We start from the raw sequence: 52,978 nt of genomic DNA on the forward strand, positions 1-52,978 counted from the left end.
GCCGCATTTCGCCATTCTGGTTGCTGCCCGTCATCGCGCTGATGATTGCAGGCTGGCTTATCTGGACGAGCTATGAAGATCGCGGCAGTACCGTCACCATTGATTTTCAGACCGCCGACGGCATCGTCGCCGGGCGAACCCCCGTTCGTTTTCAGGGGGTAGAAGTCGGTACGGTTCAGGACATCTCCCTTGGCAAAGGGCTTAACAAGATTCAGGTGCGGGTCAGTATCAAATCTGACATGCAGGATGCTCTTCGCAGCGAAACGCAGTTCTGGCTGGTGACGCCGAAAGCCTCTCTGGCCGGCGTCTCCGGGCTGGATGCGCTGGTTGGCGGTAACTACATTGGTATGATGCCGGGTAAAGGTGAACCGCAGGATCACTTTGTCGCGCTGGATACGCAGCCGAAATACCGCCTCAATAACGGCGATCTGATGATCCATCTTCAGGCACCGGATTTGGGCTCGCTGAACAGCGGCTCGCTGGTTTACTTCCGCAAGATTCCGGTTGGCCGCGTGTATGATTACACCATCAACCCGAACAAACAGGGCGTAACCATTGATGTGCTGATCGAACGTCGGTTCACCAATCTGGTGAAAAAAGGCAGCCGCTTCTGGAATGTCTCCGGCGTGGACGCCGACCTCAGCCTGAGCGGTGCAAAAGTGAAGCTTGAGAGCCTGGCCGCGCTGGTGAATGGTGCCATTGCCTTTGACTCCCCGGAAAATTCAAGCCCTGCCACGGCCGATGACACGTTCGGTTTATACCCGGACCTGGCGCACAGCCAGCGTGGCGTGATCGTTAAGCTTGTTCTGCCTGATGCAAAGGGACTGAAAGCGGGTTCAACGCCGCTGATGTACCAGGGACTGCAGGTCGGCCAGCTCACCAAAATGACGCTTAATCCGGGCGGTTCGGTGACCGGCGAAATGACGGTCGACCCGAGCGTGGTCGATCTCCTGCGCGAGAAAACGCGCATCGAAATGCGCAGTCCGAAGCTCTCCCTGAACGATGCCAGCCTCAGCGCGCTGCTTACCGGAAATACCTTTGAACTGATCCCTGGTGAAGGTGAGCCAAGCAACAGCTTCGTCATTGCCCCGGCGGATAAAGCGCTGCTGCAAAAACCGGGCGTCGTGACGGTTACGCTGAATGCGCCCGAAAGTTACGGCATTGAGGCCGGTCAGCCGCTGATTCTGCACGGCGTACAGGTGGGTCAGGTGCTGGAGCGAACGCTCTCCGAAAATGGCGTGAGCTTCTCGGTTGCTATCGATCCGCAATACAGCAACCTCGTCCATGGCGACAGTAAATTCGTGGTGAACAGCCGCGTCGATGTGAAGGTGGGCCTGGACGGCGTGGAGTTCCTCGGTGCGAGCGCCAGCGAATGGGTTAACGGCGGCATTCGCATTTTGCCGGGCAATAAAGGCCCCGTTCGCGACAGCTACCCGCTCTACGCCAACCTGGACAAAGCGATTGAAAACAGCCTGAGCGATTTGCCAACTACTACCCTGACCTTAAGCGCCGAGACGCTGCCGGACGTTCAGGCGGGCTCCGTGGTGCTCTACCGCAAGTTTGAGGTCGGGGAGGTGATCGCCGTTCGCCCTCGTGCGGACGCGTTTGATATCGAACTGCATATCAAACCCGAATACCGTAAGCTGCTGACGCCAAACAGCGTCTTCTGGGCCGAGGGCGGCGCGAAGGTGCAGCTTAACGGTAACGGGCTGACCGTGCAGGCCTCCCCGCTCTCTCGCGCGCTGCGCGGGGCAATCAGCTTCGATAACCTCAGCGGCGCAGGCGCGAACCTGCGCAAAGGCGATAAGCGAATTCTCTTCCCGTCCGAAACCGCCGCACGTGCCGTGGGTGGGCAGATTACCCTGCATGCGTTCGATGCCGGCAAGCTGGCAGAAGGCATGCCAATTCGCTACCTGGGCATTGATATCGGGCAGATCCAGAAGCTGACGCTGATCACCTCGCGCAACGAGGTGCAGGCAACCGCGGTGCTTTATCCGGAATATGTGCAGACCTTCGCCCGAACGGGTTCACGCTTCTCGGTGGTGACCCCGCAGATTTCAGCCGCAGGCGTTGAGCATCTCGACACCATTCTGCAGCCTTACATCAACGTCGAGCCCGGCCAGGGTAAAGCCCGCCGTGATTTCGAGCTGCAGGAAGCCACCATCACCGACTCACGCTACCTTGGCGGCCTGAGCATTGTGGTCGAAGTACCGGAAGCAGGCTCGCTTGGCATCGGTACGCCGGTACTGTTCCGCGGCATTGAGGTGGGTACGGTAACGGGTCTCACGCTCGGCACGCTCTCCGACCGCGTGATGGTGGCGTTACGCATCAGCGAGCGTTACCAGCACCTGGTCCGTAATAACTCGGTGTTCTGGCTGGCGTCCGGCTATTCGCTGGACTTCGGCCTGACGGGTGGCGTGGTGAAAACCGGTACCTTCAACCAGTTCATCCGCGGCGGTATTGCGTTTGCCACCCCGCCGGGAACGCCGCTGGCGCCGAAAGCGCAGCCGGGTAAACACTTCCTGCTGCTGGAAAGCGAACCGAAAGAGTGGCGCGAATGGGGCACTGCCCTGCCGCGTTAATCTGACAGGCTCCGGTGTCAACGCGCCGGAGCCTTTATGTTACACTGCGCACCTGAACTTTTCCCTGTGGTGTGCTCGTGGCTCAAAACTCCGTATTTCTTCCTGAACAATTCCTGGCGCAGATGCGCGAGGCGCTTCCCTCTCATCTGTCGCTGGACGATTTTATCGCCGCCTGCCAGCGTCCGTTACGTCGGAGCATTCGCGTTAACACGCTGAAAATCAGCGTCGAGGATTTTTTGGCGCTGGTTTCTCCGTACAACTGGCAACTTACGCCGGTTCCGTGGTGTGACGAGGGATTCTGGATCGATCGCGATGACGAAGACGCCGTGCCGCTGGGAAGTACTGCAGAACATCTGAGCGGTCTTTTTTATATTCAGGAAGCAAGCTCAATGCTGCCGGTTGCCGCCCTGTTCGCCGACGGCAACGCGCCTGAACGCGTGATGGATGTCGCCGCCGCGCCCGGCTCGAAAACCACGCAGATTGCCGCGCGCATGGGTAACCGCGGGGCGATTCTCGCCAATGAGTTTTCCGCCAGCCGCGTGAAGGTGTTGCATGCCAATATCAGCCGCTGCGGTATTCACAATGTCGCTTTGACGCATTTCGACGGACGCGTCTTTGGCGCCGCCCTGCCGGAAATGTTTGATGCCATCCTGCTGGACGCCCCCTGCTCAGGAGAAGGGGTGGTGCGTAAAGATCCCGATGCGTTAAAAAACTGGTCGGTGGAGAGCAATCTTGAGATCGCCGCCACGCAGCGCGAGCTGATCGATAGCGCGTTCCACGCCCTGCGCCCCGGCGGCACGCTGGTGTATTCAACGTGTACTTTAAACCGGGATGAAAACGAAGACGTCTGCCTGTGGCTGAAAGCGCAATACCCGGATGCCGTTGAGTTCATGCCGCTTAACGATCTGTTCGCCTCGGCACAGGAGGCGGTCACGCCGGAAGGTTTCCTGCACGTATTCCCTCAGATTTACGACTGCGAAGGGTTCTTCGTGGCCCGCCTGCGTAAAACTCAGGCGGTAGATCCCCTCCCCGCCCCTAAATTCAAGGTCGGCAATTTCCCGTTTGTACCGCTCAAAGGCCGCGATGCCGCGCAGCTTGAAGCCGCTGCCCGCAAGGTTGGGCTGGACTGGGATGAGAGTCAGCGCCTCTGGACGCGAGACAAAGAGATATGGCTGTTCCCGGCGAATATCGAGCCGTTGATTGGCAAAGTGCGTTTTTCCCGTATCGGGATTCGCCTGGCGGAAGTGCACAATAAGGGGTATCGCTGGCAGCACGAGGCGGTCATCGCGCTTGCCGGGCATGCAAATACTTTCGCCCTGACGCACCAGGAAGCTGAAGAGTGGTACCGTGGACGCGACGTTTATCCTGACGGCACGCCTTCCGCTGATGAAGTGGTGGTGACCTATCAGGGATACCCGCTGGGGCTGGCAAAAAAGGTTGGCTCAAGGCTTAAAAATAGCTATCCACGCGAGCTGGTCCGCGATGGCCGTCTGTTTACCGGTAACGATCGCACTGCCTGAAAAAAGCGCATTTTTTTACTGGCGATTTTGCTCTCCTTGTCTACGATCAAAAATGGATGCCCATACTGGTCATACCAGATTTTGACAACCGACCCGGAGAGCACTATGACGAAAACCAGCGTGCGTATTGGCGCTTTTGAGATCGACGACGCAGAGCTGCGCGGCGAAGCACAAGGCGATCGAACGTTAAGTATTCCCTGCAAATCCGACCCGGATTTGTGCATGCAGCTCGATGCATGGGATGCAGACACCAGCGTCCCGGCAATACTTGATGGCGAACACTCTGTTCTTTACCGTGAGCATTACGATAGTAAAACCGATGCCTGGGTCATGCGTCTTGCCTGACCTAAAGAGAACCCGCCCGAAGGCGGGTTATTTATTACTGTAGCTGCGCCAGCGTAAAGTAACCGTCGAATACCGCACCGGTATCAATATAGTGCAGGTTAGAAAAATCATACCGTCTGTCGACGGGCGTATGGCCGAACCAGAAGTGATCCGCGCCGCTAATCCCCTGCCCTTTGCCCACCATAAATCCCATCAGGCGGTCGCGATCCCATAACACGCGCTGGGCGCTTACCGGTTTTTCCCAGCGATATTCCTCCGCCGGATAATCCGCGTGAGCGATAACATTAAGGCCATTTGCGCAGGTTATCTCAATAATATGCGGCAGCTCCCGACAGGCGTTAAGTAACGTTCGCGCCAGCGCCTGCTGCTCATGCTCAAGGCGCGTAAACCACATTCCGCCATTCATCGTCCAGACCGAAAAATCATTATTATCCAGGCTATCTATTGCCATTTGCTCATGGTTACCCCGCACGGCTCGAAACCATTTCTCGTTAATGAGCTGTAATGATTTCACGCTGTCCGGACCGCGATCAATCAGATCGCCAACGGAAATAAGTAAATCCTCATAAGGATTAAAATGACGGCGTTTCAGTTCCTCCATGAGCCTCTGGTAACAACCGTGTATGTCACTGACAACCCAGACGTGACGCCACTCTCCACTTTCGATTCGCTGATACATAAGGCCTCCCTTAAACAGTATAGCCGCGTCAGTAAATGAAAAAGACGGGAGCGGTCCTCACCAAGTCAAACAAACGGTAAACCAAAGAGAAATAAAGATCCTCACGCTATTAATCCCTTTTTATAGGCTCCGTAGAATAAGGGTAGAAAAAAACGAGAGGTCTTCACGTGTCTAATACACAGCTACATAACGATGTGTTCTATCCGCATCGCACGAATATTATTTCCGAGCTGGTGAACGGCAAACGCGTTCCGGGGCCAATCTGGCGGAAGCGCGATTACCGACTGAAGTTCCTTTTACGTTCGCTGCTGTTCTGGTCTTCCACCCACCGTATGCTGGAAGCCCTCTCTGGTCGTGACGATTTCGACAAATTGCTGACAGCGCAAATTACGTTGCCCAGCAAGACCCAGCGGCAGTACCTGATGCGCGGTCTGACGGCAAACGATCGCGCTGACGCTATCGTTAACCACTATTACTGGATTGACAGCCTGAAAGAGAGCAGTCTCGCCCAGGCGCTGACCGGCCCGCTGGAACAACCCATTGCGCACTTCCATGCAAAAGACGGCGTGACCTACACGGTTAATGCGTCCTCAGCCGGCAAAGCCGAGCGTGAAGGTGAGAGCACACTCTGGCTACGCGACAACGAGGATACGCTGCTGGCCAGCCTGACCTTTAGCGTCGCCCGCAGCAATGCTCAGCCCGTTATGGTCATTGGCGGACTTCAGGGACCCCGTCGCTGCGTATCACGGGATGCCATTAAACTGGCAACTCGCGCCTGCCATGGCCTGTTCCCCAAGCGCGTGCTGATGGAAGTTCTTTTCCATCTGGCAGCACAGTCATCTGTCCGGGCCATTTTTGCCGTCAGCGATGAGGGGCACGTTTTCCGGGCGCTGCGCTATCGCCTCAGCAAAGGTCGTCATTTCCACGCCAGCTATGACGAATTCTGGGATTCTCTGGGCGGAAAAAAAATCTCCTCCTTCTGCTGGCAGCTTCCGCTGCAGGTGGAGCGCAAATCCCTCGACGAGATAGCGAGTAAAAAACGCGCTGAATACCGTCGTCGCTTTGAACTGCTTGATGAAATTGAAGCGTCCGTTAAGTCCCATTTCTAATCGCGACAGGCTTTGCCGCTAGCGGCACAGAGAATGCGCTCGGTTTAAAAAAGGAATAATAAAGCAGAGCACTCTTGCATATGCCGAGGGTGCTCAGTTAGCATTGCGCGAAATGAAAATAACGAATGCGCTAGAAAAGCGCAGTGTAGACGCCAATTTAAGGATTTGATGATGATTTACGACTGCTTCTTGTATTACGATGAAGATATGCTTCTTGATATCAGGTTAAATACGCTAGCGGACGTTATTGATCGCTTCGTTATCGTTGAGTCAACGCATACTTTTACCGGTAAAAAGCGACAGCTCCACTTTGACATAAATAAATACAGCCAGTTCAAAGATAAAATTATTTACGTTGTGCATGATGAAACACCCATCATGAAATCTTCTGACGACGTAAATCAGGTTCATGATAGTAACTCGGACCGAAAAGAGAGTCTTGTTGTAGATGCCTGGGCGAATGAAGCCGCGCAGAGAAACGCCATCATGCAGGGACTGAAGCAGGCAAAAGATGATGATTTAATTTTAGTTTCCGATGTGGATGAGATCTTTTCACCTCAGGTTATCGCGTCAATAAACCCTAATAAACTCTGCACTACTCTTTATCAGGATTTTTATAACTATCAGTTTAATCTGCAGGTTTTCAATACCAATGACACACCAAGAAAATGTACATTACCGCGAGCGACAAAATATAAAAACCTGGTGAATTTTTTTGGCGGTGAGCCTGAAACCTTCAGGAACCTTAAACGCGCCAGAACCATCAAAAACTGGTCGTGGTTAAAATGGAACTGGCTAAAGTTAAACAATAGCATCATCGAAAATGGTGGCTGGCATTTTTCATGGGTGATGACTCCTGAGCGCATATCGGAAAAAATGTCCACCATATCCCACACCGAATATGATCTTCCTGAATTTAATAATCCGGAACATATCATGAAGGTCATCAAAAACGCGGAAGATATCTGGGGACGCGACAGAAAATTAGTCAAGCAAGAACTGACAGTTAAAAGCTTCCCTGAGTATATTGTCAACAATCAAGCGCGATTCAGGGAGTTCATCATTTAAGCCAGAACCGCCCGGCCACGAAATTTTAATAAGGAGCTAGCTAAGAGGCTGGCGAAAATGCGAGAGACTGGAGCAAAGCTAAAGATGACCAAGGAAGATTTAAAACGCCACCTGCATGAATGTTTACAAGCTGAAGTGATGAAAAATCAAAAGCCCTTTACCTGGGCCAGAACTGCTCACAAAGCATTCAAATGCCCTGAAAGGCGGTTTAATTTTTGGTGGCGGATTGCTTCTTATCTTTATAAAACTAACATTAGTAAAAATTTTGCACGCAGAATAAATAGAAAATTCACCAGAAAATATGGTTGCGAAATTCAGCTTGGCGCCTCAATCGGTCCGGGGTTAATTATCAGCCATTTTCATGGCGTAGTTATTAATGGTAGCTGCCGTATAGGTTCAAACTTTAAAATCAGACAAAATTCCACAATTGGAATTGGTGGTGGAAAAAGGCCTGACTCCGGAGAGCCAAGTATATTAATTGGAGATAATGTCAGTGTCGGCGCTGGCTCTTGTATTATTGCAAATGCAATAAACATTGGTAGCAACGTTGACATCGGCGCAATGAGCTTTTTAAACAAGGACATTCCAGGCGATTGTGTCGTTTATACTAAAAAAACGAATGAACTCCTTTTCAAAGTTAGCCGGGAGGACGCTTGCATCTGAATGCCCGGCGCCACTTTTGAGAAAACCGACCGCAATGCCAGTGTCCCACCGTTTGCAATCAGGCGTCCGGAGGGACCCACGCACCGAAGATTAGGGTTCAGCGCCTGTTCGGCCATAAGCCAGTAAAATGACTCTAACGTGCCTGGACAGCAGGCAAAAGAATCCATGATGATTTAAAAATTTGCGTGTAAATGAATTGTGAATGTTAAAAACGGTATGGTATAACGAGAAATGCCGGATATGGAGGTTCGGACAATTTCAGGACATTTCGGACGGTTCGCCGTAAGTAGCTGAAACAGAACGCAGATAAAAAGAGACCGAATACGATTCCTGTTTCCGCTATAACCAGCTTTTTTAGTTATAATTCAATCAGTTACATATCAAAAGCCCGTTGAATACGGGTTTCAATACTTACCAATACATCCAATCAAAATCAAACCGTTGCCATCTTTTTCGAGTGGTCGACGAGTGAACTTCGGGATCGCCTCGATCCGAAATCTCCTCAACTTTGCGTAGCTCCTTCCAGTTTCGCAACACGCCGCTTTACCGCCTCGCTTGCTTCCATCATCATGTCCCTGTTTCAAAATCATAAAGTTTCGGTGCGCACCTGTTTTTTCTCCCTACCCTATACTTTCAGTCTGACTGACTGGAGGTTTCTATGTGTGGACGTTTTGCACAAGCCCAAACCCGTGAAGAATATCTGGCATACCTGGCCGACGAAGGCGATCGCGACATTGCATATGACCCGGAGCCTATTGGCCGGTACAACGTGGCGCCAGGTACCAAAGTCCTGTTGCTGAGCGAACGCGACGAGCAGCTGCACCTCGATCCTGTTTTCTGGGGTTACGCTCCCGGGTGGTGGGATAAGCCGCCTCTTATTAACGCGCGCGTCGAGACGGCGGCTACCAGCCGAATGTTTAAACCTCTCTGGCAGCATGGCCGGGCGATCTGTTTTGCGGATGGGTGGTTCGAGTGGAAGAAAGAAGGCGACAGGAAACAACCCTACTTCATTCACCGGGCCGACGGCCAGCCGATATTTATGGCGGCGATCGGCAGTACGCCATTTGAACGTGGCGATGAAGCAGAGGGCTTTCTGATTGTGACGTCTGCAGCTGACAAAGGCCTGGTCGATATTCACGACCGCCGACCGCTGGTTCTGTCTCCAGAAGCGGCCCGGGAATGGATGCGGCAGGATATAGGCGGGAAAGAGGCTGAAGAGATAGCAGCCGACGGTGCTGTGCCAGCCGACAAGTTTATCTGGCACGCCGTGACGCGCGCCGTGGGAAATGTGAAGAACCAGGGGTCGGAGCTAATCGAGGCATCACAATAGTAAGGTCAAAAGAGACCTGTCACTTCCGAAATGAGCGAGAAGCGGACAAAATAGAGATGATTATTCGACAATGTTTACGTCTAGTTCCGGTTGTTTGCAGTCCAGGGCATAACTTCTGCTAGAAAACCAATTTTAATGCTTGCTGAAAGCTGGTTGCTCCGAGACGCAACGCCTATTGTCAACTTGCAGGTGAATTAATAACAGAAGGCCTATCCAATACATGTTATAAGCGAGTTAGTAAACCTCCACACTGGTGGTTTAGAGGCAAGCCATGAAATTACGAATCACAAGAGCAATCGGGCGCAGCAAGTTCTCGCCACGTTGGGTTAAGGTTATCTGTTTACGGTTAACAAAAAATTATATTGAGCGCTCCCTCAATGCTCTTCTGGCCAACATTGATGAATTTGAACTCTCTCCGGAGCAAGTCAAAGCATTGAGGGAACGCGTTGACAGGATTAACCTGGCAAGGAATAAGGGAATACAGGCGTGAGCACTTTTTATTACGTATGTTTCGAGCTAGTGATGTCTGCTTCTGGCACAAAGCGGACCAAGACATCAGGAAAATTTATCGGACTCTAAGCAGATCTGAGTATCTTGTAGTATACCGTGGCGACAGCATTTCTCGCTTCATCTGCCACTGCTGCTGTATGCCCTGCCCGGCAAAGTAGAGTGTACCCTTTCCATCTTTAGCGTTCAGGTGATCGAGAACTTCCATCAACCTTTCGCTGCCGGCCCGCGGCGCGTTCTCATCAAACAGGTTTAGCTGGGCCACACCCTGGCTGAAGAAGTCACCGAGCATAATGCCCGCTTTCTGGTACCGGTGACCATCTTTCCAGATTTTGTCCAGGCACTTTACCGCTGCGTTAATGATATCGCGGGAATCCTGAGTGGGGGTGAGAAGCTTCATTGAAGCGCTGTTGCCGTAATATGGCTCGTTAAGCGCAAAGGGAGAGGTTTTCACGAATGCAGAGATAAAGCGGCAGTACTGATGCTCGCCGCGAAGCTTTTCGGCCCCACGCGCTGCATAGCTGCAGATAGCCTGACGCATCTGCTCATACTCAGTAACGCGTTCGCCGAATGACCGACTACAGACGATTTCCTGCTTTGCTGGCGCGAACTCTTCCAAATCAAGACATGGCTCGCCGCGCAGCTCACGCACTGTTCTTTCCAGCACGACGTTGAAGTGTTTGCGGATAATCCAAGTGCTTTGTTCTGAGAGATCCAGAGCTGTTTTAATGCCCATGGCGTTAAGCTTCTTACTGATGCGCCTGCCTACGCCCCATACATCCTCTACTGGCACCAGGGCAAGGAGTCGGCGCTGGCGATCGATATTGGACAGGTCCACTACCCCGCCCGTCTGCCGCTGCCATTTCTTGGCGGCATGATTTGCCAGCTTAGCGAGTGTTTTTGTCTGCGCAATGCCAACCCCGACCGTCAGATGCGTCCGCTTCAGAACCGTAGCGCGGATCTCTTTTCCAAAGTCAGTCAGGTCCCGGCAGTTGCGAACGCCAGTCAGGTCGCAAAAAGCTTCGTCGATGCTGTAAATTTCAACGCGAGGGCTCATTTCTTCCAGCGTCGTCATTACCCGGTTCGACATGTCGGCATACAACTCATAGTTGCTGCTGAAGCAGACAACGCCAGCGCGCCGGAATAGCTCTTTCTGTTTGAAGAATGGCTCGCCCATCGTTATGCCTACCGCTTTGGCTTCCGCGCTGCGCGCGATTACGCACCCATCATTGTTTGACAGAACGACCACCGGCCGCCCTCTCAGGTCGGGTCTGAACACGGTCTCGCATGATGCGTAGAACGAATTCACATCACAGAGCGCAAACATATTCAGTTCGCCGATTTGACGATGAAAGTCACGACACCGAAAACGTCGAGAGTGTCCTCGCTACCGACAATAATCGGTGAGTAAGCGCTGTTCATGGGATTGAGTTGCACAGTCGGGCGCAGCTGCAGGCGTTTGACAGTGAACTCCCCTTCCACCGCAGCAATAACAATGTCACCGTGCTCAGCAGTCCGGGAACTATCCACCACCAGCAGATCGCCGTCGCTGATTCCGGCCTCAATCATCGAGTCGCCGGCAGCTTTTACGAAATACGTAGAGCTGGGATGGGACACCAGCAACTCATTGAGATCGATACGCTGCTCAACGTAATCAGCAGCCGGGCTGGGGAACCCGCATTGCACCAGATCGCTAAAAAGCGGGATAGCAATAATTTCGCGTAACTCTGCCGGTCTGAAGAACTCCATGATGCATACCTCAAATACTGTTTTTATATACAGTAGTTTTAACTGAGGTACTGATCAAGATGCCCGTTCGTTTCTGTGCGGCTACTTCCTAGCCGCTTCGTTTCTAAGCCTGTAACGCTATTAGCTTTTTGATATTTGTAAATTTCAGCAGGAAGAGTGTCGATTGCTCACTTTGGGTACTACATGAAGGGGTTTTCGTCTGAGGAAACCGGGTAAATGGTATGCGTAACTACACCAACCAGGCGAACATCATCAAGCGCATCGCCTTCGATGGCCTCACCGTCATCAGTGATGAGCGCGTCACCAGCCCAATATGCATGCTGCTGGCGACCACAAAACCAGATGAGCAATGTGTCTTCACGCTTAAACGGGATTCTACTTTCAATGACATCATAGCCTTCAGACGTTTCAACAATGCTCACAGATGAAGGTAGTAAGGGCTCTAATTCCGCAAAGCGCGCGGCGTATAGCTTTGTTGTTCCTGACATGAACACCCCCAAACACTGTATCCATATACAGTATGATTGTTTGGTGATGGTGATCAAGTCGCTTTTGCAAACAGAATGATCAGAATCCTCTTAGCTGTTAAAATCACACGCCTTTTAACAGTTAAGAAAGTTGACGATGATTGCCAACATCCAGTATCTGCGGTTCCTGGCCGCCTTCCTCGTGATTTATGCTCACGCAAACCTTGCCGTTTATGGCATCACCCCACAGATCACAAACCTTGGCGGTGTTGGCGTTGACATATTTTTCATCATCAGTGGTTTTATAATGCCGTACATCATTTACGGCGGCCTCTATAAGGATGGCATGACGCCAAAATTAACGCCGCTGGGTTTCATAAAGCGCCGCATTACTCGCATATGGCCGTTGTACCTTGTGGCAACACTAGTGGTTGTGTTCATATCATGGCTGGTTGATTCTGGTGCCATATCCCAACCTACTGCAGATTTTGCATATATCTTCAACGGCTCACGGCTAGACCTCATGTGGATCATCAAAACGATGACGTTCATGAACTTTGATAAGCCACCAATTCTTGGAATCGGCTGGACTTTGCAGTTTGAATTCCTGTTCTATTTCTTGCTTGCGGGTCTTCTTGCGATTGGCATTAAAAAAGCCAACTCACTCGAGTTTTATTCAGTCTGCGCCCTGGTAATTTTCGGCGCAGGTAACGCCCTGGCTCACGGTGAAAGCAAAGTTCTGGTAACTCTGTCCAGCCAGATGTTTATCGAATTCATCCTCGGTATGTATCTTTACCGCATGTACTCAGCAGGATGCGTCCTGCCGAAGTGGCTGGCGTGGGTCGGAATTGCTTCTTTCTTCCCGCTTTTTGCTTTCGCTAACTCGGGTGTTTTTGCTTATAACGATTATTCCCGACTGCTGACATGGGGCATCCCGGCGTTCGTGATTGTCTGGTCGGCTCTGAGCCTTGAAGGGGTTATTCCTCACAACCGCACTTTCTTGCTGCTGGGCGACTCATCTTACAGCCTGTATCTGTCTCACGGTATCTCAGCGCCGGTATTTCTGTTTATCTGGACGCAACTTGGCCTCGATAAGACAGTGAGCATAGTTCCTTATGTTATCGTCTATTACATCTACTGCCAGGTTATCGCCCTTGCCTGCTATAAGTTTATTGAAAAGCCTGTTAATGGCTGGATAAAGAAAAAAGCATACGGAAAAGCTAAATGAAAAAATTAATTATTGCTTCACTATTGTCTGTGTCATTTTGTGCCGCAGCTGAAATACCAGCTGCACCTGATGACTACACGACGTGCACGGATGTAAAGTGCAGCAACTACATTGTGAATAAGTTTAATATTCACCCTTCTTTCTTTGGTGGGAAATTTGTTTATTCGGATACTATTTACGCATCTGAGGATTTTAAACGCGAAAGACTTCTGTTCAGGCCTACCGGCCCGGTCATGATGTTCAATCAGACTACCGGTGAGCTCTATCATAACGGTACCGATTTCAGGGTATCAGGCGACAAAATAACAATCCCTGATGGCTCTGCTATCCCGGTAGCTAAATCAGGATTTAAAAAGCCGCTGAAAGAAGATAAAAACTTTAACATAAACGTTACGACTGAATACCAGAAATATCAAATTTCGGCGTCTTACAAGAAGGCAGATCGCCTTTACCTGAAAATGAGTGGCGGGGTTACAGACTTACGTAATTACGTTAAAAGTCTGCAGGAAATGAAGGTGACGTATTACGGGGATAGCATTACTTTCGGTGCGAATGCCAGCGACATATACTCAGAACCACACCAGCCACCATATGTCGGACTGGTGTCTGCTTACATGTCTATGATGAAGGGCGGCAAATATCATTACTACAACCCATCGGTGCCAGGATGGACCTCTAATAACGCCTACTACAGCACTGACGGAAGACTCACGAAGCTTGATTCTGATGTTTATATCATTTCTTTCGGTATGAACGATTCGAATGATCTACCGCCAAAAGAATACTTTTTCAGCATCGATGCCCTGATAAAAAATATCAAAAGCAAAAATAAGCATGCGCGAATCGTACTGCTTTCCTCTACCCTTCCGAATCCTGAGTGGGTGCTGCCGAAGAAAGAGTATTTCCCGCTATACAGCGAAGAGTTGAAAAAGTTATCTCTCAAATATAATCATGTGACATTTGTCGATATAACAAACGTCTGGGTTCAGATGCTTCAGCGCAAAAACATTTACGCTATTACAGGTAATGGCGCTAACCACCCTGCCGATTTTGGTCACAGGGTGATCGCAGAAGCGCTGCTCACAGCCTTCCTTGGCGATGACTTCTCTTAAACAATCTTGAGGAAGTTTGAACCATCTTTATAAACGGTGCCCGCTGGGGCACCGGATATCTCTCCAAGAGTTTTGACATTTTTCAGGGCTATCATTCCATCCGTAGATAGCTCAAGGCTTTCCGCCCCACCATTCATCTTTACTTTGAGAGTTCCTGAGGCACTTCCTCCATTTACGCTTGTCCATTCCAGTGTCGCGATCGTCAACGCAGATCCATCATTAGCAGTCCCCTGTAGAAGCAACTTGCCACTATTTCCTGCCCCAGAGCTTGAGATTCGGAGTGCTGCTGACTGACCAGTTGGAAGTACAATATCCACAAGCTCCTTTGGATATTGGCTATGAATGCCAACCTTTGAAAAATCAGTGAGTCCGCCAGCGCCAGGGGAAACCGTAAAGCCGGGAACGACTGAATTGGAAAAGATGGATACGGATTGTGTTGAAGGGTTTACGGCCGGATTGCCATCATTAATGCCATGCCCGATGGCAATGGCGCCGCCGTATGCCTGAATATTCTTCCCGGCAGCAAAAGAACCATCACCAGCTGCTCGCGCTCGGTAACCAAGAGCAATCGCCCCAACGCCATCACTCGCCACTCCGCCAGGGTCAGAAGTAAACCCAGCCCTTGCCTGGGAGAAGTAACCAGCAGAAAAAGCAGCGCGTGAGTTGGCTTCTGTTTCTTCGCAGAGCGCTGCAGACTTTGCGCCAAGAGCAATGACATTTTTCCCGAATGCAAAAGAACAGTACCCTTCAGCATTTGGTGAGGTGATGTCATCCGGATTACCTGTCGCGCTGCCAGCACCTCCAGCCAAGGAAGCCACCCCATAGGTCACACAGTCATGACCGAATGTTGCGGTATAAACTGCAAACGATGCCCCATTTCGGCCAAATGAAACAGAATAGTCACCTATGTTTGCAGGATCACCCCATGAGTTTTTAGAGGGCAATCCGCGCCAAAAGTCTTTTTCGTCGTCAAGTGGTTCGAGATCAGATCCGCCTACTCGTAACCAACCCTTAATCTTATCAAACGCCCAGATAAGCCCCCTCGTTAAGCTCGAACCGGAAGGAATTCCATAGTTAACCTTTTGACCGGTGAGCTTCAAACCATCGCTTTCTGCAAGGTCTGAGCGCAGAGTAGCATCTCCTACACTGAGCCACTTTCCTACCCCTACGCCACCAGTAGAATCTGGCGTTGAACCAGCAGGAACGTTTTTTGGAAATGCACCATCCCAGCGGTAGTATTCGCCTGTCGCTTCAAGGCGAAGAACCTGGTTAGGGAGGGTGAGCGTATTTCCATCTTCAAAGCTATCCAGAGTGATGTAGCCAAATGCGGCAATTGCCTGCTGCGCAAGCCAGCGCATGCCTTCAATAGTGTAATGCTGCACACCGAATCGGTCGGTGTATGTCCACCCCATCGATGTAACGAATTCGTCAACTTTCCCCGCGTTATATTTCAGGTCGCGGGGGGATTCGCTTGGTACTGCATTTTGCGTCGGTTGCGTAGCCATATTGATTCCATAAAAAAACCCGGCGCTGTGGCCGGGTTGAGGTGATCGGGATAGGTCTTATTGGTAAATCAGATCGCTGTACTCAGCGAGGGTTAACGCGGTACTGCCCTTTCCGTCTGGCTGTTTTGCAGTAATCGTCCATCTGCCTGCATTGAGTTCTTCTGATGTCGCGATGGCGTACCTGGATGGTGATTGAACATCTACCCCATCAAACAGGTTGAGCTCAATGTTCGGAATAGCAGCGGTAAAGCCAAATGCGGTATCAGCCCTTGGTGAAGCCGGGTATCGCGCAGTAGTGGCGCCGGATGAATCCGTGACCTGCACAAACATGGTTCCGGAGAAATTGATGCGCTCACTCGTCTCGAAGTCATTCCCGACCCTCGACACGATATAACCGGCCTGCTGGTTGGTGTCGTATGTGTCCGGCACCTGCACCATATCGCCGATGTTCACCCATTCTCCGTCTGCCATAGCGGTGATCTGCATGGTCATACGAGAGTAGATGAGTCTCTTACATTCCCTCAGCGCGCGCTCGTCGGCCTGAAACCTGTTCCTGACGTACAGCATTTCGAACTTCTTCGCTTTGGCCGGCGATCCTTCAATGATGGAATTGCCTGATATCCGGTACCGGACAAAGTCCTGCTTATTGGTGTCCGGGTTGCGATACTGCACTTCAACGCCGTCATAGCCGCCAGGCAGCGTCATGTCGTAAGAGAGCGAGTAACCATCAGGCCTGGTGTTTGAGCGGTTAAATATCGTGGCCGCAGACGTCTTTTTGATATCTCGGGTGAATGACAGCACGCCGTTGTCGTCGTAAACCGAGACGCTGGCAGCGTCACAGATGGTCTCCATGCGCGAACCGAGCGACACATCCTCATCGTCAAAGGTGTAATCGAAATACCCCAGACGCGGGTCAATAGCGTCGATTTCAGCCTGTATCTGGTACAGGCCGTAGATATCAATGCTCGACTCCGGCTGCTGCCCGACGACCAGCCAGTTAAACAGCGCAATATCTGCAAACTTGCGCGATGGCCTTAGCGTGTAGTCGACCTGCTGCGTCGTCATGTTGTAGCTGATGACGTGGCGGGTGATTAACGCGTTGTACTTCCTGTCTCGCCCGCTAGTGGCGTTCTCTGTGGCCCTGACCTTGACCATCACCAGTGAATCTTCAGCGTGAACGACGTTCGTCCTGACGTTCACCGCATGAATCTCTTCGACCTGAAGTTTACTGGCGTCACTGCTGTTATCGGTCCTCTGGAAAGTGATCGCATAACGTCCAAACCCGCCAGCCGGGGTGAGTTTGTCAGTCCGGTTAAACGTCTCCGACATGTAGTCGTGCGGCGTTGTCTGCCGGTAGGTGAACGTCTGTTCAGTTCCGGGGATCAGGTTGTTGTCATTGTCCACTTTCCAGATGTTGACCACCCAGTTCGTTTCGCTGTTACCTCCGAGACCGGACTGCGTATGCAGCCACAGTTGGCTTGATGGTATCGGCGAGAAGAACGGACCGACGATCAGTGCGGCGTTATCATTCAGGATGAACTTGGTTGTGTTGATTGTTGCGTCCTGAATTGGGATTGACGGGCCATTCAGGTTGTCAAAAGTGAATGTGTAATAGTAAACAGGGCTGACTACTGACCCATCGTTTGTCTCCGCAAAGCTGATCAGGCGCCCAGACAGCGTGACATCTTCGGTTCGAGTTCCGCCGGTGATCGGGTACGTCACATTGATAGTGAACGTGACCGGGTGCGGGAAAGTCAGGTCAGCGAAGTAGTCGAAGTCCGCCTGTTTAACGATTTTCATCGCTATCTGGCCGCCAGCATAAACGCCACTGATGACGGTGTTTGCTGTCGCCGTCTCGATCGGAAAATCGTCGCTCTCGTTAAGTCCGGGCACCTCCTGCCCGTCGACATCGTCGAACTGATAGCCCTCATTCACAATCGGAATGACATCTCCTGGCTGGTAAATGGTGTAGCTGGCACCGGCCATAGAACCGAGATTCGATTCTGAGAAGCGCACAGACGTTACATCGTATTTCCCCAGACCGAATACCATCAGCTCAGTGATGTATTTCAGGTTGCTGATATATTCGAATAGCGACTCCTGAGCCAGATCCGGAAAGGAACGAACCTGGCCGAAATTGTCCGGCTTCGCCTCGCCATTGCGCGCTATGTTCGTCTGCCCTTTCAGGCTGTTGTTCGGAGATGTTTTGCTGTTTCCGCTGGCTGCGTTGGTGTTTGGCTTCGGCATCAGCGAAGACAGCACCTTCTGGGTGAACTTTATCGGGTTGAAATGCTCAAGGGGGTTTAGCAGCGTACCGACAAGGCCGCCACTCTTCGGCTGGTCGAAAATGATCACCCGGTCGTCTTCCTCAAGTGCAAACTTCAGCTCATCATCAGGATGCAGCTCTTTGCCGTTAACGTTGATGCGGATATCGCGGTGAAAACTTTCCTGCTCCAGCCACTCCGAAAATACAGTGCCGCTTTTAACTACCGCCCGGTCCTTCGGCATCCCCGGAACGCGCTGAATCTCGATTACCGGCATAGGTGTAAAACTCCACTCTGGTGAATAGCTTCTGAATTGTCCGGATGGCGTCGAACCGGACGTGTCCATTTTCCCCTCGGCTGTGCAGCGCGCGGCCGCCAACAATCAGGCCGACATGAACAGGCTGGCTGCCAACCCAGGCGACGAAGATCCCGTCATCGGCGAACGTAGCTCCGGGCTGCCAGAACGCGACATCAGCGTCGTAACACGTCATGAAGTCGCGTCCGGATTCGTAATCTGGTGACTGATGAATCTCGATCCCCAGAACATGGCGGTAATAGAGCACCACCAGGCCCCAGCAGTCGGCCGCCTCAAAGCTGCAGGCGCGGTTACTCCAGGGGATGCCCTCAACCCGCGAAATGAAATCGTCTTTAAGCATTCTGGAGCCCCGGATATTCTTCGACGGTATACAGCCGCCCGACGTTGCGATTGAGCGGGTTAACGCGCGTCAGGCTGCACGTCACGTCCTTATCGTCCATCGAGCAGTCACTGACGTAGAGCGTCCACGACTTGATGGCAGTCGTCATGTCGGCTGCGTCAAACTGCTGATATGTCGCCGAGATAGGTGTGATACGCGAGTAGGCTTTCCACTGCTTGAGCTGTTGCTTGAAGTCCTGCGCCAGACGGCCAAATTTGACGGTGCTGTCGAGGATCGGCGTGTTGCTCTGCTGGCTTTCGGTTAACTCCATTCTGCATGGTGTGTAGACCTGACCGCCGAGCGTTTTGGGGAAAATCTGGTTATTAACGAGCCTGATATAGCCAAAGACCGGGCTGTAAAACGTGATGGTTTCGTACAGGATTCGGTTTGGCCTTCGGCTCTGGAATTCTCTGAGCGTCGGCATTATGGCACCTTCGGTAAACTCTCCGGGTCGCGCCCGTCAGGATAGCCCGTGACAATGATATCCAGCCATGAGGCCCATGGTGGCGGCAGCTCAATGATGATGTCGTCAAACTCGTCATCTGAGTTAACCAGCTCGCGCGCAACAACATCACCGCTCCACGTGAAAATAGACCCGGACTGTGACCATGACGGCCAGGAGAGAAAGTGCAATTCCTGCACCTCGACACCAGTATCTCCGGTCCCGGTGCCGAGAGGCATCGTGAACCACTGATTGTAGTTGTCAAGGTAGTTAGGGCTGCGCGACCACTGCATGAACGCCCGGTGCTGGTCCTGTGTGAAGATCCACGTCAACGAGAATGACGTCTTCAGGTCGTCGGTTAATTTCTGAAATACCGGCGCGCCGACCGTCGGCTGGTCGACGCGAAACCCGGTATCGGTAGTGGGTGATTTCCCTTTCTGTGCCAGTGGCAACCAGTCAGGGTACGGAATTGGCATGTTATCCCCTTGCTTTGCGTGGTGCCTGATGGTTTTGCTGGATGGCCTGACTCACTCGACCACCGTTATTGATATCAGCCACAATCATATCGATGGTCACCCCATTGCCGTCCTGCGTGGCCTGGGCATCAACAGTCGCGCCGGTATAGTTCTGAATGTTGATAGTGACAGGAACAGACCCGCCTCCGACTCCGGCATTCATCTGCTTGTTGCTGATGACCTTTCCGTTGTCGCCGGGGATCATGTACTGGCTGCCATTGCTGGCCCGGTAGATTTCAGGCATACCGCCCTCACCCACCTGGTACATAGAGCCAGCCGATACCGGTCCGCCGTTCTTGCGCTTGCCTGCAATACCGCCAGCCATCGCCATAGCAGCAATCAGGGCAGCAATACCGATCGCCGCCGCACCACCGAATGAACCGATTGAGGCAACGGCCGCAGCTGGTGTCCAGACGGCCATAGTGGTCGTGGCCGCCGCGGTGCTTGCTGCAGTGGTTGTCGCCAAACCAGCGGTTTGCGCCGCAGTGGTTGTAGCAATCGCAGAGGTTTGCGCTGCAGCACCCATTACGGCAGATTTCACCCACTCAACGCCCATCTGAACGAAGCCGTTAATCATGCTGTTCAGTGCATTGCTGGCGAGAGATTGCATAGCCTCCTGCGCCGACATGCTTCCAGTCAGGATCCCGGTAAAAGCATTCGAGATATTCCCGGAGAGAGAATCAAAACTCGCGGCCAGCATCTCATTACCCAGGCTCTGGTTACGGAATATTTCCCACTGTGCAGCGATGCGCGCCTGCTCGTACTGCGTGTCAATTGCAGCACGCAATGCCATGGCGTTCTGGTGAGTAATAAGCCCCTGTTGCTCGTATGCCTGAATAAGCGCGAGTTTCTTGGCGTTCTCGTTAGCCAGCTGCTGAACAGGGTCAACTCCGCCGACCGCTTCCTGCTGTGGCGTCACAGCCTGTTGAGACTGGATTTTCGCGAGGTTAGCCTGGTGCGTTGCCGCCAGTCGTTCTGAGGTCTGGTTGTACTGTTCCTGGCTGACTTTCTTCGCAGCCAGCGCCGTATTCAGATCCTCAACATCCTGTTTGTAACTGGCGTTCTCAGCCGCTTCAGGGAGAAGCTTCTGTGCTGCAGCTTCAGCTTTGATGGCGTTGGCTGTATCCCATTTTTTTGCCGCATACTGACCTGCCAGCGCTATCTGCTCTTTAGTAGCTTCTTTCCCGAGCGACTGCTGCGCAGTCAGGATGGCCTGCTCGCGACTCAGCTTGTTCGTTGAGTCTGCCGCCAGCTCTGATTGCTGTTTCAGGTTCGCCAGCTTCTGGGCGATAGAATCAGCTTGGGAAGCCCCCTTCTTCTGCTCAGACTGAAGCGTCTTCTGCGCCTGCGTATTTTTGTACGTAGCAGCAGCATCATCTTCCATCTGCTTGGCATGCGGATCATCCTTCGCAAACCCGGCATCTTCGGCGGCGTATTGCGCCTGCAGCCGCGCGCGGGCCTCGCCCTGTAGTTTCGACAGAGCAAGGTTTCGCTCAGACTGCTTGATGAGGTTCTTCTGCCCGGCCGTGAGGTTGTCAGTGGACTTGTTCAGGCTGTCGACGTTTATCTTCGCGTTGGCTGCCTCTCTCGCCAGATCGACAAGCTTACCTGCCAGTTCAGCAATAGCTGACTGCCCATCTTTGGATGAGGACTTCATTTCCTGGAGTTTTTTCGCCAGTTCCTGAAGCGCTTCCGGGGACGGGTTATTGCTCAGGTCTGATAGCTCTCTTGCCAGATCAAACGCTGCTTGCTTGCTGATACCAAGGCGAGAAGAAAGCGTGCTCACTGTTGAGGACAGCGAATTCACAATACCAGAGGCATATTGCCCCTGACTGTTGGCCTGCTGAATGGCCTGGCTCCAGTCATTTGTGGTAACGCCAAGCGCAGAAAGCTCATCGTTGAACTTTTTGATGCTTGGAGACGCACCGCCAACCGCAGCCAGTGCGCGATCGCCTAACGTGATGAAAGCATCAGACGCGTCGCTAATGGCCTTCGGTATCTTCGAGATGGCCTGGTTATACTCGAGCAGCGCCTGATTACGAAGCAGTGTTGCCACGTCGGCATTTACCCGCGCCAGAGCGGCATACTTGTCGGATAGAGCGGCCACGCCTTGCGAGGAAATGGTGATCACCTTATCCATCGCTTCAGCTGCGTCTTTCAGCGCATCCATGGCGTTCTTACCGCCATTCAGCGAAGTAATCAGCACGCCAGCGATAACTGAGCTCAGCGCAATTACCGCACCAACTACAGCTCCGCCCGGCCCGAATGCCCCGGCAAGCTGCGAGCCCTGCTGAGCGAACGCCACCAGCGCAGACTGCCCACCCTGCACCTGCACGATGAAGTCCTGAACCTGGTACCCGGCCTGCTGCATGCTGGTTTTCCAGCTACCAGTGCCTTTTGCGCCATTTTCAACGCCAGTCTTCATGTCATACAGGCGACCAGTAAGCTCGCCGATCTTCTGCTTTTCTTCGTCTGTAGCTTTCGACCCGGCACGCAACTGCGCAGCCAGGACTGCGGCACTACGCGCGCCATTCTCCTGCGCTTCGTCCAGCACAGCCAGCTGGTTACCCAGCGCCTCGATGATTGATTCTGCACGACTGAATTCACTGCTCGCACCGCCGGTACCGCTGCGGGCCTCTTCCATTGCGCGGGCAATTCCGCTCACGTTGGTGTTCAGCTTGCGCAGCTGGTTATCCATCGAGTTGGCATAACCGGCCAGTTCAGTAAATGCGGATCCGGTTTGAGACGCGCTCTGGTCGAGGTTGTCCATTCCCTTACCTGACTGCTGGGCCGCAGCATCCAGTTTGTCCAGAGCATCAATGGTCTGTTTCCCGCCCTGTAGCAGCGGCTCAACGTCGGCGCTGATTTCATACACGATGCTACCGGCGTTCTTCTCACCTGCCATGTCATTCTCCGGTTATTGCTTTGCTTTTGCCCTGCGTGCGGCCTGTTTAGCCAGGTACTCGTCGGCGATGCTGTCGTACTCTTCGCGAGTAAAGCCTTTCTGCTCAGGGTATTTCGACGCCAGCAGCATCTGGAATTCGGTCATCGTTAACTGAGAGGCTTCGGCTCGGTTCATTTCAAAGTGGCTGCGTGCCGCGCTGATGTAGTCGAAGGCTTTAAATTCGTTCGTTCTCGCACCTGTTTCGTGGCGCTGCAGTTGGCGAACCTTTGCCTTTCCGACGACACCGTGCTGCATGAGATGCTGCGCCAGTACGATTATGTCGTTCTTCGGCATCTGGCCCGGGCGGTAGACTACGCAGTGCCGCCACCCTTTCCACTCGCCGATCATTGGAGTCAGGTCTTCCTCGCAGCACGCCTGCAGCACCAGCATGCATGTTGATAGCAGCTTCTCAGCGGCGCGATTGAATGATGGAGATAACCAGGCGGGGAAGTACCCCAGCGCGCCTGCGCACACCTCCATGAGCTGAGCGACATCATTGCCGTGGATGGTGGCGTACGCCTGCACAATCTCTTCGGGAGTGCCGATCCTGGTCATGGCCTCGAATGAAGGCCGTAGCAGGTAATCCTTCCCGCCTTCGCGGCTGTCGCTGATAGATAGTTCGCCAATATCGGTTAAAGCGGTCATAGGCCTTCCAGTAAACGGTCATTATCAAGGGCAGCACGCCGCCCTTTGGAATGTCCGTTAGGTAACGGTAACCGTATGCACGGCCACAAAGTTGCCGTCTTCAGTGTTAATGATGATCTGCGCGCTGCCGGTGGCGACGCGCGTCACGGTAACGGTGTTGCCCGAGGCAGTGGCCGTTGCTTTGGTCGCATCAGTAGTTGCTACAGTGAAATCTTTGTTGGTAGCGCCAGTTGGTGCGATATTTACCGTGAAGGTGCTGGTACCGCCTGCCGTACCGGTGCTGGTTGTCGGCGTTACCGTCACGCCAGTCACTGCTACAGCAGTCAGTTCGTTCACTTCGATGGTGGTTGCATCGCCGACTTTGAACTCGGTGGAGAACGTGACGATGTCGTTTGTACCGCCGTCAGAGCTCAGCGCCGTGATGTTCATATAGCCGATGAATTCGACCGGGCCGTAGTCCATGCGCACCCAGATCCCAGGCTGGCGCTTGGCCTTCAGCTCGTCAGCGAAATACTTGATGAATTTGCCGACACCGTACTGATCCAGCTTGTCCTTCTTGCGCACTTCACCCTCAAAGCTCAGGGTGAAATCACTGTTGGTGATGATGGTCTCGACATAGCCGCCGCCGTCATCCGCATCAGAGGTAACCGAGTTAGGGTTGAAGTCGAAGCCCTTCGACGTACCAGCGGCCAGCGCCATCCACTCACCTTCGAGTGGTTTGACGTCCGGGCAGCCATCGGCGACTTCCAGCACGACCGCACCGCCGAACAGGCGCTCGTTCGAGTTCTGGCAATTAGCCATGTGAAACTCCTCTTTGACGTATAAAAGAAAACCCGCCGAAGCGGGTTATTTGGTTGGGAATGGCTATTCGCCGTAAGTGCAGGCGAACTGGAGTCGGAAGACTATTCGCCCTTCTTCTGTGAGCACCGGCGCGGGGATTGCGCCCATGTTCTGGATATAGCCGACACACTCGTCAGCCATGGGGTTGGCCTGGACGTAATCGACGATACGTTGTACAGCGCTGAGTGCGTCTTTGCGCTTGTCCTTCGCGCCGACAACGTCGACCAGGACGTGGTATTCAGAGCCCAGATTGGTTCGGATATTCGACCCGCCATTGGGCCTGAACACCATGATCGCCTTCGACAAATCGCCCGGGTCGTCGTACATCAGCTGCTGCACCGTGAAGCCGGTCGTTAGCCCGGCGTCGCCGAACATGTTGCGCACCCGCTCGTGCATCATGGGTGTCATAGCGAAAGCTCCTTGCGCATCACCGCGTCAACGTTATCGCGCTCGTCATTCGCGCCCTTGGTCAGGAATTGCGACTCACCATGCGGATCCCAATAGTTACCTGTTCCGGTGCCGCCTCCGAACTCTTTCGGCTTCTGCGGTCCGAACTCAGAGCGGTTACTGGTCACGCCAAAGTGCGCGCGCGGCTGACCTTTCAGTTTGCCTGACGCTTCATGCACGTACGCGGCATAGTTGGCCGAGTAACCGACTCTCCCGGTGATGAGCACGCCGCCAGCATCGATTTCACGAAATTGGCTGTTAATCAGCGTTGAGCTGTCGATCGGGGTGTAATAGGCCGCCCGGGTACCGATAAGCATCATCGCTGACTGCAACGCGCGGATTACCTTGCGCCCCTTCACGTCGTTGATGACATCGTTCAGGTGTTTTTTCGCCTGACTGATGCCCTTCACTTTGATGCCCATGGCTACACCCCCGTAATTATCGCCCAGTCATCTTCCAGGCCGTCGAGAGTATCGTTCCAGCGCGTCACGTGACGAACCTCATCGGCACCTGCCACTACCGGGTCCGGCTCAGCGCTAACACCAATCAGGATGTAATCGCCCTCATCGGCCAGAGCGTAAGCCGTGAAGAAGGTGTTTTTTACGACAACCTCTTTACCGATGGAGCCGAGCTTTGCAGACAGGCCGCCGATGTAGTCGCACATGATGGTTTCAGGAGGTTCATATGGGTCGACAGGATCACCCCACTCATCATTACCACCTGCACCCTTGCGCCATATCGTGCATGGCTTGTTGTAGGACCACGAAGCTGTAGATGACATCAGCCCTCCTTCCAGCGCAGCACCTTTGCGCCAGTAGCCCGGATGCGCGCGCAGTTGATATGCCACTCGCCGTCCGATTTCACGTAGCCGGTAGTTTCCCGCCCGGTGTCGGTCATCACCCAGACGCGGGTGAAAGATCGCGGCAGTCCGTGCTTAACTGATTTGTACGTCATCAGCAGCCCCCGACCACCATGAACAGGCCGACGCTGTTACCGGCGCTGATCGGCAACTCACCGGTGCAGCCGCTGGTATCGAGCTTGGCCAACGAGTCGCGCAGCCAGGTAATGCTGTCTTCCCCATACTCAAACGAGCGTGACGCGCCAGACGGCGCACCCTGCGATTTGATGCGGCGCGCGCCGGACGACGTTGCCATAAGCGCGGCGGCGTACATCAGGATCAGCTTCGCGGTGCACTCGTCATAACCCGCGCCATCGAGGCATGGGATAATCTTGTTCACCACGCAGAGGATCGGCTCCAGCAGCGCGCCCGGGATGGAGTAACCCAATTCACCTAGGAACGCCTGCACGTCTGCTGCTGTGATTGGGTCAGCCATGGTTATTTCGCCTTCTTGATTGCTTCTGCCAGGGCCGCTTCGGCTTCGTTAGCGCGTTTGGTTTCAGCGTCCAACTTAGCTGCACTTTCCTGCTTCAGTTGCTCAATCACTTCGGCATGCTCTTTATCCTTAGCATCAATTTCAGACCGAGCCTGCTCCAGTTGAGCCAACGCCTCATTGAGTTTTGACTGCAAATCGGATGCACCGGATGCCACAGGCGCAGATGGCGTCGCCACTTCAAAGACGAGCTTCTCACCCTTCTTCTCGGTGGATTTCTCTGCCTTGCCCTGCTCGATCCACTTTTCAGCGATCGAATCATCGACGTCATAAACCTGTCCAGCCTCCAGCTTTTGAAGGCTGGCACCGGCAAAGAGGTTTGCTACCAATACCTTTACGAGTGCCATGTTGTTTCCTTAGCTCGAAGCGTGAATAACAGAGTAGTGACCGTTGATGTCCTGCTTGACCATCAGGCCAGCAGCACCCCAGGTACGCCAAACGTAATCTGAGTTGTAGAACTGACGCGGATCAGCGACGGTACCGAACGCCTGGCCGACGATGGGAGCAATCACGCCAGCCTGCAGCGGCACGATTACGATTTCGTTGCCGGTCAGCTCAGCATCTTCTTTGATTGCCGCGATGCCTGACAGTTTGGAGATCTCTTCCAGCACGGTGCGGAGAGAGTTCACATCGAAGTACTGTTCCCAGTTGGACATGATTTCGCTGGAGACGTACCACGTCTGCTGCCCGTACTGCATGTTTTGCAGCTTAAGGACGTCACGCAGGGCAATCGCCGCAGCACGCATGGCTTTTGGGTCGGTGCTTGTTGCGAAGTTAACGGTCAGCGTTACCTGTGCCACACGCTCATCGTGACGCAGTCCCTTCCAGGTCTTGTCATCGAATTTGATGTAGTTACCGGCTGCATCACGGAAGCCTTCCCAGATATAGTCGACATACTGGCGACGCACATCATCCACAGAACCGGCCTGAGCATCCGCCAGGGATGAGAGCGCAGATCCTTTATTGAATACCGGGTCACGCCAGTTAAATTTAAAACCGCTGTCGTGGATCGGCACCATGGTGCCATCGAAGGTGTAAGACTTCGCATCCAGCGCAGCACCAATCTGACCGGACATGGAAGTATGCGCCCAGCCACGGCCGCCGGTGCGAGCGTATTCGTACACAGACTCTTCCAGACGAACAGAGCGAGACAGTGGCATCAGGTCGTTCAGCAGCGTGAATTCGGTATTCGGTTCGAATTGCTTCAGCACGGTCTGGTCATAGGCCTTGTACAGACGGCGGATATCGTCGACTGCGTTTACTGCGTCCAGTACCGGGGCATTTGCCGCTTCACCGCGAACACGGGTACGAGCAATAAAGTCTGCCACGGCCTGAGCACTGGAATTACGAGCGAACGTCAGTTCATTGAACTGAGCCATGTTGGCTTCGAGGTTCCCGGTTTCGGTCGCCTGCTTAGTGGAGAATACAAACATTCAGGTGCTCCTTATTTAATGACCACGCGCAGGAGGTCACCTGCCGTTGCAATGGTGTATGAGCGTTCTTCTTCTACGTAGCAGCGGACCGATTCATCAGTGCCGACAGCTTTAACGCGTCCGTTGGCAACAGAGAGCGGCTGCCCTTTGGTGTAAGTGCCTGCTGCAGCTGGCACGTTGAAGAAAACGCCTGGGGTTGGGTGGAAAGCAACAACCCAGTCGCCAGCCTTGATGACGTCGTCTACGGTTTTGCAACGCAGGTAGTCATAATTGGCTACGTAGAGGATCGCGGCTTCATTACCATCCACGGAGGCGGTGAATTTCTTCGTAGTGTTGTCGAAGAAACCAATCGTACCTGGAGGCGTATCAGCGGCTGCAGCACCTTCACGGTGAAGCTGTGGGTTTGCGAAGATACCGCCCGCGTGAATTACGTGTTTTCCGTCTTTAGCCATTTTTTACTCCGGCATTTCGCTGACTGATTGGGTGTTGGTAGCCTGGTTGCGGAATGCACCGTTCAGGCCGAAAGATGTCTGGCACTTGGCGTACATGGCGTCGAGCGCCTTACCGTCCAGATCCGCGACTTCTTCATCGCTCATGTTCATCGCCAGCTTCACAGCCGCGCGCTTTTCGCCTTTCTCTTTGTCGGCGTTCGCGTTCAGGCTGTTGAAAACGACGTCCACACGATCGGCAAGTTTCTGCGCCCACGCTGGCATCTCTTCGTTATTGGTGGCCTGCTCTTTTTTCTTTGGCTTGCCGGTTTCCGGGTCGATTTCTTCATCGCCTTTTTTCTTGGCGGTGGCTTCTTCGGCCTTCATCTGGTTGTATGCGTCCATCAGCTCGGTGTCGGACTTGCCTTCAGTCGGCTTACCAGCGGCTTGCAGCGCATTGATAATCAGTTCTTTCATCGGATCGTTCTCTCCGTTGGTTTTAATCTCGTACTCAGTGGGTTTGCGCACGACTTCTACAGGTTCGCCGACGAACACGGCCTTGCCGTCATCATCGATGAGGTACTTCTGCTTCAGGTATTTGGTGTCATTGCGGTAGATGAAGCTGTCCGGCCACACCGTTTCAGGCCAAAGCCACTTATCTTCGGCGTCACCCTCGCGCAGCTTGTCGCTGATGGCGCGGGAGATGTCGTCGAAAGAGAAGTTGGAGGCATTGGTGAAGAAGAATTTGGTTTTGTTGAGCAGGCCGTCGCGGGTACAGTCGATACCATCAGCCAGGCGGGCAACTTCGATCTGTTGCTCATCACCTTCCGAGTTAACGAAGATGCCCACGCCCTCTTCCGGCGTTCCGGCGCCAGGCTCATCAAGCAGTACCGCCACATGGTCAAACATCATGTTGGTGGCGATTTCGTTGTACTTTTTGCCCTTCGACTCGCCGTTGGCGGCGATACCGGAATACAGCAGGCCGGTAGAGATGTGGATCGGGTCGGAGTTGGTGCCGGCCAGCATCTCATCCAGACGGTTAATCAGGCGCTTGCCCTTGTCGCTTGACTCGGCGTACTGACGGTTAACGTACATGTCGCCCGTCACCTTGCCGTCTTTGTGGCTGACGTTCTGTAGCCAGGCCCCGACGTGGTACTCATTCACCGCCCTGACATCACGCGCCGACACATGCTTGCCGTCCACTTTCGGGTGGCCCAGCGGCATCGGGTTACGCTCGAGCGTGTTGTAGGCCTTTTCGATTTCTGCTGCCGGGTACAACTTCCGGTTCATCACGATATCGTCCACGACAGGCGTGATGCCGCGAACCACGATATGTGGCTTGCCGTCGATGATTTCAGTGGTGATGTTTGAAGCGGAGTTGACGACGGTCAGCACGTTAACGCGGTTGCGTTTCATGCTGGGTCCTCGTTGGTGGATTTCAGGCAATAAAAAAGGCCGCCGTGGCGACCTTCAGGAGTTCTGAGGTTATTTAAATTTAAGTTCTTTTTCAGCGTCCAAGACAATGGCATCAATAAGTTTCTGAGTCGCAATCGTCATATCATTGTATGCCACAAAATCTGGGTACCCCTCTTCGTAAACGCTTTGATCGGAATCAGCGTCCTGCTTAAAAAAATTATTGAGCAGATCCCTTGTATTATTGCTTAGAGAGATTGGTGCAAGCACATAAAACCGATGGAGCTGCGCTTTTATTTGATGGAATGTATTCCAATCAACAGACCCTTTAGGCGGCGGCCTATCATACATTCCAGCATTGTATTCTGCCTCGTAAAAATCTGAGGCGTGAGAATAAATTGCTTTGATTTCAAATAATTTATCAATTAATTGATTGTATGCAGCATGTTTCTTCTCCCACCATTTTTCTTTGTAAAACCGATTCAGAGCGAAAAATGCAGTAAATCCTGCAGCCACAACCCCAGTGGTGATTGGAACAACCAGAGATAAAAAGAATGAACCGACTTCCGCCGGAGTTACACTGCTCATTGCTCACCTTTAAGCAACTTTATCATTTACATGATGATATCACTCCGAGTGGGATTTCCAAGCTTTCCTCTCTTTTGCCAACTTAGCCGCCAAGCCTTCATTGAAAATGCTACCATCGTCGTTGAGCAGCACCGGAATCTGGCTGCAGTAGCAGTTGTAACGGTTGCCGTTCTCAGCGTAGAAGTCGCGCACCTCATCGGTGGTGTAGACCTTGCCGTGACGGCTGGCGTGCCAGGTGCGCGTCGTCGGCTTGAGCGCTGACAGCCACAGCAGGCCGGTATTTAGCCCCAGACGGTCAGCAGCCCAGTCCGTTTCGTTCCATTGCGCCTGCCGCAGCGCGCCGACCTGCTCAGTCTGAGCGATGGTCTTGGCCTTCGACATCGACACATCGAGGCGCTTACTGATTACGCTGGCAGTCTCGCGAGGATTCACGCCGCGCGCTACCGCATCGGTGATGATATTGGTCAGATCGCCGCGGGCGGTGTCGCTGATCACCTTCCAGTCACTGAACGTTGTCAGCCTGGCCGATGCCACCTGATTAAGGTGCCCGGGGCTGCTTAAAAGCAGCTGCAGCGTCGTCTGGCTGGCGTACACCTGCGACTGCTGCGAGAGGTTGTTGAATGCCCCCAGCGTGCCACGCTGCGCTTCTGCGACGACGTAATCCATCGCCCAGAGGTTTTGCTCGCCGCCATCCAGAAGGTAATCGTCGAGAATCGACTGCACAGCTTCAAGCAGGTCAGCCAGTTCCTGAGCTGACATGTCGTAGATAAACTTTCCGGCGTTGACCTGGTAGAGCCGCATATCCGCGCCGTGGTCGTGGCACAGGAAGTGCCAGTTATGACTGTTTACCTCTCGCTCTCTACCGGTCAGGCGCTGGTCAAACAGAGCTTTCAGCGCGCGCTTGATGCCGAGATACCGCTCTTCGATATCCCGGTACATCGCTGTTACCTGCTTTGCCGATCGGGTCGGGTCAACCTTGCTGCGCGGAACTATCGGCAGCCCCACCTTTGCCGTCTGTTCTGGTGTCATCGGCCAGTGGATCATCGGTAGTCACCTTCTCATCCGGTTTCGGTGGTTCTTTTGGCTCTGGCAGTGGGTCAAGCCCAACAACTTCGCGCAGCTCATTGGCTGTAATCGGCGGCTCACCGCCATAGAAGCCAGTGGTTTTCTGCACGATGTCGGCGAGTTTCGAAGCGTTCTCGATCTTCTCTTTCTCGCCTGGCGCCAGCAGGTCGCTCCACGAAATGGTGACCTCGCCTTTGGTCGGCGGGTCGATAATCCCAAGCGTCCAGAAGCGCTCCAGCAGCGCGGTGATCCGGTCCGTAAGGAAGCCATTACGCCGTGTGTTTCGACGGATAGCCCAGTCCGTTTTGTCCTCGTCGCTCGCCAGTCGCCCGGTCTGCTGACCGAACAGGATGGTGAACGGGATTTGTACGGAGGCGGCCAGTTCGTTCGCGGTGACTTCCCAAGTTGGCCCCGGGTCGCCAGGTGTAACGCTTAGAACGTGCATCTGCCCGGCCTGCATAACTGCAGCCGCGTCGGTGCCGCGGTTCAGCTTGTTGACCTTGTCTCCCATCGCTTCACCGAGATCGGCATAGCCAGCCTTTTTGGCCTGGTCAGCCAACGTGGCCATGTCGGTTTCTTTACTGAACTCGACGGCGATCTGACGACTGGCGTTCTTCAGGAAACCCTCGGCGCCACCACCAGATACTTTCTCAAGGTCGAGGCCCTTGTTGTAGCCAGCTTCCAGCAGCGGGATGCCGGAAAGCACGTTGTCGTCTTCAGAACCTTCGCAGAACAGGATAACGCGGCTCGGGTGTACCGGTTCGCCGCGCAGCGGGCCGACGAATGACTCGTCTCCTACAGGTTGCTCGTTGAAGTTGAACATCAGTGGTTGAGCGAAAGTCGGTGAGAGTCGGTCGTTATCCCATTCGGCGACAGTTAACTGCGGCTCCCATACAGGGATAAGCTTCACCAGGGCAGCCTCACCAAGATTTTTTACCAGTTTGATATCTACTGGGTCACTCCATGGCTTACTGTCCTTAATCTGCAGTATCAGGGCAGAGTAACGCCCCACCATATTGCGGCGATCGGCATCCTTCACCTTCGGCCACAGCTTCTTCATGAACTTGGTGACTTTCTTTTCCCAGGCGTTTGTTTTCTCAGCCTCCTGCGCTTCATCACCGTCAACAATGACCGGGTAATCCTGCCAGCAACCTTCCAGCAGACGATGGACCACAGCGAAGCCAGCGGCGTTGCGGCGATACATGTTGTAGAAGTCGTTGAAGGTGATTGTGCGCGGGTAGCCAAATTCCTGGTAAAGCGTCGGTCGCTTCGTGTTGCCGCCACCGATGCCGATGGCATTCAGGTAATTTGCTCGCCTCATTTCAGTGGCGAGGTTGTTCACAGCCAGTTTAAGGCCGTTATCTTGTTCGCTCACTGGCGATGCTCCTTAGAAGAATACTGTGCCGACCTGCTTACGGTTGTTCTTCGTCACAGCGAAGTAACGGAAGCTGTCAGCACCGTGTGAGGTGGCGTCATGGAGAGGTTTGTCTTTCCAGCATCCGCGCTTGTCGTCCCACTCTTTCCGGTATCCCTCAAGGTGGGATATACCCTCTGAGCATTTTTCCTCGTCAAATACACAGCGCGGGAGGATTTCACGTGCCGACTCAATGCCGGTATCGATGCCGGCTTTCGGCACAACGCGGAAGTTTATCGAATACATCTGGCCGTCAATCTCGTAACCCTCGCGCGCCAGCTCTTTGCGTGACTTCGCATCAGCAGCAAACTCGCGGTTTTCGATGTCGTGCGGACCCCAGTGCTCGCCGTACTCATAGCCGCGGTCTTTCAGCACCTTCATGTAGTGCCTCAGCCCCTCGCCGGAGTTTTCGTAGTAGTCGATGATGTGGAACTCTTCGCCGACCTCACGAACGAACCATATCGCCGTGGAGTCACCCACACCGATATCCCAGAACGTGTGCACCGGCAGGTGTGAGTTATCCGGGATTTGGCCGATCCGCTTGTTGGTGTACAACCAGCGGAACTGCTTGGCATAGTACGCGCCCTCGACCGACTGCTGGAATGCCTCGGCCGGAATGGTCGGGTATTCGCGCTTCATGTCATCGCCGAGGGTTTTCTCTTTGGCGTAATACCAGGCTTTCTGGCGTTCGTTGACGACTACGCCGTGCTTCGCCTCCATTTCAGCGAAGTACTCAAGCAGGCGCACCGGCAGCGATTCAACCGGGTCGATTGCGTACTGTGGATTCTTCCACCAGGAGAAGAAGAAAAACTTCCAGTCCAGCGCGGATAAGGGCTTTCCCTGCAGCAATGCTTTCTCTGCCGTTTGGCAGTAATCGAAAAAGTAACCCGCCCGCCCCTCTGCCGTGCTCTCGATAGTAGCGAAGCATCCGGTCGATACCGCCTCAAACGCACCAGTGACGATTTCACGGGCTTTGTCTGGATACTTGGCGCATATCTTTCCGAACTCTGAAACATGCAGGTAGCGCAGCGTACCGCCACGAAACGACGTGCTGACGTAGAGCGATCCGCCCTTCTTAAAGACGAGCTCACCAGACGAATCGTTGCTCGCCGGGTTGGCCGCCTTTATCTCTGCTGGAAGCTTGTCGTATGCGTACTTCACCTTTTCGCGGAACAGGCGCTTTGCGTCATTCAGCGTGTGGGCAATCAGGGCGCACTTCGCTGACTCAAAAAGGGCTGCGTCGAGTTGGATGATGCACACCTCAGTGGTGAAGCCAAGTTGCCGAGCTTTCAGGATGATGTTGCGGGTGTGGATCCCCTCGAAGTATTCCCGCTGCTCAGGCGTCATCCTGAACCGCGTCGGTTTTCCCTCTTTGTCGGTGATCCAGTACAGATTGTTCAGCCGCCAGTCTTTATCGGACAGCAGCTTGAGGTGCTCAGGTTTCATTACGCCCCCTGAGACAGTGAATCCATCAGGTCAGAGATTGAATCGACAACGTGCTCGGTTTTCAACTGCTCACGGAATGCCTGAACGTCGATGTGCTTACCAATCAGCTCGAGGTTCTTCACCTTGTCAGGCCACTTAACTTTCTTGAGTAGCGCCGCGGTATTTCCCTCGGCTGACATCTCAACCACATCCAGCCCGGACAACGTCGTCCTCCAGACCTTCGGCCACTGAGACACCGGCTTCAGCTCTCCGGTGGAGGTCAGGATGTCGAGCACGTCCATCTGATCAATCTCAACGAGACGATTCAGGACGTATGTCGCATTTATGCCAACCAGATCATTGCGTTGCGCTTTAAGTTCGGCAATTCTGGACTGGATGTCAGGTTTTGACAGGTTTTCGGACGCGGTGCGGTTAGCTGTCTTTGCGCTGTACCCCGCCCGAATAGCCGCTTGCGTGGCGTTTAAATCGATGAGGTACTCGCGACAGAACATTTCTTGTTTGTCTGTGAGTGCCATGGTTTTCTCTTTTTTATAAGGATGTTGTATGTCTAATAGTGCTAATAAGCTCAAATTTAAAGTTGGCGATATCGTTTACTTGGTTAGCGGTGGTCCAAGCATGTCCGTTGCCGAGCAGATTAAGGACTTTACATCTGCAAAAGGCTGGTATTACACGGGTGAATACAAGTGCCAATGGTTCTCTGGGAAAAAACTCGATCACGGAGTATTCCCTGAAGAATCCCTGACATCAAATAACCCAAAGCCATAAACCCAAGCACATTGGCGCTGTCTTTAGATGATGTTTCATCTTGGATGATGTCAACCCTAGCAAAAGATGGTTGCCTTTATCAGCAAGATGTTGTCGATTACCTCGTTAAACAAAATAACGAGCAGCATCTCAAAGAAAATGCGGATGGCAACCAAGCGCTATCAACCAGAGTCATCAATAAATTTAGAGTTGATAGCGGGGATGATGTCGTTTGGGTCAAACCTGAAAAATACTGGCGATACCGCGTTCCTGAGGATGAAGAAGGCCGAGAGGCCCGCGGTTAATGCATAGGGCGATCATTCGCCCTTTTCTTCAATGCTCTCTTCCAAGGGACTGAACTGCACACGCTTCACATCGGTCGGAGCGAAATACAGCCACTCGCCCGTTTCCGTCGACAGCGGCACAAAGCCGTTAACCAGCTCAGGCTGACGTCGTGACATCTTGCCCGTGAAGGTTTCGCCTGTTTGGGTGGTTAGCGTGATTTGGTAGATGTCGGACATTGAGAGCCTCTTTATCCGGTTGTTGTCATATTGCCATTGCGATGAGACTACCCATGGTGATGGCAATAAAAAACCGCCCGAAGGCGGCCTGAAAAATTAGAGACTCAAATATCGGTAGCCTGGTTTGCTTGCACCCAGCTATCGAGTTCTCCATCCAGTGTCATTTCTACAGCTATCCAATCAATCGTTGAATTAGTATTCTGTACAATAGCATCCAGATCTTGAGTGGTGGGATTTAAAACAACTACAGTTCGGCCAAAGGCACGATGATTGCTATTTTTCAAATAGTCATAAATTTGAAGCTCGAAATTGACGCCGCTACTAAAAGAAAAAGATTCCCTTTTCTTTACCAACTGTTTGAATATAGTTTCGCCGAGAACTTGCTCAATCCTGTCATCATTTTTGGCAACGTTAATTTGCGAGACCAAGAACAACACATCTTGATTCTGCTTCTGAGATACAAAGGTGCCTACTTTACTTAGCACATGGTTCAATGTTGAATTATTGTTCCCTGCGGCTTTTATCCTGAAATACGCCATCCAAACCCCCTCATCATGATTTTTGTGTTAAATATCTTATTTATCATACAATAACGAGGTTCAACAAGTGTGTTATTTTAAGCACTGCTCCTTCACATAATCCTGCAAATAGCCAATCTGTTTCGTCACGGTGACGATTCGCTCTCTAAGGGTGAAATAATCCCGTTCAGCGGAGTCAGTAAGTCGGGGGGCGGAAGCATCGCCCATGCCGCCGGGGCCGGTCGTTCCGTTCGCGGGACAGTTTGCGTTGAGCTGCAGCCGCTTACGGCCAGCAATGACATCGCTATGCAGACGTTCAATGGTTTCTTTCGCATCAGCCAGTTCTCTAGTGTATTTGGCATCCAGAGCAGCGACATCACGCTGGCGGGTCTGCATGTCTTTGATGGTGGCGTTCGCCAGGCGAAGATTCTTGGTGGCTTTGTCGCGCTGATCTTTGTAAGTGTTGGCGTTGTCGCGGTAGTGGTTAATGGCCCAGGCCATGGAAACCAGCAGGCAGATAACGACAGCGCAGATGATTGCTGTTAATCGGCTCATTTCTGGCCCCACTCGCAAACTTCACGCTCAATTTCGCGTCGGGTGATCAGACCCTTCCACTGCTTGCCACCGGCATATGTCCAGCGCTGCAGTTCTTTGCAGGCTCCCGGAACATCACCGGAGTTAAGCTTTTTCAACAGCGTCGAGCTGGCGAAAGCACCGGAGCCAACGTTATAGGTAAAGGAGTAAAGAGCAGCGCGGGTAGGCTCAGGGATGCGAACCTTGATCAGCGGGTCGATGGCATTTGCCACCTTTCGCAGATCTGCCTTCAGCAGGTTGTCACACTCTTTGTCGGTGTAGCGATGGCCGCGGCGAATGTCGGCACCGGTGTGCCCATCGCAAACGGTCCAGACGCCGACCACATCCTGATAGGCGTAATAGCGCCGCCCTTCCAGTCCATCCGCATTACCCAGCATTACTGCAGCAATGGTGATGGCTCCGGATCCGCCAACAATGGCACCCACCAGCTTATTCCTGAGTGTCGGGTTCATCTCGGCTCCTGCTGCGGCGGTTGTCTTCGCGGATCTTGAAATAGAGATTTGTCAGATACGTCAGTACGGCAATGATGATACCCACCAGCACGCCGATAGCGTTCCACTGCTCGGGGCTGTAGGCATTAAGCATGCCGTTTAGGATGCTCCCGGCTGAAGCGCCATAGGCAGCACCAGTGGTTATTTTTTCCATGCGATACATGCTCTCACCTCGCGTAGTTAGCGGGTGCTGTGTGTTTAAAAGGGGTCAGGCCCTCGGGACGATTTAACAAATAGGCGTGTCGATGATGATTCCCGGGGCCTGGAATAAAAAAAGCCCGCTTTTAATGGCGGGCTAATGAGTTGACTATTTGTAAGGTAGGTGTGAGTGAGACCTATGCTCAGGTGTGAAACTGTATCGGCTGATTCACTATAGGCTCAGGAGAACCACCAGAGAGGTAGGCACAACCCACAACTCAAAGCGTAGCAGCAGATTACAAAACCATAAAAAAAGGCCTGCTTTTTATGGCAGGCTCTCAAGGAATTTGAAACTTGTATTGTTGTTGTCATGGTGCCGGGTGCCTCCCGGTGACTCTACCCCAGTCAGCAAAGACGCGCGCATACCTGCAGATAGCAGTTGACTGGAACGCCCTTTCGCTTAGAAAGGATTCACCACAGAAATAATTTACGCGCCATCCATTCCTGTGGTCAATGCTTTATGTATGAACAAAAAAAAACCTACTCATAGAGTAGGCAATCTGAGACTAACAGCATGCACGCTGTTAGTGAAAAGCACTAAGTACAAAGCACTTCCATATCCATTCCACCGGATATTTTGAAGAGTAGTACGAAAAGGATGAACTGCAATAAATACAGTGCAATAACGTGCGATAAATCTTCTTAACTAATTGGTGGAGAAAGTGGGCCAGAGAGAACTTCTGCTACTCCGTTGTCGCAGAGGGCGTCCCCCTGCGTCAGATGCCACACGCCAGTTATAGTCTGGCCAGTTTCAAGATCCTCGGTTACACCATTGTTGTAGTAAGCAACCTGAATCTTGCCGTTGTGCTGAATCCAGTAGTAACCTTCTTCCATACTCATCTCCTCAATCTAACGAGATGAGTATAAAGCTGCTTTGAACTGAGGGGCGTTAGAAATCCTTCATCGTGCCTTAATTAAAAAAGCCCCGCACGATGGCGAGGCTGTTAATTCTTTGTCGACCTACGAAGCTATGGCGACGATATCAGATTTACATGAAATATATGCGTTTCAATCCAGTTTTGCAAGACTTCTGTCGAAATTTGTCGCCTTTTGTTGTGAACGTGATCGCGTAACCTGCAACAAAGCTCCGCTGTCCAGGCGCAGAAAGATGCGACGCATCTGCACCCAGCGGTCCGTAAATGTCTCAGACCAGTTCTTTGGCGTTACGCCTACCAATTCCGCCATTTTCTGGTATTCGTATGTCTCACGACCCGCCAGCTCCGCTTTAACGTCCTGCGCTGCCAGCCATATCAGTTTCTTCAGGCGTTCCATCGTCTTGCCGGCCACCTTCTTCGCGCCGAGTTGCCCCTGGAACTCTGCCCATGCCCACTGGGTAATCGCCACCTGGTGCTCGAAGCGGATATTCTCGCTGTAGTTCCACAGAAGCCAGGCTTTCTGGTGGTCATCCAGCGACAGGACCGCGCGCCGCCATGATGCGGTACCGAACTCTACCGGGCTGACAAGAGCGATAGATGACCCCTTAGCGCGTGACTGGCTGCCGCTCATCGCAGGGCCATCAGGGTTAACTTTACGGCCGGTGACCGGGTCGGTGATTTTCTTCCTCCCCCGACTGCGGGCCGTCGCGGTAAATTGCGCGTTCTCTGCGAAAGCTACCAGCTGCCCTTTCGTCGCCCCGCTCAGATCTGCGGTCGCCACAATGAGCTGCTGACGTACGTATTCCAGTTGCTGACTGTTCATGCGGCTTCCTTCTGTGGCTGGTTGGTTTTTGTCTGGCTGTGCTTTGCTACTGGCGGCATGCTGGCTCGCTTAACGCTTTCTGCCTGATACCGGGTTATCTCGTCTCTGGTCACGGCGCGCACTCCCCAATAATGATCTGTCCCTTCTCTCCCCAAAGTTTTGTCACCCTGCCATCCCAGACGCGGCTGTCGTCGTCGAAAATGGCATCGAGGAGCGCCTTTTCCAGGTTGTCTTTATCCGGTTTCTGCTGATGAGCCTGGCCGTTAAGTTGCGCGCGCTTCTTCTGGCTCCAACTTTTTGGCATGGGGATGATGAAGGTGACGTGATAACCGGACTCAGGCAGACAGATCCCTAGCAGGCGTACTTCGGCTTTGAAAGCCCAATATGCCGCCGTCGCAGGTCTCTTATGCCAGCGATCTCGTTGCGTCATGCGGGGCTTACTGACCGGCGTGATATCGTAAATATTCATGCAGGCACCACCAGGCCACGACGGGCAATCTGGATAACGGTCAGTACAATGGCGCGGTCCATTAACTGGCGACGTTCGTCACGGCTCAAACCCTTTCCGTTATCGATCTCTGAATGACAGGTGACGCAGATAGCAGCGGTGGCGCAGTCGTCTGTTTTAATTCCGATACCCTTTCCCTCGTTGCGGTGTGCCACCTGCACGCCCCATGCTCCGCACAGGACGCATTGCTCAATTTGGCCGACTGCAGCTAGCCATTTTTTATTGCGGTAGGTGCTACGCATGTTTCCTCCTCGCCGCGAGACGCAGCCATTTCTCATCGACCAGGCGGGCGGTGTAGTCCTTGAAAGTCGGGATGTCGGACGGCTTAACCGCGGGCTTACGCTTGCGGCGCGCCGGAACGCGGAAGATTTCATTGGTGATGACGCGTGCGAGAGGACTACCCACGGGAAGCCCTCCACTCTTGCGCCCAGGCGATGCGCCTATTGGATGCTTCGGAGAACTTCACGCCGTGGTCAGTACCAAACCAGTAAATTGCCTCGATGACGTCAACCATGTAGCGCTTACTGGATTTTGATGTGCTGACACCGAAATAAACACGGCCGCCATTAATGCCCGGTGCGGATTTCTGCTCGCTTTCCGGATTCTGCATCTGGCTGACCAGAACAGTGATGAGGTCTTTCCATTCTTTCGGTTCAAGCTTTTCGCCGTGCCAGATAACCTGAACTGAGAGATCTTTTAACAGTGGCCACATCAGGCGGTTTTGCTTGTCTGTGCGGGTCTCTTCCCGGGCCTCGACTACCATCGGCGCGCGCGGGTTTACCGGCAGTGTGCGAATGAATGCTATGAGGTTGTCTTTAACGGTGTCGTTAACGATGCAGTAGTGCTGTTTCATACGCCACCTCCAAGAGGTAACGCAGAATGCAGAAAATCGCAGGTGCCGATAAGCATCTGTGACATGGTGAGGAGTTCAGATTGTGGTCGCATTTAAGTCCCCTTAAATGCGAAGAAGTCACCGGAGTTGTTCAGGCTCCGATGACATGATTATGGCGGGTTGATTATGGAAAATCAAATAACTCAACGAGGGACAGGTAAAGGATTTTCCTGCATGATTGCTAGCCTTAGCTCGTCTTCAGAAACCTGTCTATCTGACGCTACGTTGTAATAGTGCTGGTCGCACTGAATCACGCTAACCGGAAGATTGAAAAATTGGAGATTAGCACCCGGCGGAATGGCGTCACCTGCCTTCATCATTACTGGTTTTGATACAACGCGGACAAACTCAAGGTCGTTATCAAACTGCCTAACTTCACCGTCATATCCGTGCCCAAAAACGATGTAATCCTGCATTATTACTCTCCTGCCATGTAGTTATTTACCTTCAATGCCTGCCACCTTGAACGCCTCGATCAAGCGAGTGGCGTCCTCTCTTCCCCCAGGGAGTACATTTGACTTTTTAAGAATATATGGGGGGAATTTAGTTGTAAGATACTGATGTTTGAACCATCGACGAAATTCGGATAGGGCCCCGTCAGGATAAGCATTAATTATTTGTGGATTAGACCGAGCCTGGAGGAAATCCTCTGGGTAATAATGCTCGCAATCTACACGTTCGCCAAATTCACGCCCCAACTCTTGGCTGTTCCAATGGCGAGCCCAGCAACTTCCGACGCTTCCATCAGGAACCGTGTGTTGATTTATAGCCAAGCCAGCGTTGATGAGATCGACCATCATACCTGCAATTTCATTAAAGATGATGAAGTAGCCGTCTGGGATTGAGCCTTTATCTTTAAGGAGCGAAACCCTGTCGTGATAATGGCGCCATGGATCCTCAGGTTGATATTTTAGAGCCTCATAGATGAATGCTTTAAGGCCTTTTTTCGCCAGTTCACGATATGATCTTACAGCAGTTTCACTTTCAGCCTGCTTGGCCTCGAATGCATAGTATTCCAAGATTGCCATGCAGACGACATCTGGATAAGCATGGTATTCAACACCATTGCGAATGATCGGAATGTATAACTTTTCATCAGTAAATCCTTCATTCAGAAGGTATGTACCAATAAATGTCATCCTGCCTTTTCGGAAAACACCATGCTCGACTGACTGCGCCCACTCGTCAGTGATTTCTTTAATCCTTAATCGCTGAACGCCACAGACGTTGGCAAGCCCGCTCTGTGTGAGATATGGAATTCCGTTATCAAGAACCCCCATCTCAATACCATTAATTACCGCTTCTTGTTTGACCTCTAAATCGAGAGGAATAGTCCTCAACGAGGTCGATCTCTGCTGTGGCATAATTGTGTTTATTCCTTTGATTTTTATATAAATTGAGGGTGTTCTCTAAATGAGAAAACACCCTATAATACCGAGACTAGAAATAAAAATACTCAAGTGAGATCATGTTTTAACTTCGGTGCTGCCGCAATCATAGCCGCCCAGCACAACTTCGCCCTGTGCGCCGCTTGCTGACATCCACTCATGGCTTCGTATGCTTCCCACTCCTTGTCATCACTAAAGCTTTCATCTGGTTCAGACTCGAAACCATGGATGATCATGTCTTCTGACGGCTCAACCGGCACTAGCACCCAGCCATCCGGAATCACCGGAGAGTTGCCAGCCTCAGCCAGCCCAGCCTTCTTGCCAGCCTGGAAGCACTCACGCTGCGTCAGTGCGTACCCTGGATAATCCGGCATTATTGCGGTCTCGCCTTCACCTACCGGAGCCGGAGGTGCAGCTTCAAGTTCAGCAATGTGATTCCTTTGCCAGTCGACAAAATCAGCAAGTGACTCGACGTTGTACTTTTCGCAGAGTGCATCGTGGATTTTGGCTTTGCGCTGTTGCTCGTTGTCGGCACCCTGAAGCATGGCGGCGCGGCAGGCGTTCCAGGCTTCGAACTGACCATCAATCCCATCATCACAATAACCGTCAGTCGTCCGTAATGAATCCCAGCTATCGAGAGGCGAGCCGTGCTCAGATTCCCACCATTTTTCAAACATAGAGCGGTCAGGCACAGATACCGTCGCTGGAGGGGCGGTGTAGAGAGTGCGAACAGTAGCGCCAACTCGCCCCTGCGACTCCATCGCCCCTTTACTCAGGTCAACCCAGGCGTCGCTGGTTAACACCTGATGCACAGCCTCCGCTTGGAGCGATGCCAGCGCGATACGCGCCAGCTCCCTTTCTTCTGATGCGGTTGGCTCAGGACCGTTGCCGAGGAAAATTTGTTGTGCGCGTTCTTTGGTAATAGTGCTCATGGGTTAGTCCTCACCCTGGATGGAATTCTTACGGTTTGAACGGCACACCAGCGCCCAAAAATTCATTTCGCAAATCAGCGCCGCGGTAGTTTCTGCCCGGCGACGAAATCCCAGTTTGTTAGACTTCCCAACAGAGCGCTTACGCTGGCGCATTACCTTTCTCGTGTGCGCCGCCTGGACTTCCTGTTGTCGCTGCTTTGATGCGTAAACTCCCTTAGGCGGTACTTTTCGGGCCTGTTTTTGATAAGCAGTTAACAGGTCGTGTACGTCTGTAAATTTAGCCATGCTCACTCTCCTTTACTGGCTGCTGCGGGGACGTCGATGCCAGCAGCAGACAATCCAATGCTGAATGCCTCTTTCAAATCTGCAATCTGCTTGTCTTTAGCTTCCAGCTCATCCAGCAGTGTCAGCACGGCGGCGGGGTTTGCAGCCTTAACGAATTCACGGTTAGCTTGACCATCTGGCCCCACAAAATGAGCAATGATGAAACCGCCGTTCGCCTGATCATCTGAACTGCAAATTGCTCCCCAACCATCACTAGTTTCATTAATCCATTCACCTGCGCTGGCAGACCGCGCCGAAGCCCTAAGAGCGCGTTTGTCGATGTTGCTCATTGGGCGGCCTCCGCTAAAACTTCTGCAATCAAGCGCTTTGCAATCCATTTTCTTAAATTCTGTCGTGACGGCAGGCGCTGATATCTCCCGCCACGACCATTTCGTTGCCCACGTTGAGCGTGCCAGCGCCGGCGGACGCCACAGCTAATGTTAGGCGGGAGTTCATTGATATCAGTTTTCATGCTCATGACTGCACTCCTTTGCGAAGCTGGGCGGCGAAGTGTTCGGCAGTAGATACGACGCTATCTGCATACAGCATTCCAGTACACTTCTTGAATTGAGTGTTTAGCATCTCCACACCCTGAGCCCTCACTTCAGCCAGGAAAGCGTCGGTGGCCGGGGTGTCATCCAGTGCGCGACAAACATCGTCGGTATGGCACATAAGTTCATCGCCACAGCAATTACAACGGACGAAACCATGCTTATGGGTCTCAATTGCTGCCTTCAGCCCCGCATTCTCCGCAGCCAGCGCCGCGCATCTGGCTTCAAATTCGGAAAGCTTCTGCTCGTTCTCGATCGCAACCTGATAGAGCTTTTCAAGCTGAGCCATTGAAGCCAGAAGACCGTTGTGCTTTATCATTTCGACCAAATTTTTAATTCTCATACCCCTACCCTCCCCCAAACCATCAATACCCTTCTCATCGCCGCGCTGTTGCGGCACTCCTGGCAGATCACGTTTGTACCTGTCCGCTGAATTAACTTCGACTTGCCCTGCTTCATGCCCGGTATCGTGTCAGGGGCGAAGCGCATGCCGTAGCTGGTCAGGCTGTACAGGCGCTGGCCGTACTTGCCTTCGCAGCTGATCAGCCCATCGGCCAGCAGCGTGCTCACCGTCCCGGATATCTTTTTGGTGTCCATGCCGATAAGCGCTGCCAGCTTGGCGTTGTTCAGTCCCGGGTTATTTCGCAGTGCTGCCAGCACCTGCTCACGGATTGTTATGGTCATGTCACACCATCCCGTTCGACTTGTTGCGGTTGTACTTCGCCTGGAGCAGTTGGATCGGCGTAGGTCCGTGTTCGGCAACCGGTGCTGCAATCGCCCGGCGCACCGGCGGAACTGGCTTACCTGCGATGACGCGCTTCTCCCACATGTCCAGCAGATCACTCGCCTCGCGCGCCAGCTCTCCATGCGTTAACTGGCGCTCTGTGCTGCGGTGACGAAGTTCCACGCAGATGTGGTACATGACCGGCTGCGACCAGGGGAATTGCTCGCTGGAAGTGAATTCGAACGAACGGTTACGCCAGTCCCAGTATTCGGCAATCACCTGCTCAACGGTGATGCCCAGCGCGCCGCCACTCTGTTTGCACCATGCGACGAACTGGCCCGGCGATGGCAGGAATGGTCGCTCCTGGCTACGCGCCACACGCATGCCGGCCTCAACCTGGTCCATGGAGTAAATACCGTTCTCCTGGAACGCCATGAGCCACTGACGTCGGAATTCGTTCACGTCACCCTGGGTGCGGAAGTTTGCCATGCTCGCCGGGAATGCAACACGCAGCTCGTTGAACAGGTTGTTGAATATCAGTGCCAGTTGCTCAAGCCGTGGGCGCTCTTCGTACTGTTCAGGCAAGTTGTGGGCTATGCGGCTCATCTGCTCGCGGTCGTGATTACGTAACTGCTCTGCAAGAGATTTCATGGCATCACCCCATAGATCCAGTCAGTGTTGTTGAAGTCGAGGCCTTGCTTAGCGGCGCGTTGCTCACCACCAGCGTTGCGTTGCATCGTCAGCTTGTCCCACTGCTTGCGTAGGCTTTCCGGGCTCAGGATGTTGGTCTGCCAGAAGTGGTGTTTGCTGGCCCAGTCGTACAGCGCGCAGATGTCCTGGTGCGACCGGTTGTCTATCTGGCGCATCAGGCGAACGGTGTTAGACCAGGAGGTCATGTCCGGGGCTTTGCAGGTTGGGTTAATCAGCTTCACCCTGGTGGAAATCCACTGGGCGGTTTTTAGGTCTTCAGCCGATCCCCACTTCGCACCGGATGGCGTGTAGACCTCAGCGTCAGGATGAGCTGATAAAAATTTCTTCAGACGTGCGTCAGAGGATTCGCCAGAATTCTCGGACGTAGAGTTATTTATATTCTTGTTATTACCTTCTTGTTCATGATGTGCGGGGAATTGTGCGGCCTTATGTGCGGCATACCCACCTGAACCCGCGCCGTTACTGGCTTCTTCATGTGCGCCTGCATATGCGGCTTTATGTGCGGGCAAATCGTCCATTTTTTGAGCATACTCGACGTAATTTGTGATGGTGATCACCCTGCCTTTTCGCTTCTCTCCCTCGATGGAAATCATCCCTTCGCGGACGAAAACTGACAGCATTCTCTCCACTGCGTCGCGGCTTGTCGGGTTGCCCTGACGGTCACACAACTGAAGGCCAAGATCTGCAGCAGTGACGACCAGTTGACCGGGTTGCAGAGGCCATTGCTTGCCCTTGAAGAATGCCGTGTATGGCTGTCTGGCTGCGTCAATGAGCAGGTTCTCCCACAGCGCGCGCAGGAATACATCCTTAGCCCAGGACTTCTTCTTGATGCTCCGGTACAACGGGACGTAACCAGACTTCTGGTTCTCCATCCTGTTGCTCCTTGCGGCTGAGTGCGCCGCGAAATTTGCGTAAGCGACGTTCGACACAGTTAAACCTCCTGCGCCTGGCGTTTTGGATTAGCGTTTGTCATAATGACCTCGCAATTGACTGACGTTTGTTGCACCAGAAAGTCGGTTCTGTTTGCGCAGACCGGCTTTCGCCATTTCTGTAGTTCTCACATGACCCCCAGCATCGAAGTGACCATAGCCATCAGCGGCGCGGTCAGGTCCGGGTCGACACGGAACATCTCTACAATCCCCTCACTGAGTTCCTTGAGCTTCTGGTGACGCGGGGCGTTCATCGCAACGGCCACTTTCGCCTCGCTCGTTTCCTTCTCAAGTCGAGCTAAGCGGGACATGAAACTGTCCTCAGGAAGAAGTCGATGGCGGTACTCCAGAGGCAGAACGGCCATGATTGCGGGCGTCAGCTGGCGCACGTTCTCGCGGTACTGTTCGGAGTCGAAACGGTTATCCAGGAAGCGAAACAGTTTCTGGCGCGCCCGGCTGATGTCTTCCGGGAAGCTTATGGCGGTCCCGCCCTGCTCCCGGTATTCGTTGATGATCAGCGCTGACACCACGTCCTGATTGTCCAGCGCCGACGACCATGCCCGGACCGCATCGCGGATCTTTTCATGGTCTGGCGCCGCCTTAGGTTGAGCGCGGTTTATCATCGCTCCCGGGTGTATTCCGGTATTGTGTTGATACGCAAGTGAATGCATTGCTTTCCCTTTCGTGGTTAGGGCCGCCGGTTAGGCGGCGTTGCTGTTGATTGGTGGAAAAACGTCATCGACGCTAACAGAGGCGCCATGCTTATTCAGAGCCGCAACAATCGCCCGGCACTGCTCCAGGCTTAAGCTGCGTTTATTCTTTTCGTAATGGCATACCGCGCCTGTCGTCAGGTTCAGCTCTTCCGCCATCTGGCGCTGAGTCAAGCCGATGTTTCTGCGGATTTTTCGGATGTTGTTCATGTCGGGTCTCCTTTAAACAACTTAAATATACGTTTTGTATTCTTTGTTCGCAAGTAAAATATACGAATTGTGGCTCGCGCAAATATATACAACTTGTATCATTCGGGTATGACTATGAAATGGTACGACTTAGCTAAGACCCTGATGAAAAGTCAGGGCATCAATCAGGAACAGCTGGCGGAGCACCTCGGCATTACTAAAGGTGCGGTAAGTCATTGGCTGAACGCTCGACGTGAGCCAAGCCTTTCCGAGATCGCAAAAATATTGCAGTTCCTTGGCAAAAAGAACTTTTCCGTAGGAGCAGGCGGCTTGATCATTGATGACACACTTAAGGGTGATGTTGAGTACGCTGGTTCCTATATTCCTGGGAAAAAATACCCAGTAATCAGTAGCGTTCAGGCTGGTTCATGGTGCGAAGCGGTTGAGCCCTACACCCTAAAAGATATAGATCTCTGGCTTGAGTCAAATGCTCACATCCAGGGTGACGCGTTCTGGTTGCTCGTTGAGGGTGAGTCAATGACTGCTCCTACTGGGTTGAGTATTCCTGAAGGAACCTATGTACTTTTCGACACCGGAAGAGACGCAGTCAATGGTAGCCTGGTAATTGCTAAGCTGTCTGAATCGAACGAAGCAACTTTCAAAAAGTTAGTTATCGATGGCGGCCAAAAATATTTGAAGGGCCTAAATCCTCAATGGCCATTGGTGCCTATTAACGGAAACTGCAGGATCATTGGCGTAGCTGTGGAAACAAAGCTAAGACTTATTTAAACGTAAACAGTAAGGATGCTTATGAAAAACTCAATTTTGTTATCGCTACTGCTTTGCTCGACATCTCTTTATGCTCAGGACCAGGCTTTGGTTGATAACGCAAAAACCGCCGTTATTGCTAACCTGAAGTCCCGTGATGCTACAAACAAGTGCGCAGATTTTATGAGGGTAGCTGCTGCTGATGAGTCTAAGAAACCCTTAGCCATAGCCACTTGTGATAACACCTTTGCAGTTGCAAACGGCCTCACCTTTAGTGACGTAAAAGTTGTTGAATCAGAAAGTGGAAAAGCTGTCTGCGGTGTAGTTTCTGGGAAAACACACCTCAGCAAAATTGGCGCAAGGTTCGTATACATTGAAAAAAACAAAGTTGTGACAATCAAGCCTTCTAAGCAGCCGGTAATGACAAGCTCTGCGGCTGGAGATTTTGGGCGAAACCAGGTAAAAATTGAAAATAATCAGTACAATCTTGTATCTACCGCCTATTGCCAGCCACCAACAAACTAAACACCCCGCCATTCAGTAAAGCCCCACGCCACCACCTTCTGGCGGTGGCGCAGTACCGCCCTTCACTTCCCATTTCCAGCTCCAATTTAACCTCCACCTCATAAATACGTGAGTGCAGGATGAATCCTCGCTCCTTCGTTTTTGGTTACTAGCACCAAAGCACAAAAATAAATCACCTTACAATACAATTTGTTATCACAAACCCACCCTTTAAGTATACATTTCGTATTGCATGGCAAGAATACGTTTTGTATATTCAATCCATCGAAACGAAACATCGACAGCTGAGCGAAGTTAGCCAGCGGCGGACAGCAAGTCGCCTGCTTTTTAACAACATGCAGATTTACAGCGTCAATGACCTGTTAAGACCCCTACACGTAAACGTGCTGTATCACCGGGTGCGATCCGGTCGGTGAGAGAGTATCCCCGCGCGAGAGCGAGAACGGCGTGAGAACGGGCAACACTGGCAGGGAGTTGGCGCTGACCAATATAAGGAATGTTTTGGGGTGAGTTTTAGGATGACGCGAAGGCGGCCGGATACTCCCACATAGTGGCAGTCGTAATGCCGGCAACTCACCACCAAAGCATTTCTCCCGCATCAGCGGGTAACGACAGAGGGTAAGGCGATGGCATCTACCTACATAAGTTTCAAGGAAAATCATCGCCTTAGCATTAAGGTTGATGAGGTTGTTTCCATAATTCCCACGTTTCGTACCAAAAAAGAAGCTATTAGTGCAGGCTCAAAATTCGGTTGGTCGTCAGCTTTTTGCATCGAGCGCAGATTCGAAAAGGTATGGGCTGTGGGAATAAAGGATTTTCAGAACGATTATGTTGGAAAGGTTACGTTTGAGGTTTTTCGCCTTCCACTTTTGAAATGGGAAAAGGTAGACGGAATTACGCGATGCCCGGTCCTTTTCATTCGCAGATATCAAGCCGCCTAACCAGCGGCTTTTTTCATACCTCAGTCGCTTCACCGAGGCGGCTTAGTTATGACAACCGGCGGCCATCCACCGCCCATTGAAACACAGAAAAATGCGTTGAAGTCTTGTATTAACCGTTCCGTTCGCCGCGATAAGGCCAAGAGGAAATCATGGTAAACCAGCAGCAGATCAGAGAGGCCCAACGGCTCGCGTCGTTCGCGGTACTCCATCGCAATGCTCCGGCGTGGGAAGAAGCAAAGCGTCTTTACGCCGTCGCCATCGGGAGGACTCTTCACTGATGGAAACTTTATTCGCACTCGTCCTGACTGTGGCAATGACCAACGGTGATTACCAGGACGTCATTCTCGACGTTTACGACAGCCAGCAGGAATGCAGCCAGGCAGCAACAGAGCAGAAAGTAACAGCAGAATGCTGGCCGGTAGAAAGCATCCTCCGCAACGGCGAGTTCCCGGCGAAATCCATCGCGCAGCAGTAACCACACTATTCAACCGATCGTCCTGGCATTACGCGGGCGGGATCTGCACATCCAAATTTCAGGAGAAACAATGAGCGAAGTAACGGACTTAGTCGTCATTGAGAAACAGAACGCAATGGCGGTATTCACCACCAAAGAGCAGCTCGACCCGATTATTGAGGCGATCGAGAAAGAAGCTCGCAGCCTGGTGCCGGATGTGTCGACCCGTAAAGGCCGCGACGTTATCGCATCCATGGCGCATAAGGTTGCCCGTTCCAAAACCTACATCGACAACGCCGGCAAGGATCTGGTTGCAGAGCTTAAAGCCCTGCCGAAGCAGATCGACGAAAGCCGCCGCATTGTGCGTGAGCGCCTGGACGCGCTGAAAGATGAAGTGCGCAAACCACTCACCGAATGGGAAGCCGAGCAGGAGCGTATCAAGGCTGAAGAAGCCATGAACGCGCTGCACGCTGAAGCGCTAGTGATGAACGAGAACATCGATTTGCAGCGCGCGATTCAGTTCGAAGCAGACCACGAAATGGCTCTGCTGATGAACAAGGATTTCGACCGTGAACGCGAAGAGCAGCGCCGCCTGGCGGAACAGGCTCAGCGTGATCACGAAGAACGCATTAAGCGCGAAGCGGCAGAACAAGCTCGCCGCGATGCCGAAGCGATGCACAAAGCAGAGATTGAAGCCGCAGCGCGCCGTGAAGCTGAAGAGAAAGCGCGTGCTGAAGCTGCGGAGCGCCAGCGCATTGAAACGGAGCAGCGTGCAGCACGTGAGAAGAAGGAAGCGGAAGAGCGTGCACGACGTGAAAAAGAAGAAGCCGTTGCCGCCGAGCGCCGCCGCCTGGAAGAGGCAGAAGCCGCTCGTCTGGCTGAAGAGCAGCGTAAAGCGGAAGAAGAAGCGCGCCGCACCGCAGACAAAGAGCACCGTCGCACCGTCAACCGTCGCGTCATCGCCGACCTTATAGATCAGGGCATCCCAGAAGAATTCGCGCAGAAAGCAATGCTGGCGCTCGCTGGCGGCAAAGTGCAGGACGCGCACATCAAATATTGAGGCAACCATGAACGCATACCTCACTTACGACCGCATCGAAGATCGGCGGTGGGTTGAGCAGCAGCTCACCGACGAGAAAGAGAAGTGGATCGACGACCGGGCGCAGCAAATTATCAACATGATGCCAAAAGAGCCGTCCGGCCTCTTCCACTTCACGGTCCCGATTGACTCCAGTCCATACGAAGGACTTCGCAGCGATAAAGCTGGCGAGGCGTACAACGATTTCATTTCGGCAGTTGCTTACGCCCAGGCGGAATACGACTGGGAACACCGTACCGGCTGCCCGTTTTAATTTTTGAGGGGATTAACGATGGCAAACGAATTAACAATCACGGCGAGTGCGCTGGCGGAAAAAGGTATCGACGTCGCTACCTGGAGCGCGCTGAAGAACAGCATCTATCCCGGCGCCAAAGACGAATCGGTAATGATGGCGCTCGATTACTGCCGAGCCCGCCAACTGGATCCACTACTGAAGCCTGTCCACCTCGTGCCGATGAGCGTCAAAGACTCGAGAACAGGTAAAAGTGAATGGCGCGACGTCGTCATGCCGGGCATCGGGCTTTACCGCATTCAGGCAGACCGTTCAGGCGATTATGCCGGGGCCCGTGAGCCTGAGTTCGGGCCCGATGTAACTCAGACGCTTACAGGTGTCGAGGTGACCTTCCCTCAGTGGTGCAAATACACCGTCTACAAGCGCATGCCCAGCGGCGAGATCGTCGAGTTCAGCGCCAAAGAATATTGGATTGAAAACTACGCCACCGGCGGCCGCGACACGACGGCGCCGAACGCGATGTGGAAAAAGCGCCCGTATGGCCAGCTGGCGAAATGCGCAGAAGCACAGGCGTTGCGTAAGGCATGGCCTGAGATTGGACAGCAGCCTACCGCCGAAGAAATGGAAGGCAAATCACTGGATGTAGATATGCGTGACGTCACGCCGCGCAGCACCACAGAAGCGCTTCCACCAGCAGCAAGCGAAGAAACGCTTCAGGCGATCACCGATCTCTTAACGACCCTAGATAAAGACTGGGAGAAAGACTTCCTCCCACTGTGCAGCGACATCTTCAAACGGCAAATTCTTGAGGCGTCAGAACTCACTGAAGAAGAGGCACAGAAAGGGTTTGGCTTCCTTCAGAAAAGGGCTAAGGCGGCGGCATGACACCAGAAATTATCCTGGCCCGGACCGGCATTGACGTAACCACTATCCAGCAGGGCGACGAGGCGTGGCACCGGCTGCGCCTCGGCGTTATCACCGCATCTGAAGTTCACAACGTCATTTCCAAGCCCAGATCTGGGAAGAAGTGGACAGACATGAAAATGTCCTACTTCCATACCCTACTCGCCGAGGTATGCACCGGCGTAGCGCCAGAGGTTAACGCCAAGGCTCTGGCCTGGGGTAAGCAGTACGAGGAAGACGCCCGCACCCTTTTCGAGTTCACCACAGACGTGAAAGTCACGGAGTCTCCGATCCTGTTCCGTGACGAGAGCATGCGCACTGCGTGCTCCCCTGACGGCCTGTGCAGTAACGGATTCGGCCTTGAGCTTAAATGCCCTTTCACCTCTCGCGACTTCATGAAATTCCGCCTTGGCGGTTTCGAAGCCATCAAGTCTGCGTATATGGCCCAGGTGCAGTACAGCATGTGGGTGACCGGGAAAGAAGCCTGGTTCTTTGCCAACTACGACCCGCGCATGAAACGCGAAGGTATTCACCACGTCGTCGTTGAGCGGGATCCGCAATACATGACCGATTTCAATGAAATGGTGCCGGAGTTCATCGAGAAGATGGACGAAGCGCTGGCGGAAATCGGCTTCACGTTCGGGGAGCAGTGGAAATGAAACGCACACCCTTCTACCGCAGGCCCGGGCGCACCGGGCAATTCTCCGGCCTCCGTGAACGCGTTATCTGGATGATTCAGACGCGCGGCCGCCCGGTAACCGGCAGCGAAATCGCTAAGAAGTTTGGCGTAACGCTCATCGAATTTAACCGGGTCGCCAACGGCATTACCCGCGGCTCCGGACAGATAGCTCAGATAGTTAAGTCGGAAAAATGGATCAACGAGGACGGCATCTGCGACCGGACTTTCGACCTGGTCACAAAGCCAAAGGTCGTAACACCTCAGGGTAAATCGCGCCTGTTCACCCGGCGCGCCATTGAGCAATCGCAAGAAGGCAGACGGCAGGAATGCATAGCGCGTGCCGCCCGCCGTAGCCGACTGATTGCTCAGGGCCTCTACATCGACGAAATGGAGTCAGTGCTATGAAAGCATGGTCACTCGAAGAGCTGGCGCTTCTGTGGCGACACTCAAACGCTGAAGTCGCAGAGATTACCGGCCGCAACATTGAAGAGGTCGGAGATAAGCGGCTGCAAACCAATATTGAGCGTAATGGCTGGGATATTAACGATCCGGAGCGGGAGGATGCATGAATGAGCTGGCTCTTTTCGCAGGCGCTGGCGGAGGAATACTCGGAGGGTACCTCCTTGGCTGGCGGACAGTTTGCGCAGTTGAACGTGATGCCTACGCAGCACAAGTTCTCGCGCAACGACAAAACGATGGAATTCTCCGACCTTTCCCGATTTGGTCTGATGTGTGCAGTTTTGACGGAAAGCCATGGCGAGGAATTGTTGACGTCATTTCTGGCGGGTTTCCCTGCCAGGACATTAGCGCAAATGGTAATGGCGCAGGCATCAACGGACGCCGCTCCGGACTGTGGACAGAAATGGCTAGAATCGTCAGTGAAGTACGACCTGCATTCGTCTGCGTGGAAAACTCTCCGCG

At 52.9% G+C, this 52,978-nt stretch carries 71 protein-coding genes and 1 pseudogene (2 of these 72 only partly in view); 23 read left to right on the forward strand and 49 right to left on the reverse strand.

From position 1 onward, the window contains the following. From AB8818_RS04605 to AB8818_RS04615, 3 genes are all read left to right on the forward strand, one after another. A protein-coding gene (locus tag AB8818_RS04605; protein ID WP_163329877.1) for a PqiB family protein crosses the window boundary here: on the forward strand, window positions 1-2,582 show its 3' portion. The gene continues 52 nt to the left of window position 1, outside the view; 2,582 of the gene's 2,634 nt are visible here — the last part of the coding sequence; its start codon lies off the left edge, out of view; the stop codon is at window positions 2,580-2,582. 77 nt (window positions 2,583-2,659) lie between these two features. Then, window positions 2,660-4,102, forward strand: a complete 1,443-nt coding sequence (gene rsmF, locus AB8818_RS04610) for a 16S rRNA (cytosine(1407)-C(5))-methyltransferase RsmF (RefSeq protein WP_192984534.1) — start codon at window positions 2,660-2,662, stop codon at window positions 4,100-4,102. Between the two features lie 105 nt (window positions 4,103-4,207). After that, window positions 4,208-4,447, forward strand: a complete 240-nt coding sequence (locus AB8818_RS04615) for a YebV family protein (protein WP_008500472.1) — start codon at window positions 4,208-4,210, stop codon at window positions 4,445-4,447. A 34-nt stretch (window positions 4,448-4,481) separates the two neighbouring features. On the opposite strand, the gene pphA is transcribed toward AB8818_RS04615, so the two are convergent. Beyond that, window positions 4,482-5,126 (reverse strand): protein-serine/threonine phosphatase, encoded by a 645-nt coding sequence (gene pphA / locus AB8818_RS04620; protein ID WP_116339230.1) that lies wholly within the window; start codon window positions 5,124-5,126, stop codon window positions 4,482-4,484. 167 nt (window positions 5,127-5,293) lie between these two features. Here pphA and AB8818_RS04625 point away from each other — a divergent pair, with 167 nt between their 5' ends. From AB8818_RS04625 to AB8818_RS04645, 5 genes are all read left to right on the forward strand, one after another. Further along, window positions 5,294-6,235 carry a VirK/YbjX family protein gene (locus AB8818_RS04625; protein ID WP_192984537.1) on the forward strand — a complete coding sequence of 314 codons (942 nt, stop codon included), beginning with the start codon at window positions 5,294-5,296 and terminating at the stop codon, window positions 6,233-6,235. Window positions 6,236-6,406: 171 nt separating this feature from the next. After that, the gene (locus tag AB8818_RS04630; RefSeq protein ID WP_226857682.1) at window positions 6,407-7,303 is read left to right on the forward strand and encodes a benzoate transporter; all 897 of its coding nucleotides are present in this window, start codon (window positions 6,407-6,409) and stop codon (window positions 7,301-7,303) included. Between the two features lie 84 nt (window positions 7,304-7,387). Next, window positions 7,388-7,966: a serine acetyltransferase gene (locus AB8818_RS04635; protein ID WP_192984539.1), complete on the forward strand. Its 579-nt coding sequence runs from the start codon at window positions 7,388-7,390 to the stop codon at window positions 7,964-7,966. Window positions 7,967-8,624: 658 nt separating this feature from the next. Further along, a complete protein-coding gene (locus AB8818_RS04640) occupies window positions 8,625-9,296 on the forward strand; it encodes an SOS response-associated peptidase (RefSeq protein WP_047364838.1) in 672 nt (223 codons plus the stop codon). Between the two features lie 271 nt (window positions 9,297-9,567). Beyond that, window positions 9,568-9,786, forward strand: coding sequence for a hypothetical protein (locus tag AB8818_RS04645; protein ID WP_371199784.1), 219 nt, complete (start codon window positions 9,568-9,570; stop codon window positions 9,784-9,786). 75 nt (window positions 9,787-9,861) lie between these two features. On the opposite strand, the gene AB8818_RS04650 is transcribed toward AB8818_RS04645, so the two are convergent. The 3 genes from AB8818_RS04650 to AB8818_RS04660 form a co-directional block, all read right to left on the reverse strand. Continuing rightward, window positions 9,862-11,130: a Y-family DNA polymerase gene (locus tag AB8818_RS04650; protein ID WP_047364836.1), complete on the reverse strand. Its 1,269-nt coding sequence runs from the start codon at window positions 11,128-11,130 to the stop codon at window positions 9,862-9,864. Between the two features lie 2 nt (window positions 11,131-11,132). Next, window positions 11,133-11,552, reverse strand: a complete 420-nt coding sequence (locus tag AB8818_RS04655; protein ID WP_047364834.1) for a translesion error-prone DNA polymerase V autoproteolytic subunit — start codon at window positions 11,550-11,552, stop codon at window positions 11,133-11,135. Window positions 11,553-11,731: 179 nt separating this feature from the next. Next, a complete protein-coding gene (locus tag AB8818_RS04660) occupies window positions 11,732-12,040 on the reverse strand; it encodes a hypothetical protein (RefSeq protein ID WP_131701749.1) in 309 nt (102 codons plus the stop codon). 136 nt (window positions 12,041-12,176) lie between these two features. Here AB8818_RS04660 and AB8818_RS04665 point away from each other — a divergent pair, with 136 nt between their 5' ends. Together AB8818_RS04665 and AB8818_RS04670 are read left to right on the forward strand one after the other, a co-directional pair. Beyond that, complete coding sequence (locus AB8818_RS04665) at window positions 12,177-13,247, forward strand: acyltransferase (RefSeq protein ID WP_047364830.1); 1,071 nt, start codon at window positions 12,177-12,179, stop codon at window positions 13,245-13,247. After that, the gene (locus AB8818_RS04670) at window positions 13,244-14,359 is read left to right on the forward strand and encodes an SGNH/GDSL hydrolase family protein (RefSeq protein ID WP_047364828.1); all 1,116 of its coding nucleotides are present in this window, start codon (window positions 13,244-13,246) and stop codon (window positions 14,357-14,359) included. The genes AB8818_RS04665 and AB8818_RS04670 overlap by 4 nt, the downstream gene beginning before the upstream one ends. A gap of 1,085 nt (window positions 14,360-15,444) precedes the next feature. On the opposite strand, the pseudogene AB8818_RS04675 reads toward AB8818_RS04670, so the two are convergent. The 22 genes and pseudogenes from AB8818_RS04675 to AB8818_RS04780 form a co-directional block, all read right to left on the reverse strand. Then, window positions 15,445-15,864: pseudogene (locus AB8818_RS04675) on the reverse strand (hypothetical protein); the annotation flags it as partial. A gap of 57 nt (window positions 15,865-15,921) precedes the next feature. Continuing rightward, a complete protein-coding gene (locus AB8818_RS04680) occupies window positions 15,922-18,405 on the reverse strand; it encodes a host specificity factor TipJ family phage tail protein (RefSeq protein WP_371199785.1) in 2,484 nt (827 codons plus the stop codon). Beyond that, window positions 18,347-18,784 carry an NlpC/P60 family protein gene (locus AB8818_RS04685; RefSeq protein WP_126327779.1) on the reverse strand — a complete coding sequence of 146 codons (438 nt, stop codon included), beginning with the start codon at window positions 18,782-18,784 and terminating at the stop codon, window positions 18,347-18,349. Before AB8818_RS04685 ends, AB8818_RS04680 begins: the two co-directional genes overlap by 59 nt. Next, a complete protein-coding gene (locus tag AB8818_RS04690) occupies window positions 18,777-19,247 on the reverse strand; it encodes a hypothetical protein (protein WP_045409750.1) in 471 nt (156 codons plus the stop codon). Before AB8818_RS04690 ends, AB8818_RS04685 begins: the two co-directional genes overlap by 8 nt. After that, window positions 19,247-19,741 carry a hypothetical protein gene (locus AB8818_RS04695; protein ID WP_371199786.1) on the reverse strand — a complete coding sequence of 165 codons (495 nt, stop codon included), beginning with the start codon at window positions 19,739-19,741 and terminating at the stop codon, window positions 19,247-19,249. Before AB8818_RS04695 ends, AB8818_RS04690 begins: the two co-directional genes overlap by 1 nt. Window position 19,742: 1 nt before the next feature. Next, window positions 19,743-22,685, reverse strand: a complete 2,943-nt coding sequence (locus AB8818_RS04700; RefSeq protein ID WP_371199787.1) for a phage tail tape measure protein — start codon at window positions 22,683-22,685, stop codon at window positions 19,743-19,745. A gap of 12 nt (window positions 22,686-22,697) precedes the next feature. Then, window positions 22,698-23,369 carry a DUF6246 family protein gene (locus AB8818_RS04705; RefSeq protein ID WP_371199788.1) on the reverse strand — a complete coding sequence of 224 codons (672 nt, stop codon included), beginning with the start codon at window positions 23,367-23,369 and terminating at the stop codon, window positions 22,698-22,700. 57 nt (window positions 23,370-23,426) lie between these two features. Next, window positions 23,427-24,170 (reverse strand): Ig-like domain-containing protein, encoded by a 744-nt coding sequence (locus AB8818_RS04710; RefSeq protein WP_253542452.1) that lies wholly within the window; start codon window positions 24,168-24,170, stop codon window positions 23,427-23,429. Between the two features lie 63 nt (window positions 24,171-24,233). Further along, window positions 24,234-24,617 (reverse strand): hypothetical protein, encoded by a 384-nt coding sequence (locus AB8818_RS04715; protein ID WP_045898306.1) that lies wholly within the window; start codon window positions 24,615-24,617, stop codon window positions 24,234-24,236. Further along, the gene (locus AB8818_RS04720) at window positions 24,614-25,078 is read right to left on the reverse strand and encodes an HK97 gp10 family phage protein (protein WP_371199789.1); all 465 of its coding nucleotides are present in this window, start codon (window positions 25,076-25,078) and stop codon (window positions 24,614-24,616) included. The genes AB8818_RS04715 and AB8818_RS04720 overlap by 4 nt, the downstream gene beginning before the upstream one ends. Window positions 25,079-25,080: 2 nt before the next feature. Beyond that, window positions 25,081-25,437 (reverse strand): hypothetical protein, encoded by a 357-nt coding sequence (locus tag AB8818_RS04725; RefSeq protein ID WP_032668718.1) that lies wholly within the window; start codon window positions 25,435-25,437, stop codon window positions 25,081-25,083. Next, a complete protein-coding gene (locus AB8818_RS04730; protein WP_045898263.1) occupies window positions 25,437-25,610 on the reverse strand; it encodes a hypothetical protein in 174 nt (57 codons plus the stop codon). The genes AB8818_RS04725 and AB8818_RS04730 overlap by 1 nt, the downstream gene beginning before the upstream one ends. Then, window positions 25,610-25,990, reverse strand: coding sequence for a hypothetical protein (locus AB8818_RS04735; RefSeq protein WP_192985175.1), 381 nt, complete (start codon window positions 25,988-25,990; stop codon window positions 25,610-25,612). Before AB8818_RS04735 ends, AB8818_RS04730 begins: the two co-directional genes overlap by 1 nt. A gap of 2 nt (window positions 25,991-25,992) precedes the next feature. Continuing rightward, the gene (locus AB8818_RS04740; protein ID WP_192985173.1) at window positions 25,993-26,394 is read right to left on the reverse strand and encodes a hypothetical protein; all 402 of its coding nucleotides are present in this window, start codon (window positions 26,392-26,394) and stop codon (window positions 25,993-25,995) included. 9 nt (window positions 26,395-26,403) lie between these two features. Continuing rightward, entirely contained in the window at window positions 26,404-27,480 is a 1,077-nt protein-coding gene (locus AB8818_RS04745) for a major capsid protein (protein ID WP_063159380.1), read from the reverse strand. Window positions 27,481-27,491: 11 nt separating this feature from the next. Beyond that, on the reverse strand, window positions 27,492-27,932 hold the full coding sequence (locus tag AB8818_RS04750; protein WP_032657182.1) for a hypothetical protein: 441 nt from the start codon (window positions 27,930-27,932) through the stop codon (window positions 27,492-27,494). Window positions 27,933-27,935: 3 nt separating this feature from the next. Next, on the reverse strand, window positions 27,936-29,324 hold the full coding sequence (locus AB8818_RS04755) for a DUF2213 domain-containing protein (RefSeq protein ID WP_192985171.1): 1,389 nt from the start codon (window positions 29,322-29,324) through the stop codon (window positions 27,936-27,938). 69 nt (window positions 29,325-29,393) lie between these two features. Further along, window positions 29,394-29,909, reverse strand: a complete 516-nt coding sequence (locus AB8818_RS04760) for a hypothetical protein (protein WP_080899546.1) — start codon at window positions 29,907-29,909, stop codon at window positions 29,394-29,396. Window positions 29,910-29,948: 39 nt separating this feature from the next. Then, window positions 29,949-30,953 carry a phage minor head protein gene (locus AB8818_RS04765; RefSeq protein WP_192985169.1) on the reverse strand — a complete coding sequence of 335 codons (1,005 nt, stop codon included), beginning with the start codon at window positions 30,951-30,953 and terminating at the stop codon, window positions 29,949-29,951. Continuing rightward, the gene (locus tag AB8818_RS04770; protein WP_192985167.1) at window positions 30,880-32,349 is read right to left on the reverse strand and encodes an anti-CBASS protein Acb1 family protein; all 1,470 of its coding nucleotides are present in this window, start codon (window positions 32,347-32,349) and stop codon (window positions 30,880-30,882) included. Before AB8818_RS04770 ends, AB8818_RS04765 begins: the two co-directional genes overlap by 74 nt. 12 nt (window positions 32,350-32,361) lie before the next feature. Then, window positions 32,362-33,834, reverse strand: coding sequence for a terminase (locus AB8818_RS04775; protein ID WP_192985165.1), 1,473 nt, complete (start codon window positions 33,832-33,834; stop codon window positions 32,362-32,364). Continuing rightward, the gene (locus AB8818_RS04780; RefSeq protein ID WP_192985163.1) at window positions 33,834-34,349 is read right to left on the reverse strand and encodes a terminase small subunit; all 516 of its coding nucleotides are present in this window, start codon (window positions 34,347-34,349) and stop codon (window positions 33,834-33,836) included. The genes AB8818_RS04775 and AB8818_RS04780 overlap by 1 nt, the downstream gene beginning before the upstream one ends. A 28-nt stretch (window positions 34,350-34,377) precedes the next feature. Here AB8818_RS04780 and AB8818_RS04785 point away from each other — a divergent pair, with 28 nt between their 5' ends. Together AB8818_RS04785 and AB8818_RS04790 are read left to right on the forward strand one after the other, a co-directional pair. Next, complete coding sequence (locus tag AB8818_RS04785; protein WP_065304113.1) at window positions 34,378-34,599, forward strand: YodC family protein; 222 nt, start codon at window positions 34,378-34,380, stop codon at window positions 34,597-34,599. 17 nt (window positions 34,600-34,616) lie between these two features. Continuing rightward, on the forward strand, window positions 34,617-34,883 hold the full coding sequence (locus AB8818_RS04790) for an ATP-dependent RNA helicase HrpA (RefSeq protein WP_371199832.1): 267 nt from the start codon (window positions 34,617-34,619) through the stop codon (window positions 34,881-34,883). 12 nt (window positions 34,884-34,895) lie between these two features. On the opposite strand, the gene AB8818_RS04795 is transcribed toward AB8818_RS04790, so the two are convergent. The 23 genes from AB8818_RS04795 to AB8818_RS04905 all read right to left on the reverse strand — a co-directional run bounded on the left by AB8818_RS04795 (window position 34,896) and on the right by AB8818_RS04905 (window position 46,477). After that, a complete protein-coding gene (locus tag AB8818_RS04795; RefSeq protein ID WP_371199790.1) occupies window positions 34,896-35,099 on the reverse strand; it encodes a hypothetical protein in 204 nt (67 codons plus the stop codon). Window positions 35,100-35,203: 104 nt separating this feature from the next. Then, the gene (locus AB8818_RS04800) at window positions 35,204-35,638 is read right to left on the reverse strand and encodes a hypothetical protein (protein WP_371199791.1); all 435 of its coding nucleotides are present in this window, start codon (window positions 35,636-35,638) and stop codon (window positions 35,204-35,206) included. A gap of 72 nt (window positions 35,639-35,710) precedes the next feature. Beyond that, window positions 35,711-36,172: a lysis protein gene (locus AB8818_RS04805; RefSeq protein WP_371199792.1), complete on the reverse strand. Its 462-nt coding sequence runs from the start codon at window positions 36,170-36,172 to the stop codon at window positions 35,711-35,713. Next, complete coding sequence (locus AB8818_RS04810) at window positions 36,169-36,663, reverse strand: lysozyme (RefSeq protein ID WP_047364818.1); 495 nt, start codon at window positions 36,661-36,663, stop codon at window positions 36,169-36,171. Before AB8818_RS04810 ends, AB8818_RS04805 begins: the two co-directional genes overlap by 4 nt. Further along, window positions 36,641-36,865: a class II holin family protein gene (locus AB8818_RS04815; RefSeq protein WP_001752682.1), complete on the reverse strand. Its 225-nt coding sequence runs from the start codon at window positions 36,863-36,865 to the stop codon at window positions 36,641-36,643. Before AB8818_RS04815 ends, AB8818_RS04810 begins: the two co-directional genes overlap by 23 nt. A 677-nt stretch (window positions 36,866-37,542) precedes the next feature. Further along, a complete protein-coding gene (locus AB8818_RS04820) occupies window positions 37,543-37,734 on the reverse strand; it encodes a hypothetical protein (protein ID WP_047364816.1) in 192 nt (63 codons plus the stop codon). 174 nt (window positions 37,735-37,908) lie between these two features. Next, entirely contained in the window at window positions 37,909-38,598 is a 690-nt protein-coding gene (locus tag AB8818_RS04825; protein ID WP_371199793.1) for a bacteriophage antitermination protein Q, read from the reverse strand. Then, window positions 38,595-38,711 carry a hypothetical protein gene (locus AB8818_RS04830; RefSeq protein WP_112778584.1) on the reverse strand — a complete coding sequence of 39 codons (117 nt, stop codon included), beginning with the start codon at window positions 38,709-38,711 and terminating at the stop codon, window positions 38,595-38,597. The genes AB8818_RS04825 and AB8818_RS04830 overlap by 4 nt, the downstream gene beginning before the upstream one ends. Continuing rightward, window positions 38,708-39,067 (reverse strand): RusA family crossover junction endodeoxyribonuclease, encoded by a 360-nt coding sequence (locus AB8818_RS04835; protein WP_371199794.1) that lies wholly within the window; start codon window positions 39,065-39,067, stop codon window positions 38,708-38,710. Before AB8818_RS04835 ends, AB8818_RS04830 begins: the two co-directional genes overlap by 4 nt. Then, window positions 39,064-39,348 carry a hypothetical protein gene (locus AB8818_RS04840; protein ID WP_371199795.1) on the reverse strand — a complete coding sequence of 95 codons (285 nt, stop codon included), beginning with the start codon at window positions 39,346-39,348 and terminating at the stop codon, window positions 39,064-39,066. The genes AB8818_RS04835 and AB8818_RS04840 overlap by 4 nt, the downstream gene beginning before the upstream one ends. Continuing rightward, window positions 39,341-39,511, reverse strand: coding sequence for a NinE family protein (locus AB8818_RS04845; protein WP_371199796.1), 171 nt, complete (start codon window positions 39,509-39,511; stop codon window positions 39,341-39,343). The genes AB8818_RS04840 and AB8818_RS04845 overlap by 8 nt, the downstream gene beginning before the upstream one ends. Continuing rightward, the gene (locus tag AB8818_RS04850; protein WP_371199797.1) at window positions 39,504-39,959 is read right to left on the reverse strand and encodes a recombination protein NinB; all 456 of its coding nucleotides are present in this window, start codon (window positions 39,957-39,959) and stop codon (window positions 39,504-39,506) included. Before AB8818_RS04850 ends, AB8818_RS04845 begins: the two co-directional genes overlap by 8 nt. Before the next feature lie 182 nt (window positions 39,960-40,141). Further along, entirely contained in the window at window positions 40,142-40,414 is a 273-nt protein-coding gene (locus AB8818_RS04855) for a hypothetical protein (protein WP_371199798.1), read from the reverse strand. 21 nt (window positions 40,415-40,435) lie between these two features. Next, window positions 40,436-41,362 carry a hypothetical protein gene (locus AB8818_RS04860; RefSeq protein WP_371199799.1) on the reverse strand — a complete coding sequence of 309 codons (927 nt, stop codon included), beginning with the start codon at window positions 41,360-41,362 and terminating at the stop codon, window positions 40,436-40,438. Between the two features lie 92 nt (window positions 41,363-41,454). After that, window positions 41,455-42,318, reverse strand: a complete 864-nt coding sequence (locus AB8818_RS04865) for a hypothetical protein (protein ID WP_371199800.1) — start codon at window positions 42,316-42,318, stop codon at window positions 41,455-41,457. 3 nt (window positions 42,319-42,321) lie between these two features. Further along, a complete protein-coding gene (locus AB8818_RS04870) occupies window positions 42,322-42,603 on the reverse strand; it encodes a hypothetical protein (RefSeq protein WP_191608370.1) in 282 nt (93 codons plus the stop codon). Window positions 42,604-42,605: 2 nt separating this feature from the next. Then, window positions 42,606-42,932: an ead/Ea22-like family protein gene (locus tag AB8818_RS04875; RefSeq protein ID WP_371199801.1), complete on the reverse strand. Its 327-nt coding sequence runs from the start codon at window positions 42,930-42,932 to the stop codon at window positions 42,606-42,608. A 184-nt stretch (window positions 42,933-43,116) separates the two neighbouring features. Further along, window positions 43,117-43,536 carry a hypothetical protein gene (locus AB8818_RS04880; RefSeq protein ID WP_253542501.1) on the reverse strand — a complete coding sequence of 140 codons (420 nt, stop codon included), beginning with the start codon at window positions 43,534-43,536 and terminating at the stop codon, window positions 43,117-43,119. Then, window positions 43,533-43,877 carry a winged helix-turn-helix transcriptional regulator gene (locus tag AB8818_RS04885; protein ID WP_371199802.1) on the reverse strand — a complete coding sequence of 115 codons (345 nt, stop codon included), beginning with the start codon at window positions 43,875-43,877 and terminating at the stop codon, window positions 43,533-43,535. Before AB8818_RS04885 ends, AB8818_RS04880 begins: the two co-directional genes overlap by 4 nt. Before the next feature lies 1 nt (window position 43,878). Beyond that, complete coding sequence (locus AB8818_RS04890) at window positions 43,879-44,568, reverse strand: replication protein P (protein ID WP_336222889.1); 690 nt, start codon at window positions 44,566-44,568, stop codon at window positions 43,879-43,881. Next, window positions 44,565-45,500 (reverse strand): replication protein, encoded by a 936-nt coding sequence (locus AB8818_RS04895; protein ID WP_371199803.1) that lies wholly within the window; start codon window positions 45,498-45,500, stop codon window positions 44,565-44,567. Before AB8818_RS04895 ends, AB8818_RS04890 begins: the two co-directional genes overlap by 4 nt. A gap of 185 nt (window positions 45,501-45,685) precedes the next feature. Further along, the gene (locus tag AB8818_RS04900; RefSeq protein ID WP_032648667.1) at window positions 45,686-46,228 is read right to left on the reverse strand and encodes a toxin YdaT domain-containing protein; all 543 of its coding nucleotides are present in this window, start codon (window positions 46,226-46,228) and stop codon (window positions 45,686-45,688) included. 30 nt (window positions 46,229-46,258) lie between these two features. Beyond that, complete coding sequence (locus AB8818_RS04905; RefSeq protein WP_044865824.1) at window positions 46,259-46,477, reverse strand: helix-turn-helix transcriptional regulator; 219 nt, start codon at window positions 46,475-46,477, stop codon at window positions 46,259-46,261. Window positions 46,478-46,585: 108 nt separating this feature from the next. Here AB8818_RS04905 and AB8818_RS04910 point away from each other — a divergent pair, with 108 nt between their 5' ends. The 11 genes from AB8818_RS04910 to AB8818_RS04960 form a co-directional block, all read left to right on the forward strand. Next, a complete protein-coding gene (locus AB8818_RS04910; protein WP_371199804.1) occupies window positions 46,586-47,245 on the forward strand; it encodes a LexA family protein in 660 nt (219 codons plus the stop codon). Between the two features lie 21 nt (window positions 47,246-47,266). After that, on the forward strand, window positions 47,267-47,749 hold the full coding sequence (locus AB8818_RS04915; protein ID WP_371199805.1) for a hypothetical protein: 483 nt from the start codon (window positions 47,267-47,269) through the stop codon (window positions 47,747-47,749). A gap of 626 nt (window positions 47,750-48,375) precedes the next feature. Next, complete coding sequence (locus AB8818_RS04920) at window positions 48,376-48,690, forward strand: hypothetical protein (protein WP_371199806.1); 315 nt, start codon at window positions 48,376-48,378, stop codon at window positions 48,688-48,690. A 277-nt stretch (window positions 48,691-48,967) separates the two neighbouring features. Beyond that, on the forward strand, window positions 48,968-49,165 hold the full coding sequence (locus tag AB8818_RS04925) for a DUF1482 family protein (protein ID WP_371199807.1): 198 nt from the start codon (window positions 48,968-48,970) through the stop codon (window positions 49,163-49,165). A 70-nt stretch (window positions 49,166-49,235) separates the two neighbouring features. Continuing rightward, complete coding sequence (locus tag AB8818_RS04930; RefSeq protein ID WP_371199808.1) at window positions 49,236-50,204, forward strand: hypothetical protein; 969 nt, start codon at window positions 49,236-49,238, stop codon at window positions 50,202-50,204. A 7-nt stretch (window positions 50,205-50,211) separates the two neighbouring features. Further along, window positions 50,212-50,496, forward strand: a complete 285-nt coding sequence (gamL, locus tag AB8818_RS04935) for a host nuclease inhibitor GamL (protein WP_371199809.1) — start codon at window positions 50,212-50,214, stop codon at window positions 50,494-50,496. A gap of 18 nt (window positions 50,497-50,514) precedes the next feature. Next, the gene (gene bet, locus AB8818_RS04940; RefSeq protein ID WP_371199810.1) at window positions 50,515-51,360 is read left to right on the forward strand and encodes a phage recombination protein Bet; all 846 of its coding nucleotides are present in this window, start codon (window positions 50,515-50,517) and stop codon (window positions 51,358-51,360) included. Then, window positions 51,357-52,037 (forward strand): lambda exonuclease family protein, encoded by a 681-nt coding sequence (locus AB8818_RS04945; protein WP_194500415.1) that lies wholly within the window; start codon window positions 51,357-51,359, stop codon window positions 52,035-52,037. Before bet ends, AB8818_RS04945 begins: the two co-directional genes overlap by 4 nt. Next, complete coding sequence (locus AB8818_RS04950) at window positions 52,034-52,462, forward strand: regulator (protein ID WP_371199811.1); 429 nt, start codon at window positions 52,034-52,036, stop codon at window positions 52,460-52,462. Before AB8818_RS04945 ends, AB8818_RS04950 begins: the two co-directional genes overlap by 4 nt. Beyond that, entirely contained in the window at window positions 52,459-52,626 is a 168-nt protein-coding gene (locus AB8818_RS04955; protein ID WP_371199812.1) for a hypothetical protein, read from the forward strand. Before AB8818_RS04950 ends, AB8818_RS04955 begins: the two co-directional genes overlap by 4 nt. Then, window positions 52,623-52,978, forward strand: the 5' end (the start) of a protein-coding gene (locus AB8818_RS04960; RefSeq protein ID WP_371199813.1) for a DNA cytosine methyltransferase. The gene runs 379 nt beyond the window's last position; 356 of the gene's 735 nt are visible here — the first part of the coding sequence; its start codon is at window positions 52,623-52,625; its stop codon lies beyond the right edge, outside the window. Before AB8818_RS04955 ends, AB8818_RS04960 begins: the two co-directional genes overlap by 4 nt.

Origin of the sequence: Enterobacter sp. KB-280D8, assembly GCF_041399405.1 — a bacterium.
GTDB lineage: Bacteria > Pseudomonadota > Gammaproteobacteria > Enterobacterales > Enterobacteriaceae > Enterobacter > Enterobacter cloacae_N.

Bases quoted from the DNA above. Each gene is read 5' to 3' on its own strand.
- AB8818_RS04835 (WP_371199794.1), bottom strand. From the start codon at position 39,067: ATGAATATTTACGATATCACGCCGGTCAGTAAGCCCCGCATGACGCAA.
- AB8818_RS04710 (WP_253542452.1), bottom strand. From the start codon at position 24,170: ATGGCTAATTGCCAGAACTCGAACGAGCGCCTGTTCGGCGGTGCGGTC.
- AB8818_RS04725 (WP_032668718.1), bottom strand. From the start codon at position 25,437: ATGTCATCTACAGCTTCGTGGTCCTACAACAAGCCATGCACGATATGG.
- AB8818_RS04720 (WP_371199789.1), bottom strand. From the start codon at position 25,078: ATGGGCATCAAAGTGAAGGGCATCAGTCAGGCGAAAAAACACCTGAAC.
- AB8818_RS04745 (WP_063159380.1), bottom strand. From the start codon at position 27,480: ATGTTTGTATTCTCCACTAAGCAGGCGACCGAAACCGGGAACCTCGAA.
- AB8818_RS04920 (WP_371199806.1), top strand. From the start codon at position 48,376: ATGGCATCTACCTACATAAGTTTCAAGGAAAATCATCGCCTTAGCATT.
- AB8818_RS04890 (WP_336222889.1), bottom strand. From the start codon at position 44,568: ATGAAATCTCTTGCAGAGCAGTTACGTAATCACGACCGCGAGCAGATG.
- AB8818_RS04695 (WP_371199786.1), bottom strand. From the start codon at position 19,741: ATGCCAATTCCGTACCCTGACTGGTTGCCACTGGCACAGAAAGGGAAA.
- AB8818_RS04765 (WP_192985169.1), bottom strand. From the start codon at position 30,953: ATGATCCACTGGCCGATGACACCAGAACAGACGGCAAAGGTGGGGCTG.
- AB8818_RS04700 (WP_371199787.1), bottom strand. From the start codon at position 22,685: ATGGCAGGTGAGAAGAACGCCGGTAGCATCGTGTATGAAATCAGCGCC.
- AB8818_RS04705 (WP_371199788.1), bottom strand. From the start codon at position 23,369: ATGACCGCTTTAACCGATATTGGCGAACTATCTATCAGCGACAGCCGC.
- AB8818_RS04755 (WP_192985171.1), bottom strand. From the start codon at position 29,324: ATGAAACGCAACCGCGTTAACGTGCTGACCGTCGTCAACTCCGCTTCA.
- AB8818_RS04910 (WP_371199804.1), top strand. From the start codon at position 46,586: ATGACTATGAAATGGTACGACTTAGCTAAGACCCTGATGAAAAGTCAG.
- AB8818_RS04785 (WP_065304113.1), top strand. From the start codon at position 34,378: ATGTCTAATAGTGCTAATAAGCTCAAATTTAAAGTTGGCGATATCGTT.
- AB8818_RS04805 (WP_371199792.1), bottom strand. From the start codon at position 36,172: ATGAGCCGATTAACAGCAATCATCTGCGCTGTCGTTATCTGCCTGCTG.
- AB8818_RS04715 (WP_045898306.1), bottom strand. From the start codon at position 24,617: ATGACACCCATGATGCACGAGCGGGTGCGCAACATGTTCGGCGACGCC.
- AB8818_RS04795 (WP_371199790.1), bottom strand. From the start codon at position 35,099: ATGTCCGACATCTACCAAATCACGCTAACCACCCAAACAGGCGAAACC.
- gamL (WP_371199809.1), top strand. From the start codon at position 50,212: ATGAACGCATACCTCACTTACGACCGCATCGAAGATCGGCGGTGGGTT.
- AB8818_RS04895 (WP_371199803.1), bottom strand. From the start codon at position 45,500: ATGGAGAACCAGAAGTCTGGTTACGTCCCGTTGTACCGGAGCATCAAG.
- AB8818_RS04885 (WP_371199802.1), bottom strand. From the start codon at position 43,877: ATGACCATAACAATCCGTGAGCAGGTGCTGGCAGCACTGCGAAATAAC.
- AB8818_RS04945 (WP_194500415.1), top strand. From the start codon at position 51,357: ATGACACCAGAAATTATCCTGGCCCGGACCGGCATTGACGTAACCACT.
- AB8818_RS04860 (WP_371199799.1), bottom strand. From the start codon at position 41,362: ATGCCACAGCAGAGATCGACCTCGTTGAGGACTATTCCTCTCGATTTA.
- AB8818_RS04815 (WP_001752682.1), bottom strand. From the start codon at position 36,865: ATGTATCGCATGGAAAAAATAACCACTGGTGCTGCCTATGGCGCTTCA.
- AB8818_RS04650 (WP_047364836.1), bottom strand. From the start codon at position 11,130: ATGTTTGCGCTCTGTGATGTGAATTCGTTCTACGCATCATGCGAGACC.
- AB8818_RS04810 (WP_047364818.1), bottom strand. From the start codon at position 36,663: ATGAACCCGACACTCAGGAATAAGCTGGTGGGTGCCATTGTTGGCGGA.
- AB8818_RS04850 (WP_371199797.1), bottom strand. From the start codon at position 39,959: ATGAAACAGCACTACTGCATCGTTAACGACACCGTTAAAGACAACCTC.
- AB8818_RS04660 (WP_131701749.1), bottom strand. From the start codon at position 12,040: ATGTCAGGAACAACAAAGCTATACGCCGCGCGCTTTGCGGAATTAGAG.
- AB8818_RS04735 (WP_192985175.1), bottom strand. From the start codon at position 25,990: ATGGCTGACCCAATCACAGCAGCAGACGTGCAGGCGTTCCTAGGTGAA.
- AB8818_RS04760 (WP_080899546.1), bottom strand. From the start codon at position 29,909: ATGAGCAGTGTAACTCCGGCGGAAGTCGGTTCATTCTTTTTATCTCTG.
- AB8818_RS04645 (WP_371199784.1), top strand. From the start codon at position 9,568: ATGAAATTACGAATCACAAGAGCAATCGGGCGCAGCAAGTTCTCGCCA.
- AB8818_RS04800 (WP_371199791.1), bottom strand. From the start codon at position 35,638: ATGGCGTATTTCAGGATAAAAGCCGCAGGGAACAATAATTCAACATTG.
- AB8818_RS04750 (WP_032657182.1), bottom strand. From the start codon at position 27,932: ATGGCTAAAGACGGAAAACACGTAATTCACGCGGGCGGTATCTTCGCA.
- AB8818_RS04820 (WP_047364816.1), bottom strand. From the start codon at position 37,734: ATGGAAGAAGGTTACTACTGGATTCAGCACAACGGCAAGATTCAGGTT.
- bet (WP_371199810.1), top strand. From the start codon at position 50,515: ATGGCAAACGAATTAACAATCACGGCGAGTGCGCTGGCGGAAAAAGGT.
- AB8818_RS04880 (WP_253542501.1), bottom strand. From the start codon at position 43,536: ATGAGAATTAAAAATTTGGTCGAAATGATAAAGCACAACGGTCTTCTG.
- AB8818_RS04640 (WP_047364838.1), top strand. From the start codon at position 8,625: ATGTGTGGACGTTTTGCACAAGCCCAAACCCGTGAAGAATATCTGGCA.
- AB8818_RS04665 (WP_047364830.1), top strand. From the start codon at position 12,177: ATGATTGCCAACATCCAGTATCTGCGGTTCCTGGCCGCCTTCCTCGTG.
- AB8818_RS04930 (WP_371199808.1), top strand. From the start codon at position 49,236: ATGAGCGAAGTAACGGACTTAGTCGTCATTGAGAAACAGAACGCAATG.
- AB8818_RS04680 (WP_371199785.1), bottom strand. From the start codon at position 18,405: ATGCCGGTAATCGAGATTCAGCGCGTTCCGGGGATGCCGAAGGACCGG.
- AB8818_RS04730 (WP_045898263.1), bottom strand. From the start codon at position 25,610: ATGACGTACAAATCAGTTAAGCACGGACTGCCGCGATCTTTCACCCGC.
- AB8818_RS04635 (WP_192984539.1), top strand. From the start codon at position 7,388: ATGACCAAGGAAGATTTAAAACGCCACCTGCATGAATGTTTACAAGCT.
- AB8818_RS04950 (WP_371199811.1), top strand. From the start codon at position 52,034: ATGAAACGCACACCCTTCTACCGCAGGCCCGGGCGCACCGGGCAATTC.
- AB8818_RS04685 (WP_126327779.1), bottom strand. From the start codon at position 18,784: ATGCTTAAAGACGATTTCATTTCGCGGGTTGAGGGCATCCCCTGGAGT.
- AB8818_RS04630 (WP_226857682.1), top strand. From the start codon at position 6,407: ATGATTTACGACTGCTTCTTGTATTACGATGAAGATATGCTTCTTGAT.
- AB8818_RS04870 (WP_191608370.1), bottom strand. From the start codon at position 42,603: ATGGCTAAATTTACAGACGTACACGACCTGTTAACTGCTTATCAAAAA.
- AB8818_RS04915 (WP_371199805.1), top strand. From the start codon at position 47,267: ATGAAAAACTCAATTTTGTTATCGCTACTGCTTTGCTCGACATCTCTT.
- AB8818_RS04670 (WP_047364828.1), top strand. From the start codon at position 13,244: ATGAAAAAATTAATTATTGCTTCACTATTGTCTGTGTCATTTTGTGCC.
- pphA (WP_116339230.1), bottom strand. From the start codon at position 5,126: ATGTATCAGCGAATCGAAAGTGGAGAGTGGCGTCACGTCTGGGTTGTC.
- AB8818_RS04905 (WP_044865824.1), bottom strand. From the start codon at position 46,477: ATGAACAACATCCGAAAAATCCGCAGAAACATCGGCTTGACTCAGCGC.
- AB8818_RS04655 (WP_047364834.1), bottom strand. From the start codon at position 11,552: ATGGAGTTCTTCAGACCGGCAGAGTTACGCGAAATTATTGCTATCCCG.
- AB8818_RS04925 (WP_371199807.1), top strand. From the start codon at position 48,968: ATGGAAACTTTATTCGCACTCGTCCTGACTGTGGCAATGACCAACGGT.
- AB8818_RS04615 (WP_008500472.1), top strand. From the start codon at position 4,208: ATGACGAAAACCAGCGTGCGTATTGGCGCTTTTGAGATCGACGACGCA.
- AB8818_RS04865 (WP_371199800.1), bottom strand. From the start codon at position 42,318: ATGAGCACTATTACCAAAGAACGCGCACAACAAATTTTCCTCGGCAAC.
- AB8818_RS04855 (WP_371199798.1), bottom strand. From the start codon at position 40,414: ATGCAGGATTACATCGTTTTTGGGCACGGATATGACGGTGAAGTTAGG.
- AB8818_RS04825 (WP_371199793.1), bottom strand. From the start codon at position 38,598: ATGAACAGTCAGCAACTGGAATACGTACGTCAGCAGCTCATTGTGGCG.
- AB8818_RS04840 (WP_371199795.1), bottom strand. From the start codon at position 39,348: ATGCGTAGCACCTACCGCAATAAAAAATGGCTAGCTGCAGTCGGCCAA.
- AB8818_RS04780 (WP_192985163.1), bottom strand. From the start codon at position 34,349: ATGGCACTCACAGACAAACAAGAAATGTTCTGTCGCGAGTACCTCATC.
- AB8818_RS04875 (WP_371199801.1), bottom strand. From the start codon at position 42,932: ATGAGCAACATCGACAAACGCGCTCTTAGGGCTTCGGCGCGGTCTGCC.
- AB8818_RS04900 (WP_032648667.1), bottom strand. From the start codon at position 46,228: ATGCATTCACTTGCGTATCAACACAATACCGGAATACACCCGGGAGCG.
- AB8818_RS04955 (WP_371199812.1), top strand. From the start codon at position 52,459: ATGAAAGCATGGTCACTCGAAGAGCTGGCGCTTCTGTGGCGACACTCA.
- AB8818_RS04740 (WP_192985173.1), bottom strand. From the start codon at position 26,394: ATGGCACTCGTAAAGGTATTGGTAGCAAACCTCTTTGCCGGTGCCAGC.
- AB8818_RS04690 (WP_045409750.1), bottom strand. From the start codon at position 19,247: ATGCCGACGCTCAGAGAATTCCAGAGCCGAAGGCCAAACCGAATCCTG.
- AB8818_RS04775 (WP_192985165.1), bottom strand. From the start codon at position 33,834: ATGAAACCTGAGCACCTCAAGCTGCTGTCCGATAAAGACTGGCGGCTG.